General features: G+C 60.1%; 48 protein-coding genes, 5 tRNA genes, 3 rRNA genes and 2 pseudogenes (1 of these 58 running past the window's edge). 24 read left to right on the plus strand and 34 right to left on the minus strand.

Annotated elements, in window-relative coordinates:
• Positions 1-227 precede the first annotated feature (227 nt).
• From sfsA to D1159_RS10615, 3 genes are all read left to right on the plus strand, one after another.
• On the plus strand, positions 228-911 hold the full coding sequence (gene sfsA, locus D1159_RS10605; RefSeq protein ID WP_161845645.1) for a DNA/RNA nuclease SfsA: 684 nt from the start codon (positions 228-230) through the stop codon (positions 909-911).
• 233 nt (positions 912-1144) lie between these two features.
• Complete coding sequence (locus tag D1159_RS10610) at positions 1145-1750, plus strand: NAD(P)H-dependent oxidoreductase (protein WP_161845646.1); 606 nt, start codon at positions 1145-1147, stop codon at positions 1748-1750.
• Complete coding sequence (locus D1159_RS10615; RefSeq protein WP_161845647.1) at positions 1747-2751, plus strand: asparaginase; 1005 nt, start codon at positions 1747-1749, stop codon at positions 2749-2751. The genes D1159_RS10610 and D1159_RS10615 overlap by 4 nt, the downstream gene beginning before the upstream one ends.
• A 102-nt stretch (positions 2752-2853) precedes the next feature.
• Here the strand turns inward: D1159_RS10615 and rrf are convergent.
• The 7 genes from rrf to D1159_RS10650 all read right to left on the minus strand — a co-directional run bounded on the left by rrf (position 2854) and on the right by D1159_RS10650 (position 8720).
• Positions 2854-2969: ribosomal RNA gene (gene rrf / locus D1159_RS10620) — 5S ribosomal RNA — on the minus strand.
• 235 nt (positions 2970-3204) lie between these two features.
• Positions 3205-3279 (minus strand) — tRNA-Glu (locus tag D1159_RS10625).
• Positions 3280-3431: 152 nt separating this feature from the next.
• Positions 3432-3507, minus strand: a tRNA-Lys gene (locus tag D1159_RS10630).
• A 158-nt stretch (positions 3508-3665) separates the two neighbouring features.
• Positions 3666-6509, minus strand: a 23S ribosomal RNA gene (locus tag D1159_RS10635).
• Between the two features lie 388 nt (positions 6510-6897).
• A tRNA-Ile gene (locus tag D1159_RS10640) sits at positions 6898-6974 on the minus strand.
• A 33-nt stretch (positions 6975-7007) separates the two neighbouring features.
• Positions 7008-7083: transfer RNA gene (locus tag D1159_RS10645), tRNA-Ala, on the minus strand.
• 105 nt (positions 7084-7188) lie between these two features.
• Positions 7189-8720: ribosomal RNA gene (locus tag D1159_RS10650) — 16S ribosomal RNA — on the minus strand.
• The 16S, 23S and 5S rRNA genes sit together here with 4 tRNA genes alongside, the layout of an rRNA operon.
• A gap of 570 nt (positions 8721-9290) precedes the next feature.
• Between D1159_RS10650 and metA the strand changes: the two genes are divergently transcribed.
• From metA to D1159_RS20040, 6 genes are all read left to right on the plus strand, one after another.
• Positions 9291-10205: a homoserine O-succinyltransferase gene (gene metA / locus D1159_RS10655; RefSeq protein ID WP_161845648.1), complete on the plus strand. Its 915-nt coding sequence runs from the start codon at positions 9291-9293 to the stop codon at positions 10203-10205.
• A gap of 95 nt (positions 10206-10300) precedes the next feature.
• The gene (gene selA / locus D1159_RS10660) at positions 10301-11710 is read left to right on the plus strand and encodes an L-seryl-tRNA(Sec) selenium transferase (protein WP_161845649.1); all 1410 of its coding nucleotides are present in this window, start codon (positions 10301-10303) and stop codon (positions 11708-11710) included.
• Positions 11711-11737: 27 nt separating this feature from the next.
• Complete coding sequence (gene selB / locus D1159_RS10665) at positions 11738-13648, plus strand: selenocysteine-specific translation elongation factor (RefSeq protein WP_161845650.1); 1911 nt, start codon at positions 11738-11740, stop codon at positions 13646-13648.
• 232 nt (positions 13649-13880) lie between these two features.
• Positions 13881-13976: transfer RNA gene (locus D1159_RS10670), tRNA-Sec, on the plus strand.
• A gap of 135 nt (positions 13977-14111) precedes the next feature.
• The gene (locus D1159_RS19190) at positions 14112-14792 is read left to right on the plus strand and encodes a stalk domain-containing protein (RefSeq protein WP_202621035.1); all 681 of its coding nucleotides are present in this window, start codon (positions 14112-14114) and stop codon (positions 14790-14792) included.
• 121 nt (positions 14793-14913) lie between these two features.
• Positions 14914-15621, plus strand: a complete 708-nt coding sequence (locus tag D1159_RS20040) for a stalk domain-containing protein (RefSeq protein ID WP_202621036.1) — start codon at positions 14914-14916, stop codon at positions 15619-15621.
• Between the two features lie 71 nt (positions 15622-15692).
• Here the strand turns inward: D1159_RS20040 and D1159_RS10690 are convergent, their stop codons facing one another.
• From D1159_RS10690 to D1159_RS10715, 6 genes are all read right to left on the minus strand, one after another.
• Positions 15693-16547 carry an N-acetylmuramoyl-L-alanine amidase gene (locus tag D1159_RS10690; protein WP_161845651.1) on the minus strand — a complete coding sequence of 285 codons (855 nt, stop codon included), beginning with the start codon at positions 16545-16547 and terminating at the stop codon, positions 15693-15695.
• Between the two features lie 8 nt (positions 16548-16555).
• On the minus strand, positions 16556-17587 hold the full coding sequence (locus tag D1159_RS10695; RefSeq protein ID WP_161845652.1) for a NosD domain-containing protein: 1032 nt from the start codon (positions 17585-17587) through the stop codon (positions 16556-16558).
• A gap of 9 nt (positions 17588-17596) precedes the next feature.
• Positions 17597-18748, minus strand: coding sequence for a hypothetical protein (locus tag D1159_RS10700; RefSeq protein ID WP_161845653.1), 1152 nt, complete (start codon positions 18746-18748; stop codon positions 17597-17599).
• Between the two features lie 25 nt (positions 18749-18773).
• Positions 18774-19526 (minus strand): hypothetical protein, encoded by a 753-nt coding sequence (locus D1159_RS10705; RefSeq protein ID WP_161845654.1) that lies wholly within the window; start codon positions 19524-19526, stop codon positions 18774-18776.
• Between the two features lie 88 nt (positions 19527-19614).
• Positions 19615-20682: a sigma factor-like helix-turn-helix DNA-binding protein gene (locus D1159_RS20045; RefSeq protein ID WP_161845655.1), complete on the minus strand. Its 1068-nt coding sequence runs from the start codon at positions 20680-20682 to the stop codon at positions 19615-19617.
• Positions 20672-20905 (minus strand): hypothetical protein, encoded by a 234-nt coding sequence (locus D1159_RS10715; RefSeq protein WP_161845656.1) that lies wholly within the window; start codon positions 20903-20905, stop codon positions 20672-20674. The genes D1159_RS20045 and D1159_RS10715 overlap by 11 nt, the downstream gene beginning before the upstream one ends.
• A gap of 190 nt (positions 20906-21095) precedes the next feature.
• Between D1159_RS10715 and D1159_RS10720 the strand changes: the two genes are divergently transcribed.
• Positions 21096-21719: a LexA family transcriptional regulator gene (locus D1159_RS10720; RefSeq protein WP_161845657.1), complete on the plus strand. Its 624-nt coding sequence runs from the start codon at positions 21096-21098 to the stop codon at positions 21717-21719.
• 45 nt (positions 21720-21764) lie between these two features.
• Here D1159_RS10720 and D1159_RS10725 read toward each other — a convergent pair whose 3' ends face one another.
• The 4 genes from D1159_RS10725 to D1159_RS10740 form a co-directional block, all read right to left on the minus strand.
• Entirely contained in the window at positions 21765-22793 is a 1029-nt protein-coding gene (locus D1159_RS10725) for a glycosyltransferase family A protein (protein WP_161845658.1), read from the minus strand.
• A gap of 27 nt (positions 22794-22820) precedes the next feature.
• A complete protein-coding gene (gene glf, locus D1159_RS10730; RefSeq protein ID WP_161845659.1) occupies positions 22821-23999 on the minus strand; it encodes a UDP-galactopyranose mutase in 1179 nt (392 codons plus the stop codon).
• Between the two features lie 133 nt (positions 24000-24132).
• Positions 24133-24690 (minus strand): inorganic diphosphatase, encoded by a 558-nt coding sequence (locus D1159_RS10735; protein ID WP_161845660.1) that lies wholly within the window; start codon positions 24688-24690, stop codon positions 24133-24135.
• A 138-nt stretch (positions 24691-24828) separates the two neighbouring features.
• A complete protein-coding gene (locus D1159_RS10740; RefSeq protein ID WP_161845661.1) occupies positions 24829-25026 on the minus strand; it encodes an alpha/beta-type small acid-soluble spore protein in 198 nt (65 codons plus the stop codon).
• Between the two features lie 663 nt (positions 25027-25689).
• On the opposite strand from D1159_RS10740, the gene D1159_RS10745 reads away from it, so the two are divergent.
• Both D1159_RS10745 and D1159_RS19670 read left to right on the plus strand, forming a co-directional pair.
• Positions 25690-26010: a transposase gene (locus tag D1159_RS10745; RefSeq protein ID WP_161845662.1), complete on the plus strand. Its 321-nt coding sequence runs from the start codon at positions 25690-25692 to the stop codon at positions 26008-26010.
• A pseudogene (locus D1159_RS19670) lies at positions 25967-26125 on the plus strand (transposase); the annotation flags it as partial. The gene D1159_RS10745 and the pseudogene D1159_RS19670, both read left to right, overlap by 44 nt.
• Here the strand turns inward: D1159_RS19670 and D1159_RS10755 are convergent.
• The 17 genes and pseudogenes from D1159_RS10755 to dpsA all read right to left on the minus strand — a co-directional run bounded on the left by D1159_RS10755 (position 26074) and on the right by dpsA (position 43310).
• On the minus strand, positions 26074-27087 hold the full coding sequence (locus D1159_RS10755) for a DegT/DnrJ/EryC1/StrS family aminotransferase (RefSeq protein ID WP_161845663.1): 1014 nt from the start codon (positions 27085-27087) through the stop codon (positions 26074-26076). The pseudogene D1159_RS19670 and the gene D1159_RS10755 overlap by 52 nt on opposite strands.
• A 498-nt stretch (positions 27088-27585) precedes the next feature.
• Positions 27586-27946, minus strand: a pseudogene (locus tag D1159_RS10775) (GDP-mannose 4,6-dehydratase); the annotation flags it as partial.
• A gap of 401 nt (positions 27947-28347) precedes the next feature.
• Entirely contained in the window at positions 28348-29040 is a 693-nt protein-coding gene (locus D1159_RS10780; RefSeq protein WP_161845665.1) for a hypothetical protein, read from the minus strand.
• Positions 29041-29146: 106 nt separating this feature from the next.
• Entirely contained in the window at positions 29147-30235 is a 1089-nt protein-coding gene (locus D1159_RS10785; RefSeq protein WP_161845666.1) for a hypothetical protein, read from the minus strand.
• Positions 30236-30306: 71 nt separating this feature from the next.
• Positions 30307-30579 (minus strand): hypothetical protein, encoded by a 273-nt coding sequence (locus tag D1159_RS10790; protein WP_161845667.1) that lies wholly within the window; start codon positions 30577-30579, stop codon positions 30307-30309.
• Between the two features lie 518 nt (positions 30580-31097).
• On the minus strand, positions 31098-31820 hold the full coding sequence (locus D1159_RS10795; RefSeq protein WP_161845668.1) for an amino acid ABC transporter ATP-binding protein: 723 nt from the start codon (positions 31818-31820) through the stop codon (positions 31098-31100).
• Positions 31807-32499 carry an amino acid ABC transporter permease gene (locus D1159_RS10800; protein ID WP_161845669.1) on the minus strand — a complete coding sequence of 231 codons (693 nt, stop codon included), beginning with the start codon at positions 32497-32499 and terminating at the stop codon, positions 31807-31809. The genes D1159_RS10795 and D1159_RS10800 overlap by 14 nt, the downstream gene beginning before the upstream one ends.
• Before the next feature lie 85 nt (positions 32500-32584).
• Positions 32585-33430, minus strand: a complete 846-nt coding sequence (locus tag D1159_RS10805) for a transporter substrate-binding domain-containing protein (RefSeq protein ID WP_243152236.1) — start codon at positions 33428-33430, stop codon at positions 32585-32587.
• Between the two features lie 236 nt (positions 33431-33666).
• Positions 33667-33825 carry a hypothetical protein gene (locus D1159_RS19200; protein WP_202621037.1) on the minus strand — a complete coding sequence of 53 codons (159 nt, stop codon included), beginning with the start codon at positions 33823-33825 and terminating at the stop codon, positions 33667-33669.
• A 171-nt stretch (positions 33826-33996) separates the two neighbouring features.
• Positions 33997-35805 (minus strand): peptide ABC transporter substrate-binding protein, encoded by a 1809-nt coding sequence (locus D1159_RS10810; protein WP_161845671.1) that lies wholly within the window; start codon positions 35803-35805, stop codon positions 33997-33999.
• Positions 35806-36097: 292 nt separating this feature from the next.
• Positions 36098-37195 carry an oligopeptide/dipeptide ABC transporter ATP-binding protein gene (locus tag D1159_RS10815; protein ID WP_161845672.1) on the minus strand — a complete coding sequence of 366 codons (1098 nt, stop codon included), beginning with the start codon at positions 37193-37195 and terminating at the stop codon, positions 36098-36100.
• On the minus strand, positions 37188-38258 hold the full coding sequence (locus D1159_RS10820; RefSeq protein ID WP_202621038.1) for an ABC transporter ATP-binding protein: 1071 nt from the start codon (positions 38256-38258) through the stop codon (positions 37188-37190). Before D1159_RS10820 ends, D1159_RS10815 begins: the two co-directional genes overlap by 8 nt.
• Positions 38259-38274: 16 nt before the next feature.
• Positions 38275-39609 (minus strand): ABC transporter permease, encoded by a 1335-nt coding sequence (locus D1159_RS10825; RefSeq protein ID WP_161845673.1) that lies wholly within the window; start codon positions 39607-39609, stop codon positions 38275-38277.
• Positions 39610-39614: 5 nt separating this feature from the next.
• Positions 39615-40556, minus strand: coding sequence for an ABC transporter permease (locus D1159_RS10830; protein ID WP_161845674.1), 942 nt, complete (start codon positions 40554-40556; stop codon positions 39615-39617).
• 163 nt (positions 40557-40719) lie between these two features.
• Positions 40720-41643 carry a phosphatidylglycerol lysyltransferase domain-containing protein gene (locus tag D1159_RS10835; RefSeq protein WP_161845675.1) on the minus strand — a complete coding sequence of 308 codons (924 nt, stop codon included), beginning with the start codon at positions 41641-41643 and terminating at the stop codon, positions 40720-40722.
• A gap of 174 nt (positions 41644-41817) precedes the next feature.
• Entirely contained in the window at positions 41818-42399 is a 582-nt protein-coding gene (locus tag D1159_RS10840) for a dipicolinate synthase subunit B (protein WP_161845676.1), read from the minus strand.
• Positions 42400-42401: 2 nt separating this feature from the next.
• Positions 42402-43310: a dipicolinate synthase subunit DpsA gene (dpsA, locus tag D1159_RS10845; RefSeq protein ID WP_243152237.1), complete on the minus strand. Its 909-nt coding sequence runs from the start codon at positions 43308-43310 to the stop codon at positions 42402-42404.
• A 185-nt stretch (positions 43311-43495) separates the two neighbouring features.
• Here dpsA and D1159_RS10850 point away from each other — a divergent pair, with 185 nt between their 5' ends.
• The 12 genes from D1159_RS10850 to D1159_RS10905 all read left to right on the plus strand — a co-directional run.
• On the plus strand, positions 43496-44293 hold the full coding sequence (locus tag D1159_RS10850; RefSeq protein ID WP_161845677.1) for a TIGR04255 family protein: 798 nt from the start codon (positions 43496-43498) through the stop codon (positions 44291-44293).
• A 9-nt stretch (positions 44294-44302) separates the two neighbouring features.
• The gene (locus D1159_RS20220; RefSeq protein ID WP_161845678.1) at positions 44303-45370 is read left to right on the plus strand and encodes an isochorismatase family protein; all 1068 of its coding nucleotides are present in this window, start codon (positions 44303-44305) and stop codon (positions 45368-45370) included.
• Positions 45371-45402: 32 nt separating this feature from the next.
• Positions 45403-46848, plus strand: coding sequence for a nicotinate phosphoribosyltransferase (locus tag D1159_RS10860; RefSeq protein ID WP_161845679.1), 1446 nt, complete (start codon positions 45403-45405; stop codon positions 46846-46848).
• A 145-nt stretch (positions 46849-46993) separates the two neighbouring features.
• Positions 46994-49171: a VWA domain-containing protein gene (locus tag D1159_RS10865; protein ID WP_161845680.1), complete on the plus strand. Its 2178-nt coding sequence runs from the start codon at positions 46994-46996 to the stop codon at positions 49169-49171.
• Positions 49172-49183: 12 nt separating this feature from the next.
• A complete protein-coding gene (locus D1159_RS10870; RefSeq protein ID WP_347563677.1) occupies positions 49184-50494 on the plus strand; it encodes a glycoside hydrolase family 3 protein in 1311 nt (436 codons plus the stop codon).
• 285 nt (positions 50495-50779) lie between these two features.
• Positions 50780-51781, plus strand: coding sequence for a LacI family DNA-binding transcriptional regulator (locus tag D1159_RS10875; RefSeq protein WP_161845681.1), 1002 nt, complete (start codon positions 50780-50782; stop codon positions 51779-51781).
• Between the two features lie 80 nt (positions 51782-51861).
• Positions 51862-53172: an extracellular solute-binding protein gene (locus tag D1159_RS10880; protein WP_161845682.1), complete on the plus strand. Its 1311-nt coding sequence runs from the start codon at positions 51862-51864 to the stop codon at positions 53170-53172.
• An 80-nt stretch (positions 53173-53252) separates the two neighbouring features.
• On the plus strand, positions 53253-54152 hold the full coding sequence (locus D1159_RS10885) for a sugar ABC transporter permease (RefSeq protein ID WP_161845683.1): 900 nt from the start codon (positions 53253-53255) through the stop codon (positions 54150-54152).
• A gap of 8 nt (positions 54153-54160) precedes the next feature.
• Entirely contained in the window at positions 54161-54979 is an 819-nt protein-coding gene (locus D1159_RS10890) for a carbohydrate ABC transporter permease (protein WP_161845684.1), read from the plus strand.
• A gap of 7 nt (positions 54980-54986) precedes the next feature.
• Positions 54987-57161 (plus strand): glycoside hydrolase family 2 TIM barrel-domain containing protein, encoded by a 2175-nt coding sequence (locus D1159_RS10895; RefSeq protein WP_161845685.1) that lies wholly within the window; start codon positions 54987-54989, stop codon positions 57159-57161.
• The gene (locus D1159_RS10900) at positions 57155-57664 is read left to right on the plus strand and encodes a hypothetical protein (protein WP_161845686.1); all 510 of its coding nucleotides are present in this window, start codon (positions 57155-57157) and stop codon (positions 57662-57664) included. The genes D1159_RS10895 and D1159_RS10900 overlap by 7 nt, the downstream gene beginning before the upstream one ends.
• A protein-coding gene (locus tag D1159_RS10905; protein WP_161845687.1) for an alpha-glucosidase crosses the window boundary here: on the plus strand, positions 57654-57671 show its start. Its footprint extends 1623 nt past the window's final position; 18 of the gene's 1641 nt are visible here — the first part of the coding sequence; its start codon is at positions 57654-57656; its stop codon lies off the right edge, out of view. Before D1159_RS10900 ends, D1159_RS10905 begins: the two co-directional genes overlap by 11 nt.

Raw genomic sequence — 57671 nt, forward strand, 5'->3', positions numbered from 1 at the left:
ACTGGCACATCGGCACGGCAGTCATCCGGCGCGGTGCGCCGGGTGGGCCTATCGTTATGGGGGATTCTCAAGGGGGGGCGACCCCCCTTGAGCCCTTTGGGGTTCCGGGGCCCTTTCGGGAAAGGGCCCCGGACGCCGCCCGCGCAGGGCATCCCCGGAGGGATCCCCTCTGAACCGTCTTGCAATTTGTCCCCTTATCGGTTAAAATCACCCCCAGAGGTGATTCCATGCAGTACCACAGCATAAAGCAGGCCCGTTTCCTCTCCCGCCCCAACCGTTTCATCGCCCATGTAGAGCTGAACGGCGCAGAGGAAGTGGTCCACGTAAAGAATACAGGCCGGTGCCGGGAGCTTCTGGTCCCAGGGTGTACCGTCTATTTGGAGGAGAGCGCCAATCCTGACCGAAAAACCAAATATGATCTCGTCGCAGCGGACAAGAGCGGACTGCTCATCAATATGGACGCCCAGGCCCCCAACAAGGTCTTTCAAGAGTGGGCTTTGGAGGGACGGTTTGTCCAAAATCTTACCTTGCTCCGCCCGGAGCGCACGTTCGGCTCTTCCCGCTTCGACTTCTATTGGGAGGCCGGCCCAGACCGCCGGGGATTTGTGGAGGTGAAGGGGGTCACGCTGGAGGAGGAGGGCCTGGTTCTCTTTCCCGACGCCCCCACCCAGCGGGGGGTGAAGCACCTGGAGGAGCTGATGTCATGCCGGAGAGCCGGCTATGAGGCGGCGGTCTGCTTTGTGGTCCAGATGGCCCGAGCTGTCCACTTTTCTCCCAACGACTGTACCCACCCCGCTTTCGGCGACGCCCTGCGGCGCTCTGCGGCGGCGGGCGTGGACCTGCTGGCCTACACCTGTAAAGTCGCGCCGGACCGCCTGGAATTGGACCAGCCGCTGCCTATTCAATTGTAAAGAGGGCGAGAGCGCTTTTTGCCAGGCAGCCTCTGAATACATAACGTTTATTTCCCGAAAAAATTTCCCAACAAAAATCAAGAAGAAGCTGTTCCTTCCCCCTTGATGGACGAAACTTCTCAAGCCTGCCGGCGTAGGACGGAACCACCGCAGTCCGTGCCAAATCTGGACTTTACGGTCCCGGCAAATACTGCTACAATAGTAGTACAAATGAAACTTGGAGCGTGATCAATTTGCCTACAGTTCTGTTTCTCAACGCCTGTCTGCGGGAAGAGCAGTCCCGCAGCCTGCGTCTGGCCCGCTGCTTTCTGGACCGGTACACCGCCCTCCACCCGGAGGATACCATTATTGAGCGTAATCTGGGCCGGGAACGCATCGAGCCTCTCTACGCCGACACCTTCGCCGCCCAGGAGGCCCTGCTGGAGGCGGGAAAGACCGATGACCCCGTGTTCGCCCTGTCCCACCAGTTCACCAGCGCAGACAAGCTGGTCATTGCCGCCCCTTTCTGGGAGCAGTCCTTCCCCTCTGTACTGCGCATCTATTTTGAACGGATTTCCGGCAAAAACCTCACTTTTTACTACGACGCGGACGGGGTCAGCCACGGCTTGAGCCGGGCGAAAAAATGCCTCTTTCTCACCACCCGCGGGGGATATTTCAATACACCGGAGACCCAGTGGCTGGAGATGGGGGCCAATCAGCTCAAGGCCATTTGTCACGGGCTGCATATTCCGGAGTTCCGCTGCATCTCCGCCGATGGACTGGACATCATCACTAATGACGTGGAGCAGATCATGGCAGAGGCGCTGGAGCGGTGCGTGGAGGAGGCGGAGCAATTTTGAGAAATAAAATTTTACTGCTTGCCACCGGGGGTACCATCGCCTCTCAGCCCACGCAGAGCGGCTTGGCTCCCGGCCTGGACGGAGAGGCCCTGACGGATATGCTCCCCTCTGGCGTACTGAGCCAATACGAAATCACAGTACGGGATATCCTGCGCATGGACAGCTCCAATATCCAGCCGGAGGAGTGGCAGATCATCGCCCGGCATGTATTTGACGCCCGGGAAAGCTACGACGGCATTGTCATTACCCACGGCACTGACACCATGGCTTATACAGCGGCTATCCTGTCCTTTATGGTTCAGGGAATTGACATTCCGGTGGTGCTCACTGGCTCTCAGCTACCTATTGAGCACCCCCTGTCTGACGGACAGGAGAATCTCCGCCTGGCCCTGGCTATGGCCACCAGCGGCCAGCGGGGAGTCTTTGTGGCCTTTAACCGGAAGGTGATTCTGGGCACCCGGGCGGTGAAAATACGCACCACTGGCTTTGACGCCTTTGAGAGTGTGAATTGGCCCTATGCGGCCCAGGCCTCCGGCGGCGGGCTGAACATCAACCCCGCCGCCCTGCCCCTCACCGGGGAGGAAAGCTGCGTCCTCCGGGACGCCCTATCCCCCAAGGTGTTTTTGATGAAGCTGACCCCCGGGGTGGATCCGGAGATCTTTGACGCCCTGTTGCTGATGCACTACCAGGGCATTGTGATTGAAGCCTTTGGCGCGGGCGGGCTCCACTTTGTCCGCCGGGATCTCGTGGCCAAGCTTCAGCGGGTGGCGCAGGCCGGTGTCACTGTGGTAGTGTGCAGTCAGTGTCTCTATGAGCCCAGCAATTTTGCTGTTTATGAGGTGGGCCGCCGGGCTCTGGCCCAGGGTGTGCTTCAGGGCCGGGACATGACCACCGAGGCTGCTGTCACCAAGCTCATGTGGGTTCTGGGTCAGACCAATGCCCCTGATGCAATCCGGGACTACTTCGAACACAGTGTAGCTGGAGAAGTAACTCTTCCATAAGACCCAGTCCGCCCCGCCGCATTAATAAAACGGCGGGGCAGACTGATTTATCCTCTTTGCAGAAAAGAAAAAGGACAGATTCTTTCGAATCTGTCCTTTCCGTGTTGGCATTACCTATCTTCCCAGGCCGTCTCCAGCCAAGTATTTTCGGCGCAGATGAGCTTAACTTCCGTGTTCGGAATGGGAACGGGTGGACCCTCACCGCAATCAACACCAACTTACTTTTCTTTGAAAAGAAAAGTAAGCAAAAGAAACTTCCATCATTTTCTTCTCCTTACCGTTCTTTTCACAGTAAGTATTATATCTAATTTTCCCGCCTTGTCAAGTACTTTCCTTCTCCCCCGCATCAAAGCCCAACGCAGTGGGTTTGATGCGGAAGCGAAGAAGTTCCGCGCAAGGCTTAGAAGCCTCGCCCCTAGGCGGGGATTCGTGCCGTCAGCGGCACTTCTGAGCTGGTGACCCGTACGGGAATCGAACCCATGTTTGCGGCGTGAGAGGCCGCCGTCTTAACCGCTTGACCAACGGGCCATCGTCGTCGCAAAGTCCGCTTCATTCAGAATGCCTTTCAGCCATCCCTCATGCCGCTCCCTTGCTCCTCCTCTTCAAATCGAACCCCCTTTGCTGGGCTTCGATTTGAGTTTCTTTGCCCCACCGGGACGCCTGACGTCCCAGTGGGACTCTGGTGCACCTTCAGGGATTCGAACCCGGGACCCACTGATTAAGAGTCAGTTGCTCTACCAACTGAGCTAAAGGTGCATACTTTCTTCCGAGAAAGAAAGTATGCAAAGAAAGCTTTTACCTTTCCGCTCTTCCTCTCTCTGCAAGGTCTCACTCAACCCGTCTGTACCTTCAAAACCGAACAATGTACTCTCAAATAATGCTCTGCAAGCGCCTGCACTTCCTTCTTGCCTTCTTAGGTCAAGCCCTCGGCTTATTAGTACCAGTCAGCTCCATACATTACTGCACTTCCACCTCTGGCCTATCTACGATGTAGTCTACATCGAGCCTTACCTCTTTCGAGTGAGAGATCTCATCTTAGGGGGAGTTTCACGCTTAGATGCTTTCAGCGTTTATCTCGTCCGTACATAGCTACCCAGCTGTGCCCTTGGCAGGACAACTGGTGCACCAGAGGTACGTCCATCCCGGTCCTCTCGTACTAAGGACAGCTCCCTTCAAATCTCTTACGCCCGCAACAGATAGGGACCGAACTGTCTCACGACGTTCTGAACCCAGCTCGCGTGCCGCTTTAATTGGCGAACAGCCAAACCCTTGGGACCGAATTCAGCCCCAGGATGCGACGAGCCGACATCGAGGTGCCAAACCTCCCCGTCGCTGTGGACGCTTGGGGGAGATCAGCCTGTTATCCCCAGGGTAGCTTTTATCCGTTGAGCGACGGCATTTCCACTCACATACCGCCGGATCACTAACTCCAACTTTCGTTACTGCTCGACCCGTCGGTCTCGCAGTTAGGCTCGTTTCTGCGTTTACACTCACTGCACGGTTTCCGTCCGTGCTGAACGAACCTTTGAGCGCCTCCGTTACCTTTTTGGAGGCGACCGCCCCAGTCAAACTGCCCACCTAACAGTGTCCCCCGACCGGATTCACGGCCGCAGGTTAGAAAACCAGCAAATCAAGGGTGGTATCCCAAGGGCGGCTCCACTCAAGCTAACGCCCGAGCTTCCATGCCTCCCACCTATCCTGTACATGATTTACCGATTTCCAGTATTAAGCTACAGTAAAGCTCCATGGGGTCTTTCCGTCTAGTTGCGGGTAACTGGCTTCTTCACCAGTACAACAATTTCGCCGGGTGGGCTGTTGAGACAGTGCCCAAATCGTTACGCCATTCGTGCGGGTCAGAACTTACCTGACAAGGAATTTCGCTACCTTAGGACCGTTATAGTTACGGCCGCCGTTTACTGGGGCTTCAATTCAGACCTTCGCCTTGCGGCTAAGCCCTCCTCTTAACCTTCCAGCACCGGGCAGGCGTCAGCCCATATACGTCATCTTTCGATTTAGCATAGACCTGTGTTTTTGGTAAACAGTCGCTTGGGCCTTTTCACTGCGGCCTCCCGTAGGAGGCGCCCCTTATCCCGAAGTTACGGGGCCAATTTGCCGAGTTCCTTAACAACCCTTCTCCCGTTGGCCTTAGGATTCTCTCCTCATCTACCTGTGTCGGTTTGCGGTACGGGCGCCTTAGTATCCCTCACGCCTTTTCTCGCCTCTGGACATCGGAGACTTCCCTACTATATTTCGGTCCCTTACGCCCGGGTCTACCAACGCCCGGGTTCTCCTATTCCAAAGTGTCAGCGTGCTTAAAGTTCGGCGGCTACGGAATCTCTACCGTATGTGCATCGACTACGCCTTCCGGCCTCGCCTTAGCTCCCGGCTTACCTTGGGCGGACGAACCTTCCCCAAGAAACCTTAGATTTTCGGCCATTATGATTCCCACATAATTCTCGCTACTCATTCCGGCATTCTCACTCGAATACAGTCCACCGCTGCTCCCGCTGCGACTTCACCCCATATTCGACGCTCCCCTACCCCGCACATTGCTGTGCAGCCCAAGCTTCGGTTACATGCTTAGCCCCGTTATATTTTCCGCGCAGAGTCACTCGACCAGTGAGCTATTACGCACTCTTTTAATGAGTGGCTGCTTCTAAGCCAACATCCTGGTTGTTTTCGCAACTCCACATCGTTTTCCACTTAGCATGTATTTGGGACCTTAGCTGTGGGTCTGGGCTGTTTCCCTTTTGACAATGAAACTTATCTCACACTGTCTGACTGCTGACCATCAATTATCCGGCATTCAGAGTTTGATAGGGTTCAGTAACCTTATCGGCCCCTAGCCCATTCAGTGCTTTACCTCCGGTAATCTAAATCAACGCTAGCCCTAAAGCTATTTCGGGGAGAACCAGCTATCTCCGGGTTCGATTGGAATTTCACCGCTATCCACAGGTCATCGCCGGTCATTGCAACGAACGTGCGTTCGGTCCTCCATGGGGTTTTACCCCCACTTCAACCTGCCCATGGATAGGTCACCCGGTTTCGGGTCTATTGCCACTGACTTTATACGCCCTGTTCAGACTCGCTCTCGCTGCGCCTCCGGTACTCAATACCTTAAGCTTGCCAGTAACAATAACTCGCCGGACCATTCTACAAAAGGTACGAGATCACACCTTAACGTGCTTTCTCTGCTTGTAAGCACAAGGTTTCAGGTTCTATTTCACTCCCCTCCCGGGGTCCTTTTCACCTTTCCCTCACGGTACTGCTCCTCTATCGGTCATCAGGTAGTATTTAGGCTTGGATGGTGGTCCACCCGGTTTCCCGCGGGGTTTCACGTGTCCCGCGGTACTCTGGATCCTGACTGGTATCACTCAGCTTTCGGCTACGGGGCTCTCACCCGCTCTGGCCGGCCTTCCCATGCCGTTCGCCTAGCCTATCATACCGTTGTGTCAGTCCACAACCCCGGAGGATAAATCCTCCGGTTTGGCCTCTTCCGCGTTCGCTCGCCACTACTAGCGGAATCTCGGTTGATTTCTCTTCCTCACCCTACTTAGATGTTTCAGTTCAGGCGGTTCCCCGCGTACGCCTATTTGGTTCAACGCACGCTGGCGGAGTATTGCTCCGCCGGGTTTCCCCATTCGGAAATCCTGGGATTAACGCTTATGTGCAGCTCCCCCAGGCTTATCGCAGCTTGTCACGTCCTTCGTCGGCTCCTGATGCCAAGGCATTCCCCTTGCGCTCTTATTAGCTTGACCTTCGTCGGGGCAAAGTCCGCTCCTTCCGTTTCCGGCTGCGCCGAAAACTTCATCCGCTCCCTTGCCCCTCCTCTCCCTCGCGAAACCACTTCGTTGGGTTTCGTTCGGGAAAGCTCCGGTTCTCTAAGAATTATGCAGGCCTCAGAGTTCATTTGGCTTAATTGTTTCTACCCATTGTTCCACAATTTTTGCTTTTTGCCCTCTGTTGCTTGCTTCGCATTACTTTCAATCTACATTGTTCAGTTTTCAAGGTACAGACCTTCCGCCCTCTTTCAAGGCCAGATTGAAACACCCAATCCCTCGGACGCTTCAATCCACTCTTGAATCCACATAAATGCGGCCTGATTAAAGCTTTCTTTGCCTGCTTTCTTTCTCGGAAGAAAGCAGGTGGTGGGCCAAAGTGGACTCGAACCACCGACCTCACGATTATCAGTCGTGTGCTCTAACCAGCTGAGCTATTGGCCCTCGTCGTCGCAAAGTCCATTGTCCTGAGAGTCCTGGTGGAGGTTACCGGACTCGAACCGGTGACCCCCTGCTTGCAAAGCAGGTGCTCTACCAGCTGAGCTAAACCCCCATCTACGTGTACCCTCTAAATTAAACAACGTGAATCCGCTCTCCGCACCAAAGTCCTGACCTTAGGACATTACCGGCAATCTTTCATCACCGGAATTCTCCTTAGAAAGGAGGTGATCCAGCCGCACCTTCCGATACGGCTACCTTGTTACGACTTCACCCCAATTATCGAACCCACCTTCGGCCGCGCCCCCCTTGCGGTTAGGCTACGGACTTCGGGTGTTCCCGACTCTCATGGTGTGACGGGCGGTGTGTACAAGGCCCGGGAACGTATTCACCGCGGCATGCTGATCCGCGATTACTAGCGATTCCAACTTCATACAGGCGGGTTTCAGCCTGCAATCCGAACTGGGACGGCTTTTAGGGGTTTGCTCCACCTCGCGGTATTGCCTCCCTCTGTTGACCGCCATTGTAGTACGTGTGTCGCCCAGGACATAAGGGGCATGATGATTTGACGTCGTCCCCACCTTCCTCCGTTTTGTCAACGGCAGTCTCGCTAGAGTGCTCTTGCGTAGCAACTAACAATAGGGGTTGCGCTCGTTGCGGGACTTAACCCAACATCTCACGACACGAGCTGACGACAACCATGCACCACCTGTCTCTGCTTTCCCCGAAGGGCACCTGATGTATCTCTACTTCGTTAGCAGGATGTCAAGCCCTGGTAAGGTTCTTCGCGTTGCTTCGAATTAAACCACATACTCCACCGCTTGTGCGGGCCCCCGTCAATTCCTTTGAGTTTCAACCTTGCGATCGTACTCCCCAGGTGGGATACTTATTGTGTTAACTGCGGCACGGAGGGGGTCAGTCCCCCCACACCTAGTATCCATCGTTTACGGCGTGGACTACCAGGGTATCTAATCCTGTTTGCTCCCCACGCTTTCGCGCCTCAGCGTCAGTTACTGTCCAGCAATCCGCCTTCGCCACTGGTGTTCCTCCGTATATCTACGCATTTCACCGCTACACACGGAATTCCGATTGCCTCTCCAGCACTCAAGAAATACAGTTTCAAATGCAGGCTATGGGTTGAGCCCATAGTTTTCACATCTGACTTGCATTCCCGCCTACACGCCCTTTACACCCAGTAAATCCGGATAACGCTCGCCACCTACGTATTACCGCGGCTGCTGGCACGTAGTTAGCCGTGGCTTATTCATCAGGTACCGTCACTTGCTTCGTCCCTGATAAAAGAAGTTTACAACCCGAAAGCCTTCTTCCTTCACGCGGCGTTGCTGGGTCAGGCTTGCGCCCATTGCCCAATATTCCCCACTGCTGCCTCCCGTAGGAGTCTGGGCCGTGTCTCAGTCCCAATGTGGCCGGCCAACCTCTCAGTCCGGCTACTGATCGTCGCCATGGTGGGCCTCTACCCCGCCATCCAGCTAATCAGACGCGAGTCCATCTAAGAGCGATAAATCTTTGGCAGTCAGAGCCATGCGACTCAACTGCATTATGCGGTATTAGCACAGATTTCTCTGTGTTATTCCCCACTCCCAGGCAGGTTACTCACGCGTTACTCACCCGTCCGCCACTAAGATACCCAGTCCGTTGTCCGAAAACTCCTTCCCGGGCTCTCCGTTCGACTTGCATGTGTTAAGCACGCCGCCAGCGTTCATCCTGAGCCAGGATCAAACTCTCAATAAAATGGTATCTAAACAGCCTTCCAGCCGCTTAAATCATCTTATCGAAGCTTTCCTTAGCTTCAAAGAAATTTCTTAAAGTCCCCTTCACAAACTCTTTTGCTTGCAAAGGACTTCTTGTCCTCTGGTGCTTCGTGTTTTCTTCACGTTGTTTAATTTACAAGGTACACGCCCTACCGCTTACTGCGGTGCTTCGCTATTGTATCACATCTCGCGCTCGCTGTCAAGTGCTTTTTTCAGCCTCTTTTCCAGGCCCTTCCGCACTTTCATCCAACTCGCCGTGCGATGCGAACTCGCTTAGTTTACCACACTCGCGCCAGCTTGTCAAGCCCTTTTTTCCAGAACCGCTCTTGCTTTCCGCCGCTCTGTCCCTTCCAAAACTGCTCTCCCTCAAGGCGCTTCGCTAGTATAACAGCTCTCCTCCTCTTTGTCAACTACTTTCTTCGACTTTTTCCTCCCTTTTCTTTTTTACGGGATATGTCCCCTAAAAACCCGCGGTTGCGCCTCTATATTAAATGTGGTACGCTATTACATAATACAATCGGTCCAACACTGTAAAATGGAGGTATCGGCCATGCCCATTCGCATTCCCGACTCTCTGCCTGCCCGGGCGGTTTTGGAGGGAGAAAACATCTTTGTCATGACGGAGTACCGGGCGATGCACCAGGACATCCGCCCTCTGAGTGTTTTGATCCTCAATCTGATGCCCACAAAGATCGTCACTGAGACGCAGATTCTCCGCAAGCTGTCCAACACCCCTCTTCAGATTCAGGTAGAGCTTTTGCAGACCAGCAGCTATATCTCCCGCCATACAGACGAAACCCATCTCGCCTCCTTCTATACCACCTTTGACCAAGTGAAGGACCGCAAGTATGACGGCATGATCATTACCGGCGCGCCGGTGGAGAATATGGAGTTTGACCAGGTGGACTACTGGCCGGAGCTTTGCGAGATTATGACCTGGAGCACCACCCACGTCCACTCCACTCTTCATATCTGCTGGGGGGCCCAGGCCGGGCTTTACCACCACCACGGCGTTGCCAAGCACAGTCTTCCCCATAAGCTCTTCGGCGTCTATGAGCACCGGGTCTTAAAGCCCAGTTCTCCCCTGTTCCGTGGGTTTGACGACCGGTTTTTCGCCCCCCACTCCCGCTATACCCAGGTTCTGCCCCGGGACATTCTGGCCCGGCCGGAGCTGGAGCTGGTTGCCGACTCTGAGGAGGCTGGCGTCTTTGCGGTCAAAACCCAGGACAGCCGCCGGTTCTATATCATGGGCCATCCGGAGTACGACCCGGACACCCTGGCCAGGGAATACTGGCGGGATGTGGACAAGGGTCTGGACATCGCCGTCCCCGCCCACTACTTCCCCGGCGATGACCCCACCCAGCCCCCCATTGTCCGCTGGCGCAGCGCGGGCCAGCTCCTCTACACCAACTGGCTCAACTACTATGTCTATCAGACCACCCCCTACGATCTCTCCAAGGTGTAATCTTCTTTCCTATACAATTGCAATCGCGATGAATCAAATTTCCCCCTCGGGCGGCCCTTGTCACGCACTCCGGCGGCCCAGGACTGGAGGCTTTTATGGACAAGTCTTTGCTTCAGCACCTCCCGAAAATGGACGTGCTTCTCACCCACCCCGCCCTGACGGCGGCTCAGGACTCCCTCCCCTACCACGCCCTGCGGGACGGGGCCCGCCTGGCGCTGGACAGCCTGCGCCAGGCGGTGCTGGACGGCGCCTTGACCGCCCTTCCCACAGCGGACCAGATCGCCGCTGACGCGGTGCGCCGGGCGGAGCTGGCCTGCCGGCCCCACCTGCGGCCGGTGATCAACGGCACCGGCGTGGTGCTGCACACGAACCTGGGCCGGGCCCCCCTGGGGGAGACCGCCGCCAACGCGGTCTACCAGGCCGCCCGGGGCTACTCCAACCTGGAATATGAAATCGCGGCGGGCCGGCGTGGGAGCCGCTTCTCCCACGTGGACGGGCTTCTCTGCTCCCTCACCGGCGCCCAGTCCGCCTTGGTGGTGAACAACAATGCCGCCGCAGTATTTTTGATGCTCTCCGCCCTGGCCGCGGGGAAAAAGGTGGCGATCTCCCGGGGAGAACTGGTGGAGATCGGCGGCTCCTTCCGGATACCGGACATTATGGCCCGCAGCGGCGCCCTTCTGGTGGAGGTCGGCACCACCAATAAAACTCACCTGGACGACTACCGCCGGGCGGTAGAGGAACAGGGGGCGGAGATCCTCCTCAAAGTCCACACCAGCAACTTTCAAATCATCGGCTTCACTCAGGAGGTCCCCATTGAGGCGCTCACCGCCCTGGGGCGGGAACTCCGCGTCCCGGTCTTCCACGACCTGGGCAGCGGCGCCCTCTTCCGCCGCACCGAGCTGGCCGTCCCCCACGGCCCCACTGTGGAGGACAGCGTGGCTGCCGGGGCGGACGTGGTCTGCTTCTCCGGGGACAAGCTGCTGGGCGGACCCCAGGCCGGCATTGTCATCGGCGGCAAGTCCTACCTGGACCGGATGCGTCAGGACCAGTTCGCCCGGGTGGTCCGCATTGACAAGCTGACTCTGGCCGCGCTGGAGGCCACTCTGCGCTGTTATCAGGACTCCGCCCTGGCTGCCCAGCGCATCCCCACCCTGGCCATGCTCACCACCACTCCGGAGGAGCTTAAGCTTCAGGCCCAGCGGCAGCGGGACCGGCTGGAGGAGCGTTTTGGTTCTTTCTGCGCCTTTACCATCGCCCCGGACAGCGGGGAGGTTGGGGGCGGCAGTCTCCCCGGCGTCCCCCTGCCCACCTGGGTGGTGGAACTCTCCCCCCGCGCCCTGTCCGCCGGAGCGCTGGAACAGCGCCTGCGGGGTTGGACCACCCCCATTGTGGGCCGGGTCCGGCGGGAGCAGTATGTCCTGGACCCCCGCACCCTCACGGAGGAGGACTGGGCGGAGATTATGCGGGCTTTAGCGTCTGTGTTCTCCGCCGGGCAGCCCGTTTAGAATTTGTACAGGAGGGAGCTTCTTCCCATGAAACATATCATTATCGGCACCGCCGGCCACGTGGACCACGGCAAGACCTGCCTCACCTGGGCGCTCACCGGGGTGGACACCGACCGCCTGAAAGAGGAGCAGAAGCGTGGCATTACCATTGAGATCGGCTTTGCCCAGCTCACGCTGCCCAACGGACAGACCGCCAGCATCATCGACGTCCCCGGCCACGAGAAGTTTATCCGCAATATGCTGGTAGGCGCCGCTGGCATGGACGTGGTTCTCATGGTCATCGCCGCGGACGAGGGCTTCATGCCCCAGACCAGGGAGCATCTGGGCATTCTCTCCCTTCTTGGGGTGCAGAACGGTATTATCGTCCTCACAAAGGCGGACATGGTGGAGGAGGAGTGGCTGGAGGCCATCCAGGAGGAGGCCCGGGAAACCGTCCAAGGCACCTTTCTCCAGGACGCGCCCATGATCGCCGTATCCTCCTACACCGGCCAGGGCATTCAGGAGCTGAAGGAGCTCATTGTCCGCCTGGTGGACGGCGCCCAGCAGCGCAATCAGGACCGGCCCTTCCGCCTGCCGGTGGATCGGGTCTTCTCTGTGGACGGCTTCGGCACCGTGGTCACCGGCACCCTGCTGGAGGGCTCCATGGCTCTGGGGGAGGAGGTGTGCGTCTACCCTGCCGGCCGGAAAGCCCGCATCCGCGGCCTGCAAAACCACGACCAGCCGGAGGAGCGCACCACCGCCGGAATGCGGGTGGCGGTAAACCTGTCCGGCATTGAAAAGGCCCATCTCAAGCGGGGGGACACCATTGCCAAGCCCGGCTCCATGGTTCTCTCCCGGCAGATGGATGTCCAGCTCATGGTGCTGCGGGACGCCCCCTATTCGATTAAAAACGACACCAGGCTCCATTTCCACCACGGCAGCCGGGAGCTAATCTGCAAATGCGTCCTTCTGGGCCGGGACACCCTGGAGCCCGGGGAGACCGGCTTTGCCCAGCTCCGCTTCCAGGAGGCGGTGGCGGTGAAGAACGGGGACCACTACGTGGTACGCTTTTTCTCCCCCACGGTGACGGTAGGGGGCGGCGTCATCCTCAACGCCAGTCCCGGCCGCCACAAGCGGGCGGACCCCCAGGTGCTGGAGGGGCTGGCCGCCCGGGCCTCCGGCTCGTCGGAGAAGCAGGTGACAGAGGCTCTGCGTCAGGCGGGGGCCGGCCTGCCCAAACGCCACGACCTGGCCAAATCCGCCGGTCTCACCGAGGCAGAGCTGGAGGAGGCCCTGGCGGAGCTCATCGAGCAGGGCCAGGTGGTGGAGCTGGGGGGCCGCTTCGCCAGCCACGACACGGTGGACGCCCTGTGGGACAAGGCGGTCAAATTTTTGGGCGACTACCATAGGGCCCAGCCCCTCCAGCCCGGCATGAACCGTGGGGAGTTCCGCAACAAGCTGCTCCCCTCCGCCTCCCCCGCCGCGGTGGACGCCCTGGTGGGCTACTACGCCGCTCACCGGGGCCTCCGGCTGGAGGGCCCCACCATCGCCCTGCCGGACTTCCAGGTGGTGTGGAATTCCTTCTATACCGGCCTGAAGGACCAGCTTCTGGACCAGTACGGCAAGGCCGCCCTGGCCCCCGACAATCTGGATGATATCCTCGCCCCCTTCGGCAAGAAGCAGGAGGGCGCCCGTCAGGTAGTCACCCGCCTGCTCTACGACGGGGCGCTGGTGGCCCTCACCCCCCAGATCCTCCTCCGCCGGGATTTTTATCAAAAAGCCGTGGCCGGCCTGCTCTCCCTCTTCGAGCGGAAGCCGGAGCTGCTTCTGGCCGAATTTCGGGACACCTTGGGGGTCTCCCGCAAGTATGCCCTGGCCCTGCTGGAGTACTGGGACAGCGCCGGGATCACCCGCAAGACCGGCGACGTGCGCACCCTCCTCAAGCGTCCGGAGGGATAGCCCGCCCTCCAGGCCCTTGTTTGAAAAAAGCCACAACGCCCAAGCAGCGTTTTTTTGCCATACCGCATTAAAAAATCCCTCTCCACCTGGCGCTGCGCCAGTTGTCAAACAAGACCTAATCCGGTTGTGAATATTCTTTATTTAGAAATGGAAATTGATCTTTCCCCTGTTTTCGGCTATAATATTTTTTGCCGTGGATGAAAGACATCCCCGGCGGCATAATAGGGGATATGGGGGCAGAAGGGTATCTGGTGAGCCCCGCGGTCTTCAAAACCGTAGAGGGCGGCGATCCCGCCTTGGTGAGTTCGATTCTTACCTGTTCCCGCCAGCAGCAAGGGCACGCACTGTAATTGCAGTGTGTGCCCTTATTTTTTCAGGCGGGAAAATTTTGACTGATTTCCATCAAAAACCTGCCGGCTTTATGCTATAATAGGTTCACCAACAAAAGAAGGGAGTTTTTTCTATGAAACATCAGTGGCGCGGCTTTGTCTGCGGTATTCTGCTCACGCTGGTCTGTGTGGGCCTGATCTCCGCCGCCGGGGCGGCCCCCTACTCCAAATGGGCCAAGCTGGACTACAACAGCATCAAGATTACCCTCAACGGCCAGACCGTCATCCCTAGGGACGCCAACGGCAACGTGGTGGAGCCCTTTGCCATCGACGGCGTAACCTATCTGCCGGTCCGCGGCGTGGCCAGCGCCCTGGGCATGTCCGTGGGCTGGGACGCCTACACCAATACCGTCCAGCTGGTCTTCGGCGGCTATATCCCCGTGCCCACGCCCACCCCCACACCGACGCCAACCCCCGCCAATCCCACCCGCTGCTATCCCGGCAGCGCCGTCCCCATGCTGGAAAACCTGTCCGGTGTTCCCGCCTATTCCAAGAGCCACACCTACCCCTCTGACGCCTCTACCACCACCTACTACTACTCCGCCACCTCCATGCCTGGCGGCAGCTTTGCCGACCAGTACGATGCCCTGCTCACCCGCAGCGGCTTTGTGGGCAGCGTCTCCGGCGGCGGATCCGGCTCCCTCATCTACCGCAGTGCCGCCACCGGCCAGTCGGTGACTTTCGGCAGCGTCACTCCGGCGGACGGCTACGATGGGCATTACTTCCTGGTCTCTGTCACCATCCCCGCTTCGTAACGGGCGCCCCTTATCCTTGATTTTTTTCACTCTGGCACTTCCATATTTTAAAAATCTGTGCTATACTATATTTTGAATTCCCCGCAGAGGATTTTTAACAAGATGAGAGGAGAACAGAACTATGAAACGTAATTGGCGCAGCTTCTTTTCCGGCGTCCTGGTGACTCTGGCCTGTGTGGGCCTCATCTCCACCGCGGTGGCCGCCCCCTATTCCAAGCAGGCCACACTCAACTACAGCGACATTAAAATCACCCTGGACGGCAAGGCCGTCACCCCCAAGGACGCCAGCGGCAACGTGGTAGAGCCCTTCGCCATTGACGGCGTTACTTACCTGCCGGTCCGCGGCGTGGCCAGCGCCCTGGGCATCGGCGTGGGCTGGGACTCTAACACCAAGACCGTCCTGCTCTCCTCTGACGGCAGCACCCCCACCCCCGCTCCTACGCCTACCCCCGCGCCCACGCCTACTCCCGCCCCCACGCCTACTCCCGCGCCCACACCTACTCCCGCGCCCTCCACCCGCTGCTATCCCAACTCTAAGGTTCCTATGCTGGAAAATCTGTCCGGCATTCCCTCTTACTCCAAGAGCTACACCCACCCCGAGGGGCTGGGCACCATGTACTTCTATCCCCTGAGCACCATGCCTGAGGACTCCGGCTTTATTGACGACTATGACGCCCTGCTCACCCGCAACAGCTTCATCGGCCGCGCCTCTAACGACACTCTGATCTACCTCAACTCCTCCGCCAACCAGGCCGCCTCGTTTGACACGGTAGCCCCGGAGGATGGCTTTGACGGCTACTACTTTATTGTAACCGTCCTCTATCTCTAATTTTGAATTTTGCCCAGAAATTCCAAAGCGGGCCGGAAGCCTTTGCTTCCGGCCCGCTCGTTTTGTTTTTGTCAGCGGCCTTCCCGTTTCAGGTAGTCCGCCATGCCCCGCAGCAGGCACACCACGTTGCCGTCGCAGTAGCCCTTCCCCTGCTTCCAGTAGTCCGCGGCGGTGACGATCCCCGCCTGGGCCAGCCGGTCCACGGCGGCGGACAGATCCCCGGCCCCCCCGCCTGCGCCGTCCCCGCACAGGGCCAGGAACCGCTCCCATCCCCCGGCGGTATGCCGGATCTGGCAGGGACAGTCCTTTCCGTTCCACCGGTTGTGGGGCACCACGTTCCCCAAGGGGATTTTATATTCCTCCCTCAGCAGCCGCACCAGCGACGCGGCGTTCTCCTGGGCCCTGGCAAAATCTCCGCCGGCGTTTACACAGATCTCAATGCCGATGCTCCGGGTATTGCCTGGCCCGCCGGCCCCGTCCCCCGCGTGATAGGCCCCCTCCCCATCGGGGAGGTGCTGCATAATTATATTCTCGTCCACCGTATAGTGCCAGCTCACCTGGGCCTGGACCGCGGCGTCGCTTTTCAGATACGCGGCATGGGCGGCGGCGTCCGCCCCCTCGGCCCGGTTTCCCGTCTCATGAATGGTGATGTACTGTCTGGGATTGCTCCCGCCCGGCCGGTTTTTCCGCCCGGAGGCGATGAGATCCTGTCGAATCTCCGTGCCGTTGTCCGTCCTCCGGCGGGACGCCGCCCGCTCCAGGTACGTCAGGCACACCCAACCCTGGGGGGTCCGGCCCCACCCGGCCTTGACCTGAGTCACCGCCACCGCCGCCCCCTGGGGATAGCGCCCTGTCCTCTCATACTGGACTCCCGGGCCGGAGCGGATATTTACCCCTTCCTTCACCGTTACTGTATACTGTTCCATATACCCTCCTACTCCACAAGATTCTGTACAATCAAATTGCCGGCGCCGCCGCCGCTGACCGCGTCCTTGCCCAAGAGCACATTGCCGCACACCAGGTTGGCGCTGTTCCCCGTGCCGGAGAGAAAAACCGTGTACTCGCTGGCGGCATAGTCCGCCGCGGTGCCTGCCCCCCGGCTGATGTGGTTGCCGGAGAGGACCGTGCCGGTACACTTGCTCATCCGCACCCCCTCCTTGTTGTCATAGGAACGGTTGCCGGTGATAATGTTCCCGTTGGAACTGCTCATGGAGCAGAAGCATCCGGCGCCGGCGCTCTGGACGCTCTCGTTCCCGGAAATAAAGTTGTTGTCGCAGGTGCTGAGGATCAGGTCCATGGCCCCGTTGTCCTGGAAGCGGTTGCCTGTAATCCGGCAGCCGGTGCAGCGGCTCATCACCACCCCTCTGGGGGAGTGGCCCTCAATCCGGCAGCGGGAGAGCTCGCACCCCTCTGCCCCGGTCATGGACAGGGCGAAGTGGCGCAGGGTGGCGGAGGTAGGGGTGGGCCCCCCGATGGTCATCCGGGTGACGGTACACCCCTTCCCGGTGACGGCCAGCAGTCCCGCGGCCCCGAAGTCCGCCCCCCCGTCCAGCACGGTCCCCGGGCCGTTCCCCGTGAAAAAGACATTGTCCCGGCTCAGCTCCACCGGGGCGGTGAGGGAGTACACCCCGTCCAGCAGTACAATCTCGCCCCCGCCCGCCGGCAGAGCGGCGATGGCGGCGTTGAGCGCCTCCTGGTCGTCCGTGCCGTCACACAGGCAGTCGCAGTCTGCGGCGGTCCAGCCCGCGGAGGCAGCGCCCACAATCAGCCGGGCGCTCCGGGGCCCCGGGGCCGCAAAGGGAAGCTGGGAATAGGGCCGCACCCCGTCCCCGATCTTCAGCTCCACCCGGCCATCCTCGCCGGATACCGCCGCCTCTCCCCGCAGCAGCACCGGATCCGCCGCCGCCCAGTTGGCCCCGCTGTCCCGCCGCAGGCACACCCGTGCCTTGAATTCCTTGCTTGCCATAGCGCCTCCCTATCCTTCCGCAGCGGCGCCACAGCGGAGAATCAAACAGTCCCCCTCGGTCTGGACCACATCCCGCAGGTTGCCGCTCTGGGCCACCGCCGCCAGGCAGCTGGCCTCCGCCTTGCTTTCCAGCTCCGCGGACAGCTCCGGGGACAGCTGGCCCTTTCCCACCTGGTCCAGCTGGGCCAGGGCGCCGCCGGGAATGGTGAGATAGAGCTCCTTTCCTTGGAGTTCCGCCGGGGTCCCGTTGACCTTCACCGTCTCAATCCGGTTTACCTGGGCACCGGCCTCCACGCCGCTGAGCTTGATATATCCCGCGGCGGAGAGGGCGCCGCCAGTCTGGTCCGTGGCCTCCGCCAGCACCAACGCCCCGTCCTGGGCTGCCAGGCCGTTGGCGTTCTCCCCCAGGCGGACGGACAGGCAGTTTTCCGCCGACAGGGCAATCCCCGCCCCGGCGGTATAGGTCTGGGCCAGCTCCTTCACCGGCAGATAGATGTGCTCCCCCTGGCCGCTGCCGTCTGCGGTATTGATTGCGAAATCCAGGTACTTGTCCCCCGGAGCCGCCCCCTCATAGGGCTGGCCCGCCGTCTCCGCGGTGTGTACCTGGGCCGAGCGCACCAGGTAATCCTTGGGGATCTGAACGCTCTCCCCCACCGGCGTACCGTCCCGCAGCAGCTGATAGGTGGCCAGCGCGTTTCCCTCCGCCGCCGCCTTTTTTACCAAGGTGTACTGAGGTGGGACGTCCGCCGGAAAAGACACCGGCTCCCCCACATCGCTCCACTGGCTCTCCCCCAGCTCCTGGGCCTGGAGCCGGACGCCCCGCTCCCCGGCGGCCACCAGCCGGTAGCGGGTGTTGCTGTCTTGCATCTCCCCGGCCACGTACTCCGCCAGTCCGCCGATCTCCCCGGCCTGATAGGCGGGCTTTTCCGCCGCCTTGGCCCAGGGGTACACGTCCGCCGCCATAGCGGCGGACCAGGGCAGATCGCAGAATGCCGACGCCCCGTCTCCCACCTTCAGCAGAATCTGGGACGTCTCCTCCCCCTGGGCCGGGATCTCCACCACCGCCGCCTCTCCCCGCAGCAATACGGGGTTGTGCTCCGTCCAGTTGGAGATTGTGTCCTTTCTCATCTGCACCCGCGCTGAAATGGTCTGATTCGCCATAAAAAACCTCCTTACCTCTGTGTGCTCATTTCTCGTCCGCTTCCTCCCGGCTGGAGCCGCAGGCCAGAATAAGCCGCTTCCCCGGCGTCTGCGCCAGCCGGTCCACATTCAGGCCAACCACCTCCATAAAACCGTCCGCGTTTACGGCCACCTGGTTTTCTCCTGTACCGCTCCTCACCAGGCCTGCCTGGTTCCCATCCGCCAGGGGGAGTGCCACCGCCTGATCCACCACCGGCAGGGGGTCTCCCGCCGCATAAATCCGGGTGACTCCCCCGGCTCCGGCGGGGATGCCTGTGTCCGTATAGGCCCCGCTCGCGGGATCCCACCCCCACCAGTTCCCGTTTTCCCCCACCTTCTGTGGGTGGAGGGCCGCCTGGCGCACCTGCTCCGCCGTCTCACGGACCCGGGCCTCCAGCTGCTGGAGGACGTGGGGCAGTTCCGGCCAGGGCGCCCCTGGCCCAATGGACCGATGGACCAGCACCCGCACCACGTTGCTGTGGCGCACCGTCTCCCCCCGCACGCCCCGAAGCTGAAGGGCGTACCACCCCTCTTCTGCCAGCATCTCCGCCGTCATGGCCGTCCCCGCCCCCTGCTGCGTCTTTTCCAGGGCGATGGTGTTTCGCTGTCCCCGGCACAGCACGTCCAGATACCACTCGTACCCCTCCGGCAGCGCCCCCGCCACCTCCAGCCGCTGGGCCAGATGGTCGTACTGCCACAGCTGCGCCCCCTCCGGCGGCGCAATGCTCCAGTTCTCAAATGGAATGACAACCCGCTGCATCCGTCACGCTCCTCTCTTTTTTCCTCATTCTTCAGGCCCGGCGCGCTTCTTCCTGTCACGCTCTGGGCCCGGCGCTGCGGGATACTGCTCACCGGCCCGGCGGAAATACCTTGCTTTGCAGGCAACTGTTTTCCGCCAGCCCGCCTCGCTGTATCCCGGCTCTGGGCCCGGCGCGCTTCTTTTGAATCCGCACCAGGGCCTGGTAGATGTTTTTTACGTCTGTGCCCAGGGCTGCGGCGATCTCCTTCGGCGTCTGTCCCCCCTCCTTTCGCTGCCAGATGTCGTACTGAAGGGCGGTCATTCCCTCCCACCGGCGGGTATTGGCGGTGAGCTTATAGATGAGCCACAGACTCACGCCGTATTCTGCCGCCAGCTCCTTGCAGCTCTTGCGCCAGTTGAGGGAGGCCCGCTGAATCCTCTCGTTGCGGATGGCCCGCAGCTCCCGGGCGTTGAGGTAGCGGGTCAGCTTTTTCAGCCGCCGTTCTCCCCGGCGCAGGGTGCGCCCGGCGGTGGACCGGTTCACCCCCATCGTCTCCGCCACCCGCCGCTGATTGAGGCCGTCCAGCGTGAGCAGCAGGGCCTGCCTCTGCCGCTGGGTGAGAAAGGCGGTCTCCGCCACCACCCGCCGCAGGTCCACGGAGCCGTCCTCCCGAACGCAGGTGCGCACCAGCTCCCGCCCCTCGGCATACCGCCGCAGCTTTTCCACCGCCCGCCGGGCCGTACGGTAGATGGTGCTTACGCTCACCCCAAATTTCTCCGCCGCCGCCGGCGCCGCCATCCCCTCCCGGTAGAGCAGCTCAAACACCTGCCGCTGCCGGCCGGTCATCTCCGCCGTTCCGTCGTCCAGCACCGCCCGCATCCAACTCAGCCGCGCCCGGTTGTCCCGCCCGCTGGACTCCAGCCGATCCCAGCGCTGCTTTTCCGCCCACTGCCAGGACTGCCCCTCCAGGCTGACAAACTTCCGGGCCGGCGCCCTCCCCCTGGGCCGCAGCTGCCGCAGGGCCGCCCGGCTGTCCCGGATCATCTCCCGCACCAGCCCCAGCTCATACCGCCTCTGATGGGACGGCTCCCCCTCCAGCGCCTGGACCAGCGCCCGCTCCTTCTCCAGCAGCTTGTCCAGCGTGGCCCGGTACTCCGCCGCCAGGTCAGCACACATATTTCCGGCTGCGCCAGTAGGGCGGGTCGTAGTAGTGTCTGGCAATCTCCCCGACCTCCCTTGCCTCCCGCAGCATCTGATACAGCAGCCGCAGATCGTGCTCCGCCGTCAGGCGCCGGTCCTGGGGCAGGTCCTTCAGCCCCGCCTCCCGCAGGCGGATCTCTATCCGAAGCCGCGCCGCCGACTCCAGATAGGCGTCTGACAGTTCTCTCAGTGTGGCCATACTCCCTCCTTAGTATCTTATTCAGATATTCTCAGGGCAATAAGAAAGAATAGTTTTATTACCGCCCCATCGTATCTTTTTAAGATATTCCCAGTATAGCAAGCCTTCTGTATCTTGTCAAGATATTTTCTTGATTTTTTCCCTCACATGATCTATTATTAAGACACTTCCAGGAAAGGACGTGTGTTCCATGACCACAGGTCAGCGCATCAAGGCCCTCCGTCTGGCCAAAAACCTCTCCCAGCAGGAGCTGGGCGCGCTGGTGGGCGTAAAAAAGGCCGCAATCCACAAGTATGAGTCTGGGATCGTGGTCAATCTCAAGCGGGCCACTGTAGAGCGGCTGGCCCGGGCACTGGACACCACCCCGGCCTATCTTCTGGGGCTGGAGAGCGCCCCCCTCCCGCCGGAGGCGCTCCCCTATACCCCCACCCACCGCATCCCCATCCTGGGCCGCATCGCCGCCGGTCTGCCCATCTACGCTGAGCAGAATATTGAGGGATACACCTACACCGACCTCAACGGCAACGGGGAGTACTTCGCCCTGCGCATCACCGGCGACAGTATGAACGCCCTTGGCATCAACGACGGCTATCTCATCATCGTCCGCCGGCAGGACGAGGTGGAAAACGGCGAGGTAGCCGTGGTCCTGGTGGACGGGGAGGACGCCACCGTCAAGCGCTTTTACACCACCGACAGCACCGTTACCCTTATGCCCCAGTCCACCAACCCCATCCACCAGCCCCAGATCTACGACCTGCACAAGACCAGCATCAAGGTGCTGGGCAAGGTGGTCAAGGTGGAATTCATGCTCTGAAAAAGGGAGTACCCAGGAGGATTGCATTCCTGGGTACTCCCTTTTTTAGTTGAACTTATAGATCCGCCGGGCCACCCGGTAGAGCTTTACCGACAGCTTACGCCCCTGGTATCCCGGAATATTGGAAACCGCCGGCAGGGAGCGGTACTTCATTTTGTGGTAGATCCGCTGGTCCACCGTGCGCAGGTACTCCCACAGCTGGGTTTTCTTCCCCAGTGCCTCCGGCGAGCCGTCAATGATGAGGAAGATGGAGGAGATGGTCATCATCATGGCCAGATAGTTGAACATATACCGCCCCAGCCTGGGCAGCTTCTCCCGCACCCGGTTCAAATCATGGGCCTCGATCATCAGCCGGGTCACCCGCACCTGTTGATCCACCCGCTTTACCATCACCTGCTCATTCACCGACTGGTCCGCCCGGCCGATAAAGTAGCGGTACAGATCCAGGTCCATGTAGTACAGGGTCTTTACAAAGGGCAGGGGCTGGTATACAAAGATGTTATCCACATAGAAGGTGTGCTTGGGCAGCTCCAGCCCGCAGTCCCGCAGCAGCTGGGTGCGGTAGATGACCGAGTGCATCAGCAGGTACTGGGAGGGGCGGAAGCGGCCGATGTCCTTCCAGGTAAACACCCGCTCCTCGGGAAATACGTTGGTGTAGCGCATCACCTTCTGGGTGTTGTCCTCCACATGCTCATACACATAGTTGCACACCAGCAGATCCACCGGCTCCGGCAGCTTGGCGAAGGTGCGCAGCTGGTTCAGAACTTTCTGCAGCGCCTGCGTGTCCAGCCAGTCGTCAGAGTCCACCACCTTGTAGTACAGGCCGGACGCGTTGCGCAGCCCCTGGTTGACCCCCTCGCCGTGGCCCCCGTTGGGCTGATGGATGACCTTCACAATGCCGGGGTACCGCTCTGCGTACCGGTCGCAGATGGCGGGGGTATCGTCCTTGGTGGAGCCGTCATCCACCAGAACGATCTCAATGTCCTCCCCGCCGGCCAGCAGCGTCTCTACGCAGTGGTCCATATACTCCGCCGAGTTATAGCAGGGCACGGCGAAGGTAATTATTTTTTCCATATTCAGCTTAACACTCCTCGGTTATCGTCAAAGGACTTGCCCGGTTTTGATTAAAGCATCGCACAGCGCCAGGGCCCGGGCTGCAATGGCGTCCATGTTGTAGTATTTGTACTCCGCCAGCCGGCCCAGCAGGTAAAAGTTGTCATAGCTCTGGGCCATGGCCTGATACTTCCCGAACAGGGCGTTGTTTTCCGGGTTAATCACCGCGTAATAGGGCGTCTCCCCTGGTGCGCCGGTGTAAGCGTGGGAGAGCTCCTTGGCAATGGTGGTCTTCCCCGGCAGCTCCTGCCCGGTCAGGTATTTAAACTCTGTAATCCGGGTCCACGGCTCACTGACGGTATAGTTCACCGTACCGTGGGACTGCCAGAAGGTGACGGGGTGGGTCTCAAAGCGGAACTCCAGGGTGCGGTAGGGCAGCCGGCCATAGACGCAGTCAAAAAGCTCGTCCACCGCGCCGGTGTAGACGACGAAACCGTGAAACGCTTCGCCGTCCAGCAGAGGAGCGCCGCCTTCCGGGGGCAGGGTCAGCCGGGCGCGGGCGTCCGTATTCACCTCCACCGTAATGTTAGGGTGATCCAGCATGGCCTGGAACAGGGCGGTATAGCCCTCCTGGGGCATTCCCTGGTACTGGTCCTGAAAATACCGGTCATCCCGGGAGAGAAACACCGGCACCCGGGCGGTAGTGGCGGGGTCGATCTCCTCTGGGGACTGGTCCCACTGCTTCATGGTGTAGTGGAGAAAGACATTTTCATATACATAATCAGCCAGGGCGGCCAATTCCGGGCCGGAGTTCTGACGCAGCTCCAGGATGGTCACCTTTTTCTCTGCGCCGTAAGTGTCAAGCAGTTTTTTTTCCAGCTCCGCCGCCTTCTCCTTCCCAAAGGCCAGCTCCAGGCTGGTGAGATTGAAGGGGACGGGCATCTCTTTGCCGTGGACGTTGGCCACCACCCGGTGCTGGTAGTCCCGCCAGCGGGTGAAGCGGGACAGGTAGTCAAACACCCGCTTGTCGTTGGTGTGGAAGATGTGGGGGCCGTACTGGTGGATCAGTACCCCTGCCTCATCCAGCAGGTCGTAGGCGTTGCCGCCGATGTGGTTCCGGCGCTCCAGCACCAGCACCCGCTTCCCGCCCCGCTCAGCCAACTCCCGGGCGGCCACCGCGCCGGCGAAGCCCGCGCCGATGACCAGGCAGTCATACCCTTGCTTCATCAATTCCTCTCGCTCCTCTCCATTGTCAGTGGTACTGATTTTACCATGTTTCCCCCGGAAAAGGAACGGTGAAAGCATTAAATTTTGTTTAAAGAATCGCTGTGCCCTTCGCTGAAGCATTCAGCTTTGCGCACTAAGAACCCGGAGCTTCCTCTCTTCCCCCCAGAAAGCAGTCCGTATAGTGGTCCATCGCCTGCCGGATGACCCGCACTGCCGCCGCCCGGTTGTTCACATCCCCGGCCACGGCCTCTTTTCCTTCCAGCGCCTTATACACCGTGAAAAAGTGAGCCATCTCGTCAAAGATATGGCTTGGCAGGTCCATCAAGTCCTGGAAGGTGTTATAAGTCGGATCGGAGAAGGGGATGGCGATAATCTTTTCGTCGTTCTTTCCTCCGTCCAGCATGGAGATGTAGCCGATGGGGTAGCACCGCACCAAGGTCAGCGGATCCATGGCCTCCGCGCACAGCACCAGCACGTCCAGCGGGTCCCCGTCGTCGCCGTAGGTCCGGGGGATAAAGCCGTAGTTGGCGGGATAGTGGGTGGAGGTGTGGAGCACCCGGTCCAGAATGATAAGGCCAGTCTCCTTGTCCAGCTCGTATTTTTTCTTGCTTCCCTTCGGGATCTCAATCACTGCCACAAAGTCCTCCGGCTGGATGCGCTTCGGGCCGATGTCATGCCAGATATTCGACATTGTACTGCACTTCCTTTCTCTTTTTCCTCATTATATCGGTCTTGAAAGCGAAATACAAGCGGCCTGTCGAAAAAGTGTTTTCGACAGGCCGGCAGGGGCCGGACAGTCCCGCTGTCCAGCCCCTGTGTTGAGTGGAATTTACTTCATGGAGTTCTCGTAGGCCTCAATCATCTTCTTGACCATCTGGCCGCCCACGGAGCCGGCCTCACGGCTGGTCAGGTCGCCGTTGTAGCCCTGCTTCAGGTTGACGCCGACCTCCTGGGCCGCCTCCATCTTAAACTTGTTCAGGGCCTCGCGGGCGCCGGGGACAGAAGGCTGATTAGAAGTGGTAGACATAACATGCATCTCCTTCAAACGAATTTATTTGGATTGGGAATCCGCACATAGCATTACCCCAGCGCATGTTTCTATGCGAGTTTGCCTGCTGCTAAATCATAGTAAAAATTGTTCCATAAAATCCCGATTCCCCGCTTTTTCCCCCTGCCGGCACTGTTTTTATTCTATCCTGCTCATCCCCCGCTCCAGCTGATTGGCAGTCTTCGCATGATCAATGTTTTGCATACACCTGTACCGGAATCAGCATTTTTTCTGAAAACCAAAATACATTTTTTCATCCTTGTCCTTCCTGCAATATAAATTACGCTTTAAGGCACGGCAACCAGCCGTGTCTTTTGTCAACTCAAAGGTGAAGTTGCAGAATGGGGGTAAATGGCCTGAGACTGTTGTCCTTGGTCTAATACGTCCGTAACGGAGTCCGTCAGCCGCCTCTCTCATTCACAGCATTCAATTTGCGCAGGTAGAACCATTGGTCAAGCCAGTGCGTTCGTGTCATCCAGGAGATTGAACAAGCGGCAAGAAACAGGGACGGGCGCCATATCCAATCACACAGGGGGGAGAGTATGAACGCAGTAGGAATTGACGTATCGAACAGGAAAAGTATGATGGCGGCCCTGCGGCCAATTGGTGAGATCTGCGGCCAAAGGAGTATGCCTGGAGCAGATGGCGCTTGCCATCCTTGCGCTGGGGGAAGATACCAAGGCTCTCATGGAGGCTGCGGGCTGGTATCATGAGCCGGTGGCGGCAATGCTGCACAAGTATAGAATCCGAGTGACTGTGATAAATCCATTGTTCATCAAGCAGAGCGGCGCAGGTTCCATCTGTAAGGTTAAGACCGACAAGGCGGACGCCATGAAAATTGCCAAGTACGCTCTTGACAACTGGGTAGATCTGCGGGAATATACCCCTATATTCTCTTGCCCCAAAATCTGGATGCTATCTCATCTTCCTTCCTCCATATTCTCCAGAGCTGAATCCCATTGAGCACTTTTGGGCTTGGATAAAACGCACCCTGCGTCGAATCCTTCCAAAACTCGTCTCCCTCGATCAGGCTATTTTTGCTGCTTTCTTCTTCCGTAAACAACTCACTTCAGATTGAGCATTTTTAAGTAATACTACTATAATACTGTCTAAGTATGCATCTGCCGCTTCTTTTGGCGTACCATCCAGCACAATCTTTCCTTGTTTTAAATAGATTGCGCGATTGCAAACTTCCCGCATCGTTGCCAGGCCGTGTGTTATAAAGGCCATAATCCTTGCCTGGTCCATCAGGTCAAAGATTCGCTTTTTTGCCTTTGCCTGAAAGGTGATATCGCCGGCGCTGATTACCTCGTCCAGCAGCAGGCTCTCACCCTCCAGGCGGGTAGAGACTGCAAAAGCCAGCCGAACCAGCATACCAGTTGAGTAGGCTTTGACAGGATAATCAATAAACTCCCCAATATCTGTGAATTCTATAAATTGCATCCATCTTCTGCCCAATCTCGTCCGGCGTTGCCCCAAGCAGCAAACCCCGGTACAGGATATTTTCTCTCCCTGAGAAGGAAGATTGAGCCCCCGCGCCGCCAGGCTTTCCGCCACCGGGCACTCCACAGTATGATCCTCATAAGGCGGCATAACGTGCATGGGATAGAACAGGGGACGTGTTTCTATATTCTGCTCTTCCAGCACCTGATCACGGCTTTTGGAAACCTTGTCCGACAGCATGATTGAGTTCATCCAGTATACATGGCTGGCCGGTTCGGGAATGGCCTGCACTGTGACCAAATCTCTCAACCGAGGCAGGTACTTTTCATACAGGCGCGCCACCCGCTGACGCTGCTCCAGATGCCACTCCATCTTCTCCAACTGAGCCAAGCCCACCGCAGCCTGTAAATTTGTCATGCAGTAATTATAGGCCGCTGTAGTGTGCCAGTAGCGCTTGTGCGGATCCGCACCCTGAGAACGCAGCAGCTTCGTCCTGGTGTACAGCTCCTCCTGATTGGTGGTCAGCATCCCGCCCTCGCCGCAGGTGATAATTTTGTTGCCAAGTGTGTTTATTGATCTTCTTCTCAATATCCGCACAATCCACATTCCAAGTGTCCCACTCGCTGTCCGCAAACACAGGTGTAGCGCCGCAGTAGGTCACAGCATTAGCGGTGGCAATATAAGTCAGGGCCGGCATAATGACCTCATCACCAGGGCCATTCCCCAATGCCTTCAGCGCCAAGTGCAGCGCGACGGTACTATTGCTGCACGCAACGGCATATTTCGTTCCGCAAAACGCAGCCTCTTCCGATATGCGCGCAGGCGTTTACAACCGCGCCGGGCATCACAAGTGTTCCTGGCGCAATCTCCGCAAATGGGGACACCACAGCATATCTGCTGACCACTGATATCATCTGATATCCGATATTCTCCATTTTCCCGTTACTTTTTCCCGCGCAAAGTTGTCCCCAATGGCGGCGAATCCCCAGCAAGCGCCGCCGCGATATAACGGCTCCCTCTGCTGCTCGTCGCCGCCCAGCACCGGAATTCCAAAAACCTCTCGCTTCTCACACTGATCCAGAAGTCCTGCTATTTCATATTCCCCAGTTCCAGAACATCCTGCATCCCCAGTTTAATCCGTGCCGCAGCATCCGTGATTTTGCGGGTCACAAACTCTTTGCTCCGGCGCTCAGACTCGTGGTTAAACAAGATCCCGGAGCAGGCGAACATGCCATAGCTCTCCCGGTAATTTTTTGTAATCCAGTGGCCGTACAGCTTTGCTACGCCATAGGGACTGCGGGGGGTAGAATGGGCTGCTCTCTTTTTGAGGAATCTCCTGCACCAGGCCGAACATCTCTGAGGTGGACGCCTGATAGAAGCGGGCCTCAGGCTTGACAGTTCGGATGGCCTCCAGCATATTGGTTACGCCCAACACGCCGATATCCGCCGTGCCGATGTGCCAGTCTGGCAGACAGCGCGGTCCCAGCCAGAGTCTTGCGCTTACGTTACAATAGAAGAGCCGGGCCTCCCTGGTCGGCCCGGCACATAAAGCCTGGTCTGGCAGGAGACGTACGCAGGGATCACCTGTCCTGAAAGACTGTCAGGACGCTGAGGCAGTGGCGGCGCGGTGCGCCGCCTGGGCCCCCGCGCTGGGGGAGTCCAGGGCCCTTTCCTGAAAGGGCCCTGGCACCCCCGTCACCGCCCTGGAGACCAACTCCAAGGGCTTTCCCGTCTACTACAAGTCCCTGGATGTGGAGCTGAATGTCAAAGGCAAGACCTATCTCTACCTGGCCTTCAAGTAGCACAAAAAGCACCCCCGGACCATTCGGTCCGGGGGTGAAAGCGTAGGTACGATTTTTACGCAGTAGTGGTAACGGCGGTGTAGGTCAGGCCAGTGGCAACAGCCATCCCAAAAGCGCTCTGGAACTGCGCCTCAGTAGCAGTGACAGTCAGCAGGGTGCCGGACTCCGCCGTCAGGGTCAGAACACCGTTAACCACAGCAGCGGTAGCCATAATGCCGTCAGACGCACCTGCAACAGTGATCTTCCAGGTCCCGCTGGTATACTGGACAGAGATCGCGGCGCCGCTTGCGCTATCAAGACCCGTCAGAGCCTCAACCGCGGCCAGCAGGCCGTCGCCCTTCGCAACCGTACCGGTGACAGCGGTCACAGCAGCAGCGCCAGGAACTTCTTCAGCGGCAGTTATGACACTGCCATCAGCTTCGATATCGGTGGTGGGAGCATCCGCCACTACACCAACACTTTTGGCCTCCAGGGTCAGCTTGTTGTCGGCCCATGTAGGTACATAAGTTTTGGCGTCGTCCGCCGTATAGCTGGTGACAAAAGCATTCATCGTGGTATCCAGGTCGGTATCCCAAGTAATGGTTGCACCATCAATTTCCTTGCTGTCCACGTCAGCCTGAACCTTACCGGTCAGCTCGAAAGAATACTTAGCCTTAGCGCCCTCGCTCCCGGTCACGATGGAGATGTCGTCCTTGCCGGTGCCGCCAATGCTGGCGGGGGTCTCCTGGTCGTTGTCAGACCCGGCCACGGTGACGGTGGCGTTGTAGGTAATGCTGGTCTTGCCAGTCTCTTCGACGGTGACGGTGACGGCTACAGTCTTGGGGCTGGCGGTCTGGTCGACCGTAATGGTGTTGTCAGCGTCCTCGGGGGGTGGTCAGAGCGAAGGTCACATTGGCGGTAGCAGTCTCAGCGGGAGGCGTGGTGCCGGCTGGGGCAACCATCTTGCCCTCAGCGTTGGCGGTGAAGGTCTTGCCGGCAACATCGCCGGCGGCAGTAATCACATCGTCGCCGATGAGGAAGTTCGTGAAGAGCTCGGAGTCCACGGAAGCGCCCGCCTTGAACTCGATGACGCTGTCCTTGGTGGCAGAGAACTCGCCGGAGACGGTCAAGGTGCCGCCGATGACCAGACGGCCGGTAAGGTTCTTCGTGCTGCTGCCCAGGATCAGATTGCCGGTCACATTCAGGTCGCCGGTCACATTCAGGGTGTGGCCGCTCTCAACCACGACGTTGTTTGTTACGTCAAGACCGTTCAAAGTAACGGTGTAGCCCTCGGGAACGGTCAGGTTGGTCAGATCCAGGTCAATCGAAGTGGTCTCGTCGCCGATGGTCAGGGTGGCGGAAGTCTGGCCCGCAGGCAGGGGGGTCAGGCTGATCTCGCCGGTGAAAGCCTCGGTGATGGTCACGGTGCCGCCGGTCATTTCCAGATCGCCGGTCACGCTGACGTCAGCGCCCTTGTCAAAACTGTCCTTGATCTGCTGCTCGGTCTCTTCCGGAGTGCCGCCGGGGGTAATCTCGGCGTTGCCGATCACGGTGTACTTCAGCACGCGGGTGGTGGCGCTGACCTTCTCATCCGCGGGCTTCACAGCGATGGCGATGGCAACCTCAGCACCGGCATCGACAGTGAAGGGACAGGACAGGGAACCGGTGGCGTCCTCCTGCATCTTTTCGCCGCCAATGGTGATGGTGGCCTTCAAGGCTGCAGGCACAGTGACTTTCAGGGTGTAGTTGTCAGCGGCCACGTTGAAAGTCGCGCCGTCGGTGAGCACCAGCGCCGCCTTCTGGTTCTTGGCCAGGCTGGTTTTGAAGACGTTGCCAGTGTCCTGGACATTCCACACCGTGACATTATTGATGGCGAAGCTGTCCTTGCGGATGGCGTCGTTTTCAACATCGGCCACGGAGATGGCGTTGGAGCCCAGGCTGGTCACCACCAGCTTGTTGACCATCCGGCTCTGGCTGGCGCCGTCGAAGCTGTAGTAGCTGCCGTCGGTCTGGTACTCGTGGACCTGGCTGTCCTTCAGGCCGCTGTCGTGCGGGAGGCCAGAGTGGTGACGGTGCCGTCCTCCAGTACCACGGGGTAGGTGTAGATGGTCTCATTGCCAACGGTGGACTTGGTGTAGTTCCCGGTGATAAAGTCAAAGCTGGAGTTGGAGGTGTACTTTTCGTCAGTCTCCACATAGATCGCCCGGGCGGTGTTGGCGTAATTGGGCTTGCTCAGGGTGACGGTGCCGTTGTTGATGGAGTAGGCCACCAGCTCGCCCACAGCGCCGCTGTGCAGCTCATCGTACATGGCTTTCTCCTTGGCGGAGTTGGTGGCGGCATTGGCGGTGGTGCCGCTCCACTTGATAGTGTGCCCTTGACGCTTTCAGTAAAAATCCTCCACCATGGTAAAATACAATACACGGAAGAATACCTCTGTTCTGCTTTGCCAGCTTTGTCAATTCGCTGTCTATTTCGTATTTTGTCATATGCCATCTTCCTCTTTCAATTTCCATGAGCGAATCTCAAGGAATTCCGATTTTCTGCTTTGATTATAGCACTGACATCGATTCGTTTCCAGCTGCGATTCGCAAAACCGCCGGTGTTTCAATTCATCCACACGAAAGGTAAAAGAAACATATTTTTTGTCCATTTCATATGCACCAAAAGACCTAACAGCCGCAATCCAGGAACGCTGTCCGGCGGCTAGCTGCACTGGATCCGGCGCGGTTCATTTTCCGTTCCTGCCTGTCTTCTCTCTCCTTTCTTTTCCGAAAAGAAAGGAGGGCACCCACACCTGGTGAGGCGCCCTCTGGGAGAGAACACTATCTACAAAACCTTAGAGAGGAACTCCACGGTTCTGGGTTCCTTTGGATTGGCGAAGAAGGCTTTCGGCTCATTCTGCTCCAGAATATGCCCGCTATCCATGAAGAGCACTCGGGAGCCCACTTCCCGGGCGAATCCCATCTCGTGAGTGACCACCACCATGGTCATCCCCTCTTCGGCCAACTCCTTCATGACATCCAGCACCTCGCCCACCATCTCCGGGTCCAGGGCAGAGGTGGGCTCGTCAAAGAGCATGACCTTTGGCTTCATGGCCAGGGCACGCACAATGGCGATGCGCTGCTTCTGTCCGCCGGAGAGCTGGGCGGGGTAGGTATCCGCTTTCTCGGACAGATTCACCCGCTTGAGCAGGCGGTCTGCCTCCTGGTCGGCCTCCTCCTGCTTCATCAAACCGGTGCGCACAGGGGCCAGCGTAATGTTTTTCCGAATGGTCATATTGGGGAACAGGTTGAAGTGCTGGAATACCATGCCCATCTGGCGGCGGACCAGGTCGATGTTGGTCTTGGGGTCGGTGATAACCGTGCCGTCAAAGGTAATTTTCCCCTTGGTGGGGGTCTCCAGCAGGTTGAGACAGCGCAGGAAAGTGGACTTTCCCGACCCAGACGGGCCGATGACCACCACCTTTTCTCCCTCCTGAATGTGTTCGGAGATGTCGTCCAGCACCAGGTGCGTTCCAAAGGATTTGCTCAAATGCTCAACGTTTATCACTCTGACGCAGCCTCCTTTCCATCCGGGCGAAGATAACGGCCAGCACCTTGGTAATGCAGAAGTAGGCCACCGCGATGATCAGCAGAGGGGCCATGGCGTCGTAGGTCATGCCTTGTACCGAGGAGTACACCTTGGTCAGGTCCATCAGGCCGATGTACCCCACCACCGCCGTCTCCTTCACCAGTACAATAAACTCGCTGGTATAGGTGGGCAGGCAGTTTTTCAGCGCCTGGGGGAAAATGATATGCCACATGGTCTGGGTCTGGGTCAGGCCCAGACTGCGCCCCGCCTCCATCTGTCCCTGGTCCACAGCGTTGATGCCGGAGCGGTAGATCTCCGCCATATAGGCGGAGGAGTTGATGCCGAAGGCAATCACCGCGATGACTATCTTGTTGTTCACCCCCACCAGAACCACATTATAGATAATGAGCAGCTGCACCACCACGGGGATGCCCCGGATAATGTCGATGTACGCCTTGGCCGGGCCTCGAAGCACCGGGTATTTGGAGATTTTCATCAGACACAGCACCATACCGAACACGGTGCTGATGAGAATCGCCCCCAAAGTGATGCTCAAGGTGGCGCCCAGGCCATTCAGGTAGAGCCTCCAGCGATCCTCAAAGAGAAACGCCTTGTAAAATTTCGTCCCAAAGGTGTTCAGCCAGGTCAGACCCTCCATAAACTACCGCCTCCTCTTTCCCATTTTTCCGAAATGCAGGACAAGCCTGCGCCGTTTTCACGGCGCAGGCTCTGGCTGCTCCTTCTTATTTTGCCACGATGATGGACTGAACCGCCTCATAGTAGCCGTCGGTAAAGTTGGCGTTCTCCTCCCGCTCCTTATTCCGGGTCAGGCCGGCGGCGATAAAGTCGATCCGGCCGGACTGGAGGGCGGGAATCAGGGCATCGAAGTCCATGTTCTCAATGGTCACAGTATATCCCATTTCGGCGCACAGATATTTTACATAGTCCACGTCAAAGCCGGTGGGGGTACCGTCGCTGGCGAGGAACTCAAAGGGCTCGAACTCACAGTTGGTGCCCATGACAATGGCGCCCTTGGGATTGTCCACAGCGGGGAGCTCCGGCAGGGTAACGCTATCGTCCTTGGCGATGTACTTGGCCACCAGGGCGTCAAAGGTGCCGTTCTCCTTCAGCGTGGCCATGGCGGTATTGAACTCCGCCGCCAGCACCGCGCCCTCATCGTTCTTCTGGGTGGCGATGGCGTAGGTCTCGCTCTCCTCAGAGGCGGGGAAGGGCAGCAGCTCCAGCTTGTCCGGGTTGGCGGCCACCAGGGCCTGGGCGGAGTTGGTGTCGATGATCACACAGTCCACCCGGCCGTTCAGCAGCTCCATGGCGCACTGGGCGGCGGCTTTGAAGGTGCTTACCTCGGCGCCCTCAATCTCCTTGGCCACGTCGTTGCCGGTGGTGCTCTCCTGCACGGCGATTCTCTTGCCCTTCAGGTCCTCTACCGAGGTCCAGGCGCCCTGGGTTCCCTCTGGATCGGCGCTTCCCTCCGGCCCGGCGGAGGGGGCGGCGGCGGTACCGCTGCCGCAGCCGGACAGCAGTCCCAAAGACAGGGCGGCCGCGATCCCTATGGCAAACAGTTTTTTCATGTTCATCTTCTCCTTACCCTCTATCTTCTCCGGAGGTGCAGGGTGCATCCGTCACCCGTCCGGAGCGTTCCTATTTTTACGATTATACACGATATTCAAGAAAATGCAAGGCTTTCATGGATATTTCCAATCCCTCCAAATTGCGCTCCGCCTCGCGCGCGCTCTTGTACAGGGCGCCTGTGCTGCCGCTGCTGTTTCCTTCGAAACGGCACACATCCACCCCATGCAAAAACTGGTCACTTTTTTCGGCAATATCCAAAACATATCAGGGCCAAAAGGCTGGGAACCGCCGCGTATCCAGCATTTACTTCCCCATGATTGATAAGAACATATCCGCCGCCCGCAAACGTCAGCATCAAAAAAATGATTCCCATAATCAATGCCGCTTTTTTCATAATGATACCTCCAACGCTGATCACCCTGCGCCGTTTTCCGGCGCATATTTATTCCCTGCCTTGACCGGCAACACGAAACGGATTGGGAAGCGGCGCAAAAGGCGGCGGAGCAAATGCTCCGCCGCCTTTTATACATACTTATTCACTGACCCTCCGTCAGCCCGGGGACAATTAGCCGCGGGTGGCGTACATGAAGAAGTAGTAGCCCAGGGGGGTGTAGAACGCGTTATGCACGTCGCTCTTCAGCATGAACTTCTGGGTATAGAAGTAGATGGGGCCCAGCGCCCAGTCCTGACCCATGATCAGGTCCTCGGCCTTGTGCATGGCGGCCATGCGGGCAGCGGGATCGGAGGTACTGTTGGCCTCGCGGATGGCGGCGTCATACTCGGGGTTGGAGTACTGGGCGTCGTTGTTGCCGCCGCCGGTAACCCACATATCCAGGAAAGCCATGGGGTCATTGTAGTCGGAGATCCAGCCATTGCGGGCGATCTCGTAGTCGCCGTCCTTACGGGTCTGGAGGAAGACGGACCAATCCTGGTTCTCCAGCTTCACTTCCACGCCCAGACCGTTCTTCCACTGAGACTGGAGGGCCTCGCCGATGGCCTTGTGGTTGTCGCTGGTGTTGTACAGGTAGGTGACCACTGGGAAGGTGGAGCGGTCCTCATAGCCCGCCTCGTCCAGCAGCTTGTTGGCCTCTTCCAGGTTGGCCTGGTAGGTGGCGTCATCCAGGGGGGCATTCCAGTAGTCGCCGCCCACGGTGCGGAAGTCGGCGCCGGCGGAACCCTCGGCGTCATAGATGCCGGCGGCCACAAAGCCGGTGGCGGGAACCTCGCCGCTCTGGGTCACCTTCTCCACGATGTACTTGGAGTCGATGGCCAGGGTGAATGCCTTACGCACCCGCCAGTCGTCGAAGGGGGCCTTCTGGGTCTGGTAGCAGACATAGTAGGTGCCGATGTAGTCCACGATGTCCATCTTGCCGTCGGACAGCAGCGTGGGAATCTCATCCACCGGCATATCGTTGATGAACTGGAGCTCGTCGGAGTTGTAGGCGTTAAGCATGGCGTTCTGGTCGTCCATCAGCTTGAAAGTGATGGTCTCGGGGCCCAGGTTGGCGTAGTCATAGTACTCGGGGTTCTTCTCCATGATAATCTGGGAGTTGTGATCCCAGGTGGTCATCTTGTAGGCACCGTTGCCGATGTAGCTGGCGGGGTCGTGGGTCCAGCCGTCGGGATTGGCCTCGATGATATCCTTGCGCACAGGCAGCATAGAGGGGAAGGCGGCGATCTCCAGGAAGTAGGGGCAGTCGTAGGACAGGATCACTTCCAGGGTCTTGTCGTCCTTGGCGGTGACGGCCAGGGTGCTGGGGTCGTCATAAGCTACTTCCTTACCCTCGGCGGCATAGGCCTCGGCGTCCACCGCGGTCAGCACCTCCTGAGTCCCGGGGTCGCGGCCGTAGTAGATGGCGTCACAGTTGAGGATCATGCTGGCCATGTTGGCGTAGTCAGCGGCGGTGGCGGGGGTGACCAGGCGCTTCCAAGCGTACTCGAAATCGCCGGCAGTAACAGGCTGGCCGTCGGACCACTTGATGTCGTCCCGCAGGGTGAAGGTGTAGGTCACAGTGCCGTCGCTGTTGTTGGTCTTCTCATAGCTGGCGGCCTGGCCGTTGACCAGCTCGGCGCTGTTCAGGGTGCCGCCGATGGCGGAGCCGGTGTCGCCCCACTTCATCAGGCCCTCAAAGACGTGCTGGGTCATGATGGCGCCGTCTACGGAGCTGTTCAGGGCGGGATCAATGGTCTGGGGCTCAGAGGCGATGCACACAGACAGGTTAAACGCGCCGCCAGGAGTATCGCCCCCGTTGGGGGTCGTGCCGCCGGCGTCACTGGGCGCGGGGTTGGGGGTCGTGCCGCCGCCGCAGCCGGCCAGCAGGGTCACGGACATGGCTCCCGCGAGAGCCAGAGAAAGAAGCTTTTTCTTCTCCATTATGCTAGAACCTCCTTGTTATCTTGTATCGTTACGCTGAAGCAGCGGGATACAACACAGAACATCTGTCCTAATTGAATTAGGACAGCGAAAGGCCCCCGGGGGCCTTTCCATTTGCTAGCGTGCAGTCATTATAACATAGGCAAACTCTTGTTGTAAAGCAAATGTTTCAAAATTGTTAAATAATCTCTGCCTGGCCTGGGCAGCGCGTCAGATTTTCCGCAGAAAAGCGGGAGAATACCGTGTATTCTCCCGCTTTTCTATCTAAATTTATCCCTTCAGAAGGTTTTGCCTACTGCTTGTCCATCAGATGGCAGGCCACCCAGTGGTCGTGCTCCACTTCCTTGAACTCCGGGGTAATCTGGCTGCATTTCTCTGTGGCGTAGGGGCAGCGGGTGTGGAAGCGGCAGCCGCTGGGGGGATTCATGGGGGAGGGGATATCCCCCTCCAGCACCAGGCGCTGGCGGCTGCGGCTGACCTCCGGGTCAGGCACCGGCACGGCGGACAGCAGCGTCTGTGTATAGGGATGCAGCGGGCGGCGGTTGAGTTCATAACTCTCCGCCAGCTCCACCAGACTGCCCAGGTACATCACGCCGATCCGGTTGGAGATGTGGCGCACCACGCTGAGGTCGTGGGCGATGAACAGATAAGTCAGGCCAAGATCCGCCTGCATATCCTCCAGCATATTCACCACCTGGGACTGGATGGACACGTCCAGGGCGGAGATGGGCTCATCGCAGACGATGAATTCCGGCTTGACCGCCAGGGCCCGGGCGATGCCCACCCGTTGCTGCTGGCCGCCGGAGAACTCGTGGGGGTAGCGGTTGGCGTGCTCGGTGTTCAGTCCCACCCGGCCCAGCAGCTCCTTGATGCGCTCGGTGCGCTCCGCCCTGGAGCTGGTGAGCTTGTGGATGTCGATGGCCTCGCCGATGATCTCGCCTACCGTCATGCGGGGGTCCAGGGAGGCGGAGGGGTCCTGGAAGATGATCTGCATCTTGCGGCGGTAGGGGAGCATCTTTTCCGCGTAAAACTTGGACGGGACGTATTGGGAATCGCCGCCGCCCGCCTCGGTCTGATACTTGAGCTGGCCGGCCTCGTCCCGGCAGACGTTGCCCTCGGCGTCCCGCACGGGCTCCGGCAGGCCGCCGCCGTCGAAAATCACCTTTCCGTCATAGATGATCCGGCCCGACGTGGGCTCGTGCAGGCGGAGAATGGTACGGCCCAAAGTGGTCTTGCCGCAGCCGGACTCCCCCACCAGGCCCAGGGTCTCCCCCCTGCGGATGTAGAGGGACACGTTCTCCACGGCCTGGACCCCGGGGCCCTTGACCCCCTTCACCGGGAAGTACTTTTTCAAATTCTGTACTTCCAGCAGGATTTTATCCTCAGCCATTGTGCTCCCCCTCCTTTTTCTGGTTCTTCAGCTGCTCCTGCACCCGCAGCCAGCAGGCGGAGCGGTGGCCCTCGCCCAGCTCCACGTAGGGGGGCATTTTTTGCAGGCAGATCTTCATGCAGCTCTCACACCGGGGGGCAAAGGGACAGCCCTCCGGCGGGTTGAGCATGTCCACCGGGGTGCCCTCGATGGGAATGAGCCGCTCATGCTCTTCCGCGTCCACCCGGGGCATGGACCGCAGCAGGCCCAAGGTGTAGGGGTGGCCGGGGTGATAGAAGATATCGTCCACCTTGCCCTGCTCCACCATCTTGCCGGCGTACATAACGCTGACCTTGTCGCAGATCTCCGCCACCACGCCCAGGTTGTGGGTGATAAAGATAATGCCCATGTGGGTCTTCTTCTGCAGGTCCTTCATCAGCTCCAGAATCTGGGCCTGGATGGTCACGTCCAGGGCGGTGGTGGGCTCGTCGGCGATGAGCAGCTTGGGGTGGCAGATGAGGCCCATGGCGATCATCACCCGCTGGCGCATACCGCCGGAGAACTCGTGGGGGTACTGCTTCATGCGCTTCTGCACGTTGTTGATGCCCACCAGCTCCAGCATCTCCATGGCCCGCTTGGCGGCCTCCTCTTTAGAGATGGACTTGTCGTGGGCCCGCAGCGCCTCCATCAGCTGGTTGCCGATGGTATAGACCGGGTTGAGGCAGGTCATGGGGTTCTGGAAGATCATGGCCACCTTGCTGCCCCGGAAGGAGCTCATTTCCGACTTGGAGAACGCCAGCACGTCCTGCCCCTCGAAGGTGATGGAGCCGCCCACCACCTTGCCGGGGGACTGGAGCAGGCCGATGATGGAGTAGGCCTCCACGCTCTTGCCGGAGCCGGACTCGCCCACAATGCCCATGACCTCGCCGTAATTCAGCTCGTAGGAGATGCCGCCCACCGCCTTGACCTCGCCGGCGGGGGTAAAGAAGGAGACGTGAAGGTCCTGCACTTCCAACAGCTTCTGGCCCGGCACAGGCTGGACCTGCTCGCCGCCGGTGTTCTGTACATCTTTGTTGAGATCCATACGCGCGCCTCCTCTCTTATTTCTTCAGGCGGGGGTCCAGCGCGTCGCGCAGGCCGTCGCCAAACAGGTTAAAGGACAAAATCATAACGCTCAAAATGATTGCCGGGAAGAACAGCCGGTAGGGGTAGGTATTCAGGCCGTTCAGCGCGTCGGAGGCCATGGAGCCCAGGCTGGGCAGGGGGGCGGACACGCCCACGCCCAGGAAGGACAGGAAGGACTCCAGGAAGATGGCGGAGGGGATTTGCAGGCAGGTGGTCACCACAATCTGGCCCATGCAGTTGGGCAGCAGGTGGCGGCGGATGATCCGCCCGCCGGAGGCGCCCAGAGCCCGGGCGGCGGTAACGTACTCCTGCTCCTTGAGCTGGATGATCTGGCCCCGGATGATACGGCTCATGGTGACCCAGTAGAGCATACCGAAGGCGATGAACATACCGATGAGGTTGGAGCCCAGCAGGTTGATGAGCTGGGCGATGGGGTTGCCCCGGTTCAGGTTGACGTATTCCTTCAGGGTGTCGTTCATAACCATGGAGATGAGCAGAATGACCAGCACCTCGGGGATGGAGTAGATAATCTCCACAATACGCTGCATCACCACGTCCACCTTGCCGCCGCAGTAGCCGGAGATGGAGCCGTAGACGGCGCCGATGATCAGCACCAGCAGCGCCGCGGCCACGCCCACGATCATGGAGATGCGGGTGCCCATCATCACCCGGGCCATATAGTCCCGGCCGTTGCGGTCCGTGCCGAAAAGGTGGGGGAAGACCTTCTCCCCGTTGGCCATGCGCTCCAGCTCGCCCACGGAGTAGCCTCCCGGCCGGGCCTTGATGCCCAGCTGGGCCCGCATATAGGCGTTAAGCTCGTCCCCGCTGAGCACGTTGCCGTCCTCGTCGGTGACTTGGTTGCTTACGTTGGCCTGGGCCCGGATTTTGGCGATCTCAATGGAGGTCAGGGTCTTGCCCTGGGCGGCCGCCTCTTCCTGAGCCTTGGCCACGGCCTCTTCCGGAGAGACGCTCTGGGTGGCCTCCGCCAGACGGGCCTGATCCTCCAGGGTATAGTGCCAGGGGTGCAGGTTCTCCGCGCCGGCGTTGAACTCGTCATAGCCGTAGGGCACAATCGCGGGCCCCACAAAGGCGAACAGCCCGATGAAAATGAGCACCACCAGCGCCACCATGGCCACCACGTTCTTGCGCAGCCGGCGCCAGGCGTCCGCCCAGTAGGAGATGCTTTTCCGGTCGGCGATAAAATTCGCCTTCTCTTCCTGGTTGGCGGGGGCAAAGTCCGCGTCGCCCAGGCCGGCCAGATACGCCTCGTCAATCTGGAGGGAACCCATGTGTTTAAATTTACCTGCCATAGCGCCTATTTGCCTCCCTTCGTCAGGTTGATGCGGGGATCAACCACCTTGTACAGAAGATCCACCACCAGGTTCATCATTACAATAAAGGTGGCCAGGAAAATGGTGGTACCCATAATAACAGGATAGTCCCGGTTTTGAATGGACTGGACGAAATAGCGGCCCAGGCCGGGGATGTTGAACACTTTTTCCACCACGAAGCCGCCGGACAGGGTGAAGGCCACCTGGGGACCCAGATAGGTGATGACAGGAATCAAGGCGTTGCGCAGGGCGTGCTTGAAGATAACCTTCCCTGTGCGCAGGCCCTTGGCCCGGGCCGTCTTGATGTACTCTTGATTGATGGCGTCCAGCATGGCCGCCCGGCTCTGGCGGGAGATATAGCACATCGGGTAGAAGCCGAGGGCGAAGCAGGGCAGAATATAGCTCTGCCACGTCCCGTCAAACATGGTTGGAAATATCTTCATATTGGGCAGTCCGCCGCAGAAGAGGAAGGAGAGCAGCGCCGCCACTACAAAGGAGGGCAGGGAGATGCCCACGGTACAGATCACCCGCAGAACGCTGTCCACCGCGTTGCCCCGGTTATAGGCGGCCACGCAGCCTAACGGGACACCCACCAGAATCGCCCACAGCAGCGCGAAGCCGCCGATCTTGGCCGACACCGGGAACATCTCCTTGATGATATTGATGACCGGGTAGTTCTTCTGCATCTTGATGGAGACGCCCAGATCCAGCCGGCTCAGGTTGCCCAGGTATTTCACCAGCTGAATGTGGACCGGCTGATCCAGACCGTACTTGCGGTTCAGATTCTCCAGCACCTGAGGCGAGGGGGTTTTGTCGCTGAGCCACGGGTTGCCGGGGATCGCGTTCATCAGAAAGAACGTGATGCACGCCACCACCAGGACGGTCAGCAGTGCCATCAGCACACGCTTCACCACATATTTCGCCATTTTCTCACTTCCTACAGTTCGTGTTTTTCACGGCTATTCTTAGCCACTGCGCTTAGATATTTATTTATTTTACCGTAAAAAATACAGTGCGTCAATAGACAGTTGTCTGCCATGGCAGCGCGTCCTCTTTTTTCTTCTGCCGCCATTTTTCGGTATACTGCCCTCAAAACAGGGGTTTTCTCTGGATTGCGCTGTGATTTTCCACCATTCTGTCCGGGTAATAGGACTCTTTCGCCTTGCGCAGGCCGGGCACGCCCATATCGTCCTCTCTGTTTAAAAACTGAATATCCGGATGCTTTTTCCGCACCCACCGGGCGAACTCCCGGTTGATCAGGGGATAGGCCCCCCGCAGCTCGTTATAAGCCTTCTCAAAACGGACATCATAGCACCAGGGGTTCAGGGGCTCTCCCATGGTGAAGGCCACCACCTCGCCGTAGACGCGGATGAGCCCGCCCTCCAGCCCCAGGGCCTGGAAGTGTTCAATGGCGGTGTGCAGGGCGGCGTCCTCGCTGTCCAGGGTCAGCTCTCCCTCGGCCCCCTCCCTGCCCTGGCTGCGGCGGCGCCACTCCTCGTCCATGCGCAGGCATTCCTCCAGACAGGCGGGGGTGATCTCCTCAAAGGTCCAGCCGGGAAACTGCCGCTCCAGGGCGCTGATGTGGTTGCGCTTGTTGTGCAGCTTCTTGCCCGGCAGATCCGCCAGGCGCTGGATGTCGTAGAGATAGTCAAAGCTGTCCCGGTCGGCCACGAAGTCAAACCCGCCGGGGAAGCGCCGCTCCAAATCCTCCCGCTGCTCCCCGCTGAGGCAGACCATCCGGAAGTCCTCCCCCCGTTCCGCCGCGTCCCGGCCCAGGGCCGCGATGGCCGCCTCTATAGATCCGGATCCGGCGGGGTACAGATAGCTGTGCCCCAGCCCGCCCCACAGCCGCACCCCCAGGTGGCCCTCCACCGGCGCGATCTGGAACTGGTAGGTTTTCTGCCAGGTGTACAGGTTGGTAAAGCTGTACTCGCACCCCCATGCCTCCCCCTGGGCCAGCAGCTTGTCCACCCAAGGTTTATCATTTAATTCCGGCGTATGAAATTCAATCATGAATCTGTTCTCCTTAGTATCCGCATTGTTTGCATTTTCTCCAGGATTTTTGATTTTACCATAGCTTTCCCAAACCGGCAAGCAAATAAGGCAAACCCCGCGCCAAATTTTCCCTCCCCGCAGCAGGCCGCCCCCAAGCCGGGGGCTCAGAGGCGGTCTGCGGGACGGGGACGGTCAGTTCTTGTTTCCCAGCAGCAGGGGCTGGAGCTGCTCGCCCCGGAGCGCGGCCTCCAGTGCCGGCAGCACCCGGCTGAAATCCGCCACCAGCGAGGTGGGTTTTTTCTCCGGGTCATCCTGGCCGAAGGGCACGAAGTAGACGTTTTTCTTGTCCAGCAGGGCACCGATGTTTTTGGCCGACGCGGCCAGGCCGTCGTTGGTGGACACGGCGATGATCAGGGGCCGCCCGTTGCGCAGGTGGGCTTTCGCCGCCATGGTCACGGAGGAGTCGGTCATTCCGGCGGCCAGCTTTGCCAGCGTATTTCCGGTGCAGGGGCAGATCACCAGGGCGTCCAGCAGCTTTTTGGGTCCGATGGGTTCCGCCTTCACAATGGAGTCCACCACCCGGCAGTCGCAGATGCGCTGCATCTCCCGCATAAAATCGTGGGCATTGCCGAACCGGGAGTCGGTGGCGGCGCTCCGCTCCGACACAATGGGGATGACAGGATAGTGGGCGGCCACCTCCTCCAGCGCCTCCATGGCTCTGCTGTATGTACAAAAAGAGCCGCAGAAGGCAAATCCTATGGTTAACGCTTCCATACTCACACTCCCAACTCATTCAGAATATTGTAGATGGTATTTTTAATGGCCCGGCCCGCCGTCACCGGCGCGCACTTTCCCGGCAGGGACAGGGCCCAGATGGCGTTTACGCCCAGGCGGCGGGCCGCGTCAAAGTCCACCCCGCCGGGCTGGGACGCCAGATCAATCACCAGGCAGTCCGGCTCCAGATCCGCCAGCGCCGCCTCGTCCAACACCCGGCTGGGGACGGTGTTGAAGATCAGCTCATAGCCGCACAGCCAGCCCCGCAGCTGCTCGCTGTGCTCCACGCCGAAGCCCTCCGCCTCGATCCACGCCAGATCGGACCAGCTTCGGGCCGCCACGCTCACCTTGGCCCCCAGGGCCGCCAGCCGGGGGGCCAGGGCCCGCCCCAGCCGCCCATGGCCGATAACCAGCGTCCGGCACCCGTGCAGGGTCACTGGCAGCTCCTCCAGGGCGATTTGAATGGCTCCCTCCGCCGTGGGCACCGCGTTGGCTACCGCCAGCTCTTCCCGGGCAAAATAGTCGTGCAGGGTGAGCCCCCGCTGGGCGGCCAGCGCCTGGGCCGCCGGATTCACCCGGCCGGCGCACACCACCTGCCCCGGCCGCAGCCGGTCCAGTATCCCCGCCAGGGGAAACCGGCCGCTGGACAGCGGCGCGTTGAGCAGGCTCCCCTCCCCCATCACAGGCAGGGGGAGCACCGCGCAGTCCGCCAGCTCCAGCCCCTCCAGCTCCTCCTCCTGGGCCACCTCCTCCCGCAGCTCCCCGCCCCGCTCCAGGGCAAAGGTATGGACCGTATGGCCATCCGCCGCCAGCAGCTCCGCCAGCCGCAGCTGCCGCTGGTCGCCGCCGAGGATCCAGATATTCCACTTGTGCTTCATGCCCTCTCCTCCATTTTCTTGGTTATAACTCATCCTATTCCTCCCCCTGAAAAGGGGTGCAGGGGGAAAGCAGAACATTTCCCCGCCCCTGCCTGACGGCGGAACTGCTTCAACAGAAAATGTGTGACTTGCGGCTTTTCCCAATCCGCACTATAATAGAAGCCATCTCAGCGATCCAGACTTCACCAATAAAATTCACTTAGGAGGAACCACCCGCTATGCTCTTTTCGAAATTTGAGCGCTGTCTCTATACCCGCAGCCCCCTGGTAGAGGTCATCTGCCAGCTGCGCTTTCCCGCCATCCTGTCCATCGGCGCCAGCGAGCCCGCCGCCTTTCAGGAGGCCATCCGCCACGACTTCCCCCAGTACGTGGCCAAGCAGGAGAAGCCGGCTCCCAAGGTCGTGGGGGTGGAAAACGGAGTGCCCAAGGTAGAGCAGCCCCCCGCCGTCACCAACTACCACTTTATCTCCAAGGACGGCCTGTGGAAGCTCAACCTGACCAGCAGCTTTATCGCCCTGTCCACCCTGCGCTACACCCGGTGGGAGGAGTTTGCCCAGAATCTGGACAAGGCCCTGGCCGCCTTTATCCAGATCTATCAGCCCGACTACTTTGAACGGGCCGGCCTGCGCTATGTCAACGCCGTGGCCAAGGAGAACCTGGGGCTCCAGGACCTGCTGTGGGACGATCTGATCCAGTCCCCTTACCTGGGCATTCTGGGGGAGCCCGACGTAAACGAGCAGGACGTAAACAAATGTGCCCTGGATGTGGACATCAAATTGGGGGAGGACTGCCGCCTCAAGCTCCACACCGGCCCGGGGATGCTCAATGCCGGCAAGCAGGGCCCCAAGCTCCGCTTTATTCTGGACCAGGATCTCTCCGTCACCGGCAACCTGGCCAGCGATCAGCTCCCCACCCGGCTGGAGGAGCTCCACCAGTACGCCGGCGGGCTCTTCCACGGCGCCATTACCGACACCCTCCACGACGCCCTGGGTCCTGTGGCCATCACGGACAACTGACCGGCCGCTATGGTAGAAATCCGCGCCGCCCGGCCCGGGGATTTGCCCCAAATCTGGGCGCTGGTCCGGCGGGCCGTCCTCCACATGAACCAGCTGGGCAATCCCCAGTGGGGGGCGGACTACCCCACCCGGGCGCTGTACGCCGGCGACATCCGCCGGGGGGAGCTCTACGCCGCCTGCGCCCCCGGCGGCGCCATCCTGGGGGTGGCCTGTATCAACCAATCCACCGCGCCGGAGTATGACGCCGTCCCCTGGGCCTGGATCGGACCGGCCGGCTGCGTCCACCGGGCGGCGGTGGACCCGGCTGCCCAGCGGCAGGGGGTGGCCTCCGCCCTGCTGGACTTCGCCGAGGCGTGGGCCCGGCGGGAAGGGCTTAGGGCCCTCCATGCAGACACCTATTCCCTCAACCACAGAATGCAGGCGCTCTTTGTGAAGCGGGGGTATGCCAAACGGGGGGCGGTCTCTCTCCGGGGCCGGCCCCTGCCCTACCCCTGCTTTGAAAAGCTGCTGCCTGCCGGAACATTTGGGAAAGCGGGAGAAAACATGAAAAAATTACTTGTCATCGTGGACTATCAGAAGGACTTTGTGGACGGCGCCCTGGGCTTCCCCGGCGCGGAGGCGCTGGACGAGGGCATCGCCCGGCGGGCCCGGGCGTATCGGGACAACGGAGACGACGTGGTATTCACCCTGGACACCCACCAGTCCAACTACAGCCAGACCCAGGAGGGCCGCAAGCTGCCGCCCCTGCACTGCCTCCAGGGCAGCGAGGGGTGGGCTCTGTACGGTCAGGTAGGGGCGCAGGCCGGACCGGAGGAGCTCCGGTTTGAAAAGCCCGCCTTCCCCTCTCTGGCCCTGGCGGAGTGGCTGAAGGGCCGGGACTACGGCCAGGTAGAGCTGTGCGGGCTGGTCTCCCATATCTGTGTGCTCACCAACGCCGTCATGGTCAAGGCCGCCCTGCCGGAGGCCGAGATCCTGGTGGACGCCGCCCTCACCGCCTCCTATGATCCCGTCCTCCACGAAAAGGCCCTGGACGTGCTGGAGGGCATTCAGGTCACGGTGTCCAACCGCCGGGCCTGAGCGGCCTGCCCATACGGAAAAGAGGTTTTCTCATGAATAATTGCGTTAACTACACCATGCTGTGTGATTTTTACGAGCTCACCATGGCCAACGGCTATTTCCAGACCGGCATGTGCGGCCAGATCTGCTACTTTGACATTTTCTTCCGCAGCGTCCCCGACGGGGGCGGCTTCGCCATCGCCGCCGGGCTGGAGCAGGTCATCCAGTACATCCAGCAGCTCCGCTTTGGAGAGGAGGATATCGCCTATCTCCGAAAAAAGGGTGGCTTCAGCGAGGAGTTTTTGACCTATCTGGGGGACTTCCGCTTCACCGGTGACATCTGGGCCATGCCTGAGGGCACGCCCATCTTCCCCGGGGAGCCCATTCTCACCGTCCGGGCTCCCGCCATTGAGGCCCAGTTTATCGAGACCTTTTTGCTGCTTACGTTAAACCATCAATCCCTCATCGCCACCAAGTCCAACCGGATTGTCCGGGCGGCCCAGGGGCGGCCGGTGTCCGAGTTCGGCTCCCGCCGGGCCCAGGGGGCGGACGGCGCCCTGCTGGGGGCCCGGGCCTCTTACATCGCCGGCTGCGCCGGCACCGCCTGCACCCTGGCCGACCTGCGCTACGGCGCCCCCGCCGGCGGCACCATGGCCCACTCCTGGGTGCAGATGTTCCCAGACGAGTACACCGCTTTCGTCACCTACTGCAAGCTCTACCCCCACTCCGCCACCCTGCTGGTGGACACCTATAATGTGCTCAAGTCCGGCGTGCCCAACGCCATTCGGGCGTTCCAGGAGGTGCTTCTCCCCCAGGGCATCACCAACTGCGCCATCCGGCTGGATTCCGGCGATCTGACTTACCTGTCCTGCAAGGCCCGGGAGATGCTGGACGCCGCCGGCCTCACCGAGTGCAGGATCGTGGCCTCCAACTCCCTGGATGAGTACATCATCCGGGATCTCCTCCTCCAGGGGGCCAGGCTGGACTCCTTCGGCGTGGGGGAGCGGCTGATCACCTCCAAGTCCGAGCCGGTGTTCGGCGGCGTATATAAGCTGGCCGCCGTGGAGGATGCCCAGGGCAACATCGTCCCCAAAATCAAGATCAGCGAGAATCCGGCCAAGATTACCACCCCTCACTTTAAAAAGGTGTACCGCCTCTTCTCCCGGCAGTCGGGGAAGGCTTTGGCCGATCTCCTCACCCTGCACGACGAGCCGCTCCCCCAGGGCCCCCTGGAGCTCTTCGACCCGGACGCCACCTGGAAGCGCAAGCTCTTCGACGGCTTTGAGGCCAAAAGCCTCCTGGTCCCCATCTTCCAGAGCGGCCAGCTGGTCTACCGCACCCCCGCGCTGGATCAGATCCGCACCTACTGCGCCGCCCAGGTCAACGCCCTGTGGGACGAGGTCAAGCGCTTTGAAAACCCCCACACCTACTACGTGGACCTGTCCCAGAAGCTGTGGGACATCAAGCACGGCCTTCTCAAGGAGCAGGGGAAAAAATAACAAAAACCGCCTATTTTCTCACCGCGCCCCAGAATAGCGGAGCTGGGGCGCGGTGATTTTGCCGTATTCTATTGCTTTTTGTCATAAATCGGGGTAAAATGCAAGGGAATTGTCTCGTTAGTTTGAAAAGTAGGAGGGAAATGCCGTGTTCTGTACCCGATGCGGCGCTCAGCTGCCCCAGGACGCCAAGTTCTGCGAGAACTGCGGCCAGCCGGTAAAAGCATCCCCAGTTCCAGGGCCGGAGCCTGCCGCCCATGAGGCGCCCCAGACTCCCGCTCCGCCCCAGATTCCCCTTTCCCCGCCGCCCCAGGCCCCTGTGGGGGCGCCCTTTGTCCCCGTCCCGCCCCAGGCAGGGCCCCAGTTTCCGCCGCCGCCCTTTGAGGAGCCTCCCCAGCCGGTCAAAAAACCGTTCCGGCCCATCACGGTCATCCTCCCCCTGCTTCTCCTGGCCCTGGCGGCGGGGGGATTTTTCGCCTGGAAGTGGGTGGACAACAACAACCAGTTCAAGGCAGAGCTGGCCGACGCAAAAACCGCCTTTGACAGCGGGGACTACCGGCAGGCGGAGGAGTACTATCAGGCCGCCCTGGCGCGTAAGCCCAACCATGCCGAGGCCGCTCTGGGCCTGGCCCGGATCTGGCTGTGTGAGGACAATCCCGATGAGGCGCAGGCCCTTCTGTCCGGCCTTGCTCTGGCGGAGGACGACCCCCTCTACCCGGACTGGCAGCGCCTGCTCTCCGCGGCCCGGCTGGATCCCCCCAGCCCGTCGGTCAGGCTGGACAACTTCCCGGTGATGACGGTCCGTCTGGACTGCGGCGCACCGGTGGAGCTGGACCGCGCCGACGTTACCCTGCTGGAGAACGGCGTTCCCTGTGACTCCTACAAATTTACCCAGGAAAACGGCGTGCTCACCTTCACCTATCAGACCCAGGATGCGGGCTACAGCGCGGAAACCCGGGAGGTGGAGGTGTCCTTCCAGGTGGAGGGCCGGGAATTCACCCGCTCCGCCGCCTATGACACACCCTTCTTCCAGCCCGCCTCGGTGCGCCTGGTGAGCACCGACGTCAGCGAGTACCCGGTGGTAAAGGCCTACTTCCGGGTGGAGGACGCCCAGACCGGCGACACAATTCCCGGTCTGGACGGGAACGCCTTCCTCATCCAGGAGCGCCTTGAGGGGGGCGCCTACCTCCAGCGGGAGGTGCGCGCCGTGGCCACCCTGGAGGGAAACGAGGGCCTGAATATCGACCTGGTGGCGGACAAGAGCAGCAGCATCGACTCCGCCGACATGGCCAAGATCAAGTCGGTTATGATCCAGTTTGTCAACAGCCTCCACTTCTCCGTGGGCGACCGGGCGGAGGTGCTGGCCTTTGACTCCATCGTCCAGCAGATGTGCGCCTACACCGGCGACAGCGCCCTGCTCATCAACGGCATCAACAACATGTCCGCCGACGGCCGCACCGCCTTTTACGACGCGGTATACGCCGGCATCAACCACGCCGCCCTCCAGGGGGGCGCCCGCTGCGTCATCGCCTTTACCGACGGCATTGACAACGAGAGCAATTATACCGCCAGCGACGTCATCCGCTACGCCAACGTCAACCAGGTGCCGGTCTACATCATCGGCGTAGGGGGCTCGGTGGAGGCCAATGTGCTGCGCCGGGTGGCGGAGGAGACCGGCGGCCGCTACTGGTTCATTGACGATCTCTACGACCTGAGCGTCATCTTCAACAGCATCTACGCCGAGCAGAAGGAGCTCTACTGTGTGGAGTACACCAGCGACGAGACCGCCGACGAGTACGCCGCCCGGGATCTGGACATCCAGGTCACCGGCGGCGGCTACAAGGGGGAGGAGCAGTTCAGCTTCCAGCCTGTCCATACCATCAACGACAACGGCGGCGTCAACCTCCACGGCGGCTCCCGCTACGTCCTCTTCAAGGAGTCCCTCACTTGGGAGCAGGCCACCCAGCGCTGCCAGGAGATGGGGGGCCATCTGGCCACCATCACCTCCCAGGCCGAGATGGACGAGATCATCCGCATGGCGGAGGCGGAGGACGTAAAATATCTCTGGCTGGGGGGCTATACCTCCTACGGGGAGGACGGCTCCGTCTTCGGCCACTGGGTCACCGGCGAAGAGTTCTCCTTTGAGGCCTGGGGGGATGGCGAGCCCTCCCGGGTGGATCAGGACGGCACCGAGGAGTGGTATATCATGCTGTGGAACATCCCCAGCATGGGGGGCTGGTCGTGGAACGACCAGCGCAACAACCCCGCCGGCCCCGTCCCCGCCATGGCCAAGAGCATGGGCTTTGTGTGCGAGTTTGAGAACTGACGGAGGCGCGACGTGAGCGGAAAACGACTGAAACAGGACCGCGGCCTGCCGCCCGCCTTTTTGATTCTCCTGGTGCTGGTGCTGGCGCTGACCTGCGCCTCCCTGCTGCTGGCGGCCGGGTCCTATGGGCGCGGCGGGGGAGGGGCGGCCCCTGTCCCCACACCCAGCCCCGCCGGGCCGGCGTCCCCCTCTCCCACGGCGGCGCCCACGCCGGAACCGGAGCCTACGCCAACGCCAACGCCGCAGCCCACCCCGGAGCCCACCCCTACGCCGGAACCGGCGGACCCCTACGCCCAGCGGGCCCAGGAGATTTTGGGCCGGATGAGCCTGCATGAAAAGGTTTGCCAGCTCTTTATCGTCTCCCCGGAGCACATCACCGGCGCGGGTACCGTCACTGCCGCCGGCGACGCCACCCGCCAGGCGCTGGAGGCCTATCCGGTAGCCGGCTTCCTCTACGACAGAAGGAATCTGCTCAGCCGGGAGCAGGTGACGAACATGCTCCAGCAGGTGCAGGAGTATGCTTCCATCCCCTTGATCCTCACCTGCGACGAGGAGGGGGGGCGGGTCAGCCGCCTGATGCGCACCGTTGGCACCACCCGCTTCGGCCCCATGCTGGATTATAAGGATCAGGGGCCGGATATTGCCCTGTCCAACGCCCGCACCATCGCCGGCGACCTGCGCAGCTGTGGGTTCAATATGGACCTGGCCCCGGTGGCCGACGTGTGGTCCAACCCGGCCAACACCGTCATCGGCGACCGGGCTTACAGCGACTCCTTTGAGGAGGCCGCCGTGCTGGTGGCCGCAGCGGTGGAGGGCTTCCACGCCGGCGGGACCGCCTGCACCCTCAAGCACTTCCCCGGCCATGGGGACACCTCTGCCGACTCTCACTACGGCTCTGTTTATGTCAACAAGCCCCTGGAGGAGATCCGCCGGGAGGAGCTGCTCCCCTTCCAGGCCGGCATTGACGCCGGCGCGGACGCGGTGATGATCGGCCACCTGATTGTCTCCGACGTGGACGATCAGCCCGCCCTCTTCTCCTATGAGCTGGTCACTGGCCTGCTGCGGGAGGAGATGGGCTTCAGCGGCGTGGTCATCACCGACGGCCTGCAGATGAAAGCCATGTCCGACCACTACAGCAGCGCAGAGATCGCCGTAAAAGGCCTTCAGGCCGGCGTGGACCTCTTCCTGTGCCCCATGAACCTGAAGGGGGCGGTTCAGGGGGTGAAAGACGCGGTTGCGGACGGGACGATCTCCCAGCAGCGGCTGGATGAGAGTGTCTTGCGGATCCTGGAGCTGAAGCTCCGATGGGGAATCATAAGTTAGGAAATGCCTGCTCAGCCTGTCGAAAACACGTTTTCGACAGGCTGAGCGCGGTTTTCAGCGCTTCAACACGCTCTGAGAACCTGTATTCACAACCGCGAAACGCCGGCTTACCAGGTCTTCTGCCGGCCTGCGGCGGGACGCGCTTCCCCTGACATCAAATTGTCATTCCGAACAAAAAGCAGCGTTCTATTCACAGAAGATGATTGACAAATGAACAAAGACAGGGTATGATTAAGAAAATGGGAACGTTCCAAAAATGATTCCTGTCTGATAGGTGGGTTCAATATGGGAGAGAATTTGACAATTATTGATATCGCCCGATTGGCCGGTGTCTCCAAATCCACAGTCTCCCGGGTGCTTAATAATGAGCCGAACGTAAAGCCCAAGACCAAGGAGGTGGTTCTCCGGGTCATTGGAGAAAACGGCTATCTCCCCAACGAGATGGCCAGGACGCTGGTAAAGAGCAAGAGCAAGCTGGTGGGGCTTATCACCCCCTTTCAGTGCCGCTCCTTCTACCGCAACGAGTATTTTCGGGACGTGTTTACTGGGCTGAGCAACGTATTCAAGGCCCAGGCCTATGACATCCTCACCGCCTCCGGCAGCGGGGTGGAGCTGGACACCATTAAGAAATTCGCCCTTACCTACCATGTGTGCGGCATTGTGCTGCTCTATTCCATTCCGGACGATCCCAGCCTCCACTACCTGGTGGACAACCGCATCCCCTTTTCCCTCATCGGCGCCTGCGAGGGGTTTTCCGATATCAACCAGGTGACCTATAACTTCCGGGCGGCGATGAGGGAGATCATGGAGACCCTCATCCGGCAGGGCCGGCATAAAATCGCCTTCTTCGCCAGCGATACCGGCCTGGCTACCACCCGGGCCTACCTGGACGGCTACACCACCGCCTTGGCCAAGGCCGGACTGCCCCTGCTGGAGCACTATCTGGCGGGAGGGCTGGACGACGAGGCGGCTGTCTGCACCGCAATGGAGCGATTCCGCCACAGCGGCCAGACGCCCGACGCCGTAATTGTCAGCGCAGACGCCATCTGTCTGGACCTGCTGCGCTACTGCCGCCGGAAGGGGATCCGCGTCCCCGGCGATTTGGCCGTTTTTTCCCTGGAAAACGGGCCTTCCAACGAGATTTTGGACATCTCCTCCCTGGACCTGGACTACATCGAGATGGGGGCCCTGGCGGGGAAGATGCTGGCGGACACCATGCAGACCGGCAAAACAAACCGGATTGAGCTGCGCCACCGGGTCATCCACCGGGGGTCCAGCCTGGGATAGCTTTCTGAGTTTCGTCGCACCCTCTCCTGCCGGGGCGCGGGGGAGTTGACCCAAATCAATCAACATAGGAGGAAACGTACATGAAACAACTGCTCCGAAGCGCGAAAACCCTGTCCTGCCTGGCGCTGGCCGGCGCACTGCTGGCCGGCTGCGGCGCACCCTCCGGCAGCGGTCCCTCTGGAACGTCCGGCGAGAAGCGGCAGCTGGTATTCTGGGAGTCATCCTACTATACCGACCTGGAGACCAACGCCTTCTACCGGGTGGCCATCGAGAAGTTCAATGAGATGCACCCAGATGTGGAGTTTGTACTGGGCTCCAAGGGCCGCCCTGAGCAGGAGATTGACGCTTTAACCATCGCTTTCAGCTCCGATGCCGCGCCGGATATGTTCGGTTACAGCGTAGGCGCTCTGGTCCAGCCCTTTATCGACGGCGGCAAGCTGGAGCAGCTGGACAGCCTGTACCAGGAGAACGGCTGGGCGGACAACATCGACCCCGCGCTGCTGGACGACCAGCGCAGCCTCTTTGACGGCAATCTCTACTCCCTGCCCATCCGCCGCACGGTGATGGGGGTGTTTTACCGCAAGGACGTGTTTGCCCAATACGGCCTGAAGGTCCCCGCTACTTATGAGGAATTCCTCCAGGTGTGCGAGACGTTACAGCAAAATGGGATCGTTCCCATAGCCAATCCTGGGAAGGTTCCCGCAGCCACCAACCGCTGGTTTGACGGCCTGCTGGAGAAGAACTGCGGCATTGAGCTGCATAACGACCTGTGCTACGGCCGCGCCAGCCTGAACTGTCCCGAGGTGGTACAGTCCCTGGCGGAGCTGAAGGAGCTGTCCCAGTACTTCCAGGAAGGCCATTTCTCCGCGGAGGAGAACGAATGCCGCCTGCTGCTCTACCCCGGCGACGCGGCCATGGAATACAGCGCCACCTGGGAGGCGGATACCTTTGAGAGCCAGGGGCAGAACGTAGAGGACTGGGGTTATTTCCGCTTTCCCAGCGGACTGGACCAGTCCCGCTCCAACCGCTTCACTTACGGCATTTATATCAGCGCCGACTCTCCCAACAAGGATCTGGCCATCGACTTTTTGAAGATCTGCGCCTCTCTGGACCCCTATCAGGCGGACTTTGATGAGCGGGGATCCATTGTGGGCATCCGGGACGACGCCTTTGACCTGACCAAGCTGGACCCCCTGCGTACCTCTCTGGTGGAGGACGCCTCCAATCCGGACGGCTCGTATATGGCCACCAATGAGATGTGCTGGCCCCCCAAGCTCACCGACATGCTCTATGAGGTGCTGGACAAGGTTCTGCTGGGGGAGATCACCCCGGAAGAGGGGGCTAACATGCTGGACCAGACCGCCGCAGAGATCGGCTTCTATCAAAATTGACGCACAGGTTTTAATGCCGGGGGACGGCTGGCCCGCGCCGGCCGTCCCCCCAGTCCATTCCGGGAAGGAGAACACCTGACATGAATCCACAGTCTCTTCCGCGCAGCAGGAAAAAAATAAAATGGACGCCCTACATCTTTCTGGCGGCGCCCATCGCGGTCTATCTGGTCTTTATGATTTTCCCGGCGGTGTACTCTATGGTCATCAGCCTGTTTTATTGGGACGGCCTCACCAATGAGCGCCATTTTGTGGGCCTGGACAACTATGTGGCCCTCTTCCAGTCCGACCCTATCTTCCGCACCGCGGTAAAGAACAACGTGATCTGGGCGGTGCTGTCGGAGATTCTGCCCATCTGCCTGGGGCTGGCCCTGGCGGTGCTGCTCAACAGCAAGCGGCGGGGCTTCGCCTTTTTCCGCAGCTGCATCTTTTTCCCTTCCGTGCTGTCCATCAGCACCATCGGCCTCATCTGGCGCTGGATGTACGACCCCAACTTCGGTCTGATCAACGCAATGCTCAAGACGGTATCCGGGGGTGCGGTCTCCCTGAACTGGCAGGACCCGCCGGAGCACACCATCTTCTTTCTCATCATCGCCGGCTCCTGGGCCTACTCCGGCCTGTGCATGATCCTCTTCATGGCGGGGATTAAGTCCATCCCCGAGTCCACCCTGGAGGCCGCCCGGCTGGACGGCGCCACCGGCTGGCAGCGTCTGATTTACGTCATTCTGCCCCAGATGAAAAATACCATCAACATTGTGCTTACCTTTACCCTGATCAACTCCTTCAAGGTGTTTGATCTCATCTATGTGATGACCGCCGGCGGGCCCGCCCGGATGACCAACGTCATGGCCACCTGGTCCTACTACACCATTTTCCGCTACAACGAGTACGGCACGGGAAGCGCCATGTGTATTGTGCTCTCCCTCATTCTGGTGGCGGGCTCCCTGTTTATCAACAAAGTGGTCCGCATGGAGAAGAATTAGGAGGATTCATGAAAAACGCCAAGAAAATCGCCATCTATGTGAGTATGACCGCATTGATCCTCATCTGGCTCATGCCGATTCTCTATCTGGTCAACAGCGCGCTGAAATCCCCCAACGAGTTCTTTATGAACGGCATGTTTTCCCTGCCCCAGGAGCCCACGCTGAAAAACTTCGGCATTGCCTGGAAGAAGATCAAGCCCTACTTTCTCAACAGCCTCTTTTACGTCACCGTGTCCGTACCTATTATTGTGCTGCTGTCCTCCATGGCGGCCTACGCCCTGTCCCGGTTTGAGTTCAAAGGGAAGCATTTCCTGGTGGGGCTGCTGATGCTGGGGATGCTGCTGCCCGCCCATGTGACCCTGCTGCCCAACTATCTGGTATTAAAATCCTTCCACCTGCTCAACAAGCCCGCCGGCCTGATTCTCCTCTATGTGTCCTTGAACATCTCCTTCACCTTTTTTTTGACCCGGGGCCATTTTCTGGGCATCAACCGGGAGATCGAGGAGGCCGCCATGGTGGACGGCTGCCCCACCTGGCAGATTTTCTTCCGCATCATTTTGCCCATGTCGGTGCCGGTGCTTATCATCGCCCTGGTCATGAACTATCTCAACGTATGGAACGACCTGGTTTTATCCATTGTCTACGTGACAAAGGACGAGATGCTGCCGGTGACGGCGGGTCTGCTCCGCTTTACGGAGGAGTACGCCCAGCACTATGAGCGCATGACGGCGGGGATTCTTATCTCCATCATCCCCCTGTCGGTGATCTTTATCGCGGCCCAGAAATACATTGTGGCCGGTATGGCGGAAGGCGCCCTGAAAGGATAGAAAAAATATGAAAAAATTAGCTGACTGGTCCGTGATGCAGGATGTCCACGACCTGGGAGAGACCCTCGGCCTCTACCGGGAGGATTTCGACTTTGCCCAGTGCGCCCACCTGCTCTCAGACTTCGAGCCCCTGCCCCGGCTGGGCGCCCTCCAGGTGCTGCTCAGCGATCAGCCCTACTACGGCCGGGCCCTGCGCTATTTCAACCAGGCGCCCTGGTGGTACCGCTGCCAATTTGACGCCGGAGAGACGGCGGGCTGTGTGGCCCTGCTCCGCTTTCTGGCGGTGGACTACTACTGCAAGGTCTACCTCAACGGCGCCCTTGTGGGGGAGCACGAGGGGTACTTTGAGCCCTTTGAGCTGGATGTCACCGGCCTGCTGCGGGAGAAGGACAACCGCCTCTTTGTCAAAGTGTGGGCCCCCTGGGACGACCAGATCCTCACTGGCGGCGAGGCCATGCGCTGCTTCTCCGTGAAGCGGGCCATGGTAAAGGGGACCTACGAACACGCCGACGGCTTCATCCAGCGGGACGTAAACCCGGTGGGCATTCTGGACGATGTGGAGCTGCGCCTCACCCCCGGGGCGGCGCTGCTGCGGGGCTGGAACGCCTGCGTCTCCTATCACACCGGCGATGCCGCCGCCAGGATACGCATCACCGCCAAGGCCCTGGGAAACTTCTGCGGCTGCCGGGGGGCAGTTAGGATTCTGGACCCCATGGGGGGGTGCGCGGCGGAGGCGGAGTGTCCCATAGGCGGGGACGGCGCCATTGATCTGACCCTCACCCTGGAGCGCCCCCAGCTGTGGAACTGCTGGGAGCGGGGGGAACCGGCCCGGTATACTGTGCGCCTCGCCCTAGTGCGGGAAGGCGCGGCTCTGGATACCGTGGAAAAGCAGGTGGGGGTGCGCAGCGTCACCTTGGAGCGCACACAGGAGCGCACCCGTTTCTCCTTAAACGGCAGGCCCATCTTCCTCCGGGGCACCTCCTACTTTGGGGACATCTATCTGTCCGAGCTGAGCTATGACCGGTACTACCGGGATCTGCGGCTCATCCGGGACGCGGGCTTTAACGCCGTGCGGGTCCACGTCCATGTGGAGAAGGATTCCTTCTACGACATCTGCGACGAGCTGGGCCTCTTCGTCATCCAGGACTCCGACTTCAACTGGGATCACCCCACGGATCCGGCGTGGATGGAGCGGGCGGCGGCGGTATTCGCCGCCATGGTGCGCATCCGCAGGGACCACCCGTCCATCTTGTGCTGGGTGGCCCTCAACGAGCCCGACCTGTGGAAGATCTTCACCCACGGCCTGCTGGAGCAGACCGCCCAGGACGAGATCATGCTGAATACCCTGTGCGTGAAGCTGATGAATATCCTCAAGGAGCTGGACCCGGAGCGGCCCTACATCCGCGCCTCCCGGGAGGAGGACGACCCGGAGAGCGGGGACAGCCACACCTACACCGGTTCTCTGGCGGTGGGCACCGCCTATCCCCAGATCGCGGGGACCACAGAGAAGCTGAACACCGAGTTCGGCATGGATGTCCCCGGGGACGTGGGCGCCCTCACCCGGGACCGGCGGATCTGGGGGGCGCTGCAGAGCGTGGCTCCCGATCTGGAAGGGCTTCAGGCCTACCAGTACCGCCTGCTGCGCTACTATACCGACCACTACCGCCTCCAGAAATACGCCCCCTGCTCCGGGTACTTCCAGTTTATGTTTATCGACCTGTGTCCCCAGAGCTTTTACGGCATCCTGGATTTTTACGGCACCCCCAAGCGGGGATACTACGCCATGCTGGAGTGCGGCGGCCCCCTGGCGCTCATCGCCCAGAAAACGCAGCAGGGCTTCCGGATCGTCCTGGTCAACGACTATCTGAAGACCTTCCAGGGTACAGTGGCCTATACCGTGCTGGAAAACGGGGTGTGCCGGGCCAGGGGAGAATTTCAGGCGGAGATCGGGCCGGACACACGAGTCGACGTGGGAGACGCAGTGTGGGACTTCCGCCCCGATTCTCCGGCGGAGCTGCGCCTGGCCTTCACCGGGGCGGACGGCGCCGTGCTGACAAAGCGTCACTATTCCGCGGCCTTTCTGGAGTTCCCCGCCATGGCGGGACAGACCATGGACAACGAGCTGGGAATGCGGACCTATCACTTTTCCGCCCCGGTAAAGGAGCGTGTACGCATATGCTGATTGTTCCTCAGGAGCTCAAAACCTTTCCCTTCGCCCCCTACGGGCGGTATCTCTCCCGCCCCCTGGACCATCCGCCGGGGCTGGACACGGGGCACTCCCTGTGCTGGCCGGCGGAGTACACCTTCCCTATGGGGGAGATGCGCTTCGGCGTGGAGCAGGCCCGCTACCGACCGGAGCTGGAAATTCCGGAGCTGGAGCAGCACCGCCAATCCAAGGAGCTGATAATCTGTGGAGACAGGCCGGTGGTGGTCACCCTCTGCCTGCCCCGGGACATCCACGATCACCAGGAGCGGCCTAGGGCGGAGGACGCGGTGGCTCTCATTCTCCGCCCGGGGGACGTGATTGTGCTGGACGAGTTTGTGTGGCACTCGGGGGGAATGCCTTTGGAGGGGGATACCTTCTACCTCTTCGCCTACCGGGTGCGGGCGGAGGCCCTGTACTGGGTCCCGGTGGAACACGGCCCCATCAAATTGAATCTGGGAGGCTTGCACATTGAAGCATAAGCAGGAT

It is taken from the genome of Pseudoflavonifractor sp. 524-17, from assembly GCF_009935845.1.
Lineage (GTDB): Bacteria > Bacillota > Clostridia > Oscillospirales > Oscillospiraceae > Pseudoflavonifractor_A.

What these genes read in the sequence shown, in the direction of transcription:
- sfsA (WP_161845645.1), top strand. Translation starts at nt 228, where the DNA reads ATGCAGTACCACAGCATAAAGCAGGCCCGTTTCCTCTCCCGCCCCAAC.
- metA (WP_161845648.1), top strand. Translation starts at nt 9,291, where the DNA reads ATGCCCATTCGCATTCCCGACTCTCTGCCTGCCCGGGCGGTTTTGGAG.
- selA (WP_161845649.1), top strand. Translation starts at nt 10,301, where the DNA reads ATGGACAAGTCTTTGCTTCAGCACCTCCCGAAAATGGACGTGCTTCTC.
- selB (WP_161845650.1), top strand. Translation starts at nt 11,738, where the DNA reads ATGAAACATATCATTATCGGCACCGCCGGCCACGTGGACCACGGCAAG.
- D1159_RS19190 (WP_202621035.1), top strand. Translation starts at nt 14,112, where the DNA reads ATGAAACATCAGTGGCGCGGCTTTGTCTGCGGTATTCTGCTCACGCTG.
- D1159_RS20040 (WP_202621036.1), top strand. Translation starts at nt 14,914, where the DNA reads ATGAAACGTAATTGGCGCAGCTTCTTTTCCGGCGTCCTGGTGACTCTG.
- D1159_RS10690 (WP_161845651.1), bottom strand. Translation starts at nt 16,547, where the DNA reads ATGGAACAGTATACAGTAACGGTGAAGGAAGGGGTAAATATCCGCTCC.
- D1159_RS10695 (WP_161845652.1), bottom strand. Translation starts at nt 17,587, where the DNA reads ATGGCAAGCAAGGAATTCAAGGCACGGGTGTGCCTGCGGCGGGACAGC.
- D1159_RS10700 (WP_161845653.1), bottom strand. Translation starts at nt 18,748, where the DNA reads ATGGCGAATCAGACCATTTCAGCGCGGGTGCAGATGAGAAAGGACACA.
- D1159_RS10705 (WP_161845654.1), bottom strand. Translation starts at nt 19,526, where the DNA reads ATGCAGCGGGTTGTCATTCCATTTGAGAACTGGAGCATTGCGCCGCCG.
- D1159_RS20045 (WP_161845655.1), bottom strand. Translation starts at nt 20,682, where the DNA reads ATGTGTGCTGACCTGGCGGCGGAGTACCGGGCCACGCTGGACAAGCTG.
- D1159_RS10715 (WP_161845656.1), bottom strand. Translation starts at nt 20,905, where the DNA reads ATGGCCACACTGAGAGAACTGTCAGACGCCTATCTGGAGTCGGCGGCG.
- D1159_RS10720 (WP_161845657.1), top strand. Translation starts at nt 21,096, where the DNA reads ATGACCACAGGTCAGCGCATCAAGGCCCTCCGTCTGGCCAAAAACCTC.
- D1159_RS10725 (WP_161845658.1), bottom strand. Translation starts at nt 22,793, where the DNA reads ATGGAAAAAATAATTACCTTCGCCGTGCCCTGCTATAACTCGGCGGAG.
- glf (WP_161845659.1), bottom strand. Translation starts at nt 23,999, where the DNA reads ATGAAGCAAGGGTATGACTGCCTGGTCATCGGCGCGGGCTTCGCCGGC.
- D1159_RS10735 (WP_161845660.1), bottom strand. Translation starts at nt 24,690, where the DNA reads ATGTCGAATATCTGGCATGACATCGGCCCGAAGCGCATCCAGCCGGAG.
- D1159_RS10740 (WP_161845661.1), bottom strand. Translation starts at nt 25,026, where the DNA reads ATGTCTACCACTTCTAATCAGCCTTCTGTCCCCGGCGCCCGCGAGGCC.
- D1159_RS10745 (WP_161845662.1), top strand. Translation starts at nt 25,690, where the DNA reads ATGGCGCTTGCCATCCTTGCGCTGGGGGAAGATACCAAGGCTCTCATG.
- D1159_RS10785 (WP_161845666.1), bottom strand. Translation starts at nt 30,235, where the DNA reads ATGGTCAACAAGCTGGTGGTGACCAGCCTGGGCTCCAACGCCATCTCC.
- D1159_RS10790 (WP_161845667.1), bottom strand. Translation starts at nt 30,579, where the DNA reads ATGTACGATGAGCTGCACAGCGGCGCTGTGGGCGAGCTGGTGGCCTAC.
- D1159_RS10800 (WP_161845669.1), bottom strand. Translation starts at nt 32,499, where the DNA reads ATGGAGGGTCTGACCTGGCTGAACACCTTTGGGACGAAATTTTACAAG.
- D1159_RS10805 (WP_243152236.1), bottom strand. Translation starts at nt 33,430, where the DNA reads ATGAAAAAACTGTTTGCCATAGGGATCGCGGCCGCCCTGTCTTTGGGA.
- D1159_RS19200 (WP_202621037.1), bottom strand. Translation starts at nt 33,825, where the DNA reads ATGAAAAAAGCGGCATTGATTATGGGAATCATTTTTTTGATGCTGACG.
- D1159_RS10810 (WP_161845671.1), bottom strand. Translation starts at nt 35,805, where the DNA reads ATGGAGAAGAAAAAGCTTCTTTCTCTGGCTCTCGCGGGAGCCATGTCC.
- D1159_RS10815 (WP_161845672.1), bottom strand. Translation starts at nt 37,195, where the DNA reads ATGGCTGAGGATAAAATCCTGCTGGAAGTACAGAATTTGAAAAAGTAC.
- D1159_RS10820 (WP_202621038.1), bottom strand. Translation starts at nt 38,258, where the DNA reads ATGGATCTCAACAAAGATGTACAGAACACCGGCGGCGAGCAGGTCCAG.
- D1159_RS10825 (WP_161845673.1), bottom strand. Translation starts at nt 39,609, where the DNA reads ATGGCAGGTAAATTTAAACACATGGGTTCCCTCCAGATTGACGAGGCG.
- D1159_RS10830 (WP_161845674.1), bottom strand. Translation starts at nt 40,556, where the DNA reads ATGGCGAAATATGTGGTGAAGCGTGTGCTGATGGCACTGCTGACCGTC.
- D1159_RS10835 (WP_161845675.1), bottom strand. Translation starts at nt 41,643, where the DNA reads ATGATTGAATTTCATACGCCGGAATTAAATGATAAACCTTGGGTGGAC.
- D1159_RS10840 (WP_161845676.1), bottom strand. Translation starts at nt 42,399, where the DNA reads ATGGAAGCGTTAACCATAGGATTTGCCTTCTGCGGCTCTTTTTGTACA.
- dpsA (WP_243152237.1), bottom strand. Translation starts at nt 43,310, where the DNA reads ATGAGTTATAACCAAGAAAATGGAGGAGAGGGCATGAAGCACAAGTGG.
- D1159_RS10850 (WP_161845677.1), top strand. Translation starts at nt 43,496, where the DNA reads ATGCTCTTTTCGAAATTTGAGCGCTGTCTCTATACCCGCAGCCCCCTG.
- D1159_RS20220 (WP_161845678.1), top strand. Translation starts at nt 44,303, where the DNA reads ATGGTAGAAATCCGCGCCGCCCGGCCCGGGGATTTGCCCCAAATCTGG.
- D1159_RS10860 (WP_161845679.1), top strand. Translation starts at nt 45,403, where the DNA reads ATGAATAATTGCGTTAACTACACCATGCTGTGTGATTTTTACGAGCTC.
- D1159_RS10875 (WP_161845681.1), top strand. Translation starts at nt 50,780, where the DNA reads ATGGGAGAGAATTTGACAATTATTGATATCGCCCGATTGGCCGGTGTC.
- D1159_RS10880 (WP_161845682.1), top strand. Translation starts at nt 51,862, where the DNA reads ATGAAACAACTGCTCCGAAGCGCGAAAACCCTGTCCTGCCTGGCGCTG.
- D1159_RS10885 (WP_161845683.1), top strand. Translation starts at nt 53,253, where the DNA reads ATGAATCCACAGTCTCTTCCGCGCAGCAGGAAAAAAATAAAATGGACG.
- D1159_RS10890 (WP_161845684.1), top strand. Translation starts at nt 54,161, where the DNA reads ATGAAAAACGCCAAGAAAATCGCCATCTATGTGAGTATGACCGCATTG.
- D1159_RS10895 (WP_161845685.1), top strand. Translation starts at nt 54,987, where the DNA reads ATGAAAAAATTAGCTGACTGGTCCGTGATGCAGGATGTCCACGACCTG.
- D1159_RS10900 (WP_161845686.1), top strand. Translation starts at nt 57,155, where the DNA reads ATGCTGATTGTTCCTCAGGAGCTCAAAACCTTTCCCTTCGCCCCCTAC.